At 72.5% G+C, this 57,671-nt stretch carries 51 protein-coding genes and 1 pseudogene (1 of these 52 running past the window's edge); 44 read left to right on the top strand and 8 right to left on the bottom strand.

Annotated features, from left to right (window positions below):
• A protein-coding gene (locus ACFYL6_RS30225) for a RelA/SpoT family protein (protein WP_387176473.1) crosses the window boundary here: on the top strand, positions 1-704 show its end. It extends 1,813 nt beyond the left edge of the window; only the last 704 of its 2,517 coding nucleotides appear in the window; the start codon falls outside the window, past its left edge; the stop codon is at positions 702-704.
• 96 nt (positions 705-800) lie between these two features.
• Here the strand turns inward: ACFYL6_RS30225 and ACFYL6_RS30220 are convergent, their stop codons facing one another.
• On the bottom strand, positions 801-1,640 hold the full coding sequence (locus ACFYL6_RS30220) for a peptidylprolyl isomerase (RefSeq protein WP_387176471.1): 840 nt from the start codon (positions 1,638-1,640) through the stop codon (positions 801-803).
• Between the two features lie 59 nt (positions 1,641-1,699).
• Positions 1,700-2,584, bottom strand: a complete 885-nt coding sequence (locus ACFYL6_RS30215; RefSeq protein ID WP_387176469.1) for a peptidylprolyl isomerase — start codon at positions 2,582-2,584, stop codon at positions 1,700-1,702.
• A 270-nt stretch (positions 2,585-2,854) separates the two neighbouring features.
• Here ACFYL6_RS30215 and ACFYL6_RS30210 point away from each other — a divergent pair, with 270 nt between their 5' ends.
• The 3 genes from ACFYL6_RS30210 (at position 2,855) to ACFYL6_RS30200 (ending at position 5,980) form a co-directional block, all read left to right on the top strand.
• Complete coding sequence (locus ACFYL6_RS30210) at positions 2,855-3,565, top strand: MBL fold metallo-hydrolase (RefSeq protein ID WP_030488361.1); 711 nt, start codon at positions 2,855-2,857, stop codon at positions 3,563-3,565.
• 73 nt (positions 3,566-3,638) lie between these two features.
• A complete protein-coding gene (gene hisS / locus ACFYL6_RS30205) occupies positions 3,639-4,967 on the top strand; it encodes a histidine--tRNA ligase (RefSeq protein WP_387176467.1) in 1,329 nt (442 codons plus the stop codon).
• Positions 4,968-5,038: 71 nt separating this feature from the next.
• On the top strand, positions 5,039-5,980 hold the full coding sequence (locus tag ACFYL6_RS30200) for an acyl-ACP desaturase (RefSeq protein ID WP_387176465.1): 942 nt from the start codon (positions 5,039-5,041) through the stop codon (positions 5,978-5,980).
• Positions 5,981-6,133: 153 nt separating this feature from the next.
• Here the strand turns inward: ACFYL6_RS30200 and ACFYL6_RS30195 are convergent, their stop codons facing one another.
• The gene (locus ACFYL6_RS30195) at positions 6,134-6,640 is read right to left on the bottom strand and encodes a PaaI family thioesterase (protein ID WP_238659783.1); all 507 of its coding nucleotides are present in this window, start codon (positions 6,638-6,640) and stop codon (positions 6,134-6,136) included.
• A 55-nt stretch (positions 6,641-6,695) separates the two neighbouring features.
• Between ACFYL6_RS30195 and ACFYL6_RS30190 the strand changes: the two genes are divergently transcribed.
• Together ACFYL6_RS30190 and ACFYL6_RS30185 are read left to right on the top strand one after the other, a co-directional pair.
• A complete protein-coding gene (locus ACFYL6_RS30190) occupies positions 6,696-7,172 on the top strand; it encodes a winged helix-turn-helix transcriptional regulator (RefSeq protein ID WP_387176463.1) in 477 nt (158 codons plus the stop codon).
• Between the two features lie 290 nt (positions 7,173-7,462).
• Positions 7,463-8,509, top strand: a complete 1,047-nt coding sequence (locus ACFYL6_RS30185) for a S1 family peptidase (RefSeq protein WP_387176461.1) — start codon at positions 7,463-7,465, stop codon at positions 8,507-8,509.
• Positions 8,510-8,605: 96 nt separating this feature from the next.
• On the opposite strand, the gene ACFYL6_RS30180 is transcribed toward ACFYL6_RS30185, so the two are convergent.
• A complete protein-coding gene (locus ACFYL6_RS30180) occupies positions 8,606-9,229 on the bottom strand; it encodes a DUF998 domain-containing protein (RefSeq protein WP_387176460.1) in 624 nt (207 codons plus the stop codon).
• A 104-nt stretch (positions 9,230-9,333) separates the two neighbouring features.
• Complete coding sequence (locus ACFYL6_RS30175) at positions 9,334-10,068, bottom strand: DUF998 domain-containing protein (protein ID WP_387176458.1); 735 nt, start codon at positions 10,066-10,068, stop codon at positions 9,334-9,336.
• Between the two features lie 154 nt (positions 10,069-10,222).
• Here ACFYL6_RS30175 and aspS point away from each other — a divergent pair, with 154 nt between their 5' ends.
• From aspS to ACFYL6_RS30155, 4 genes and pseudogenes are all read left to right on the top strand, one after another.
• Positions 10,223-12,028: an aspartate--tRNA ligase gene (gene aspS, locus ACFYL6_RS30170; RefSeq protein WP_387176456.1), complete on the top strand. Its 1,806-nt coding sequence runs from the start codon at positions 10,223-10,225 to the stop codon at positions 12,026-12,028.
• A gap of 177 nt (positions 12,029-12,205) precedes the next feature.
• Positions 12,206-12,331, top strand: coding sequence for a hypothetical protein (locus ACFYL6_RS30165; RefSeq protein WP_387176454.1), 126 nt, complete (start codon positions 12,206-12,208; stop codon positions 12,329-12,331).
• A 62-nt stretch (positions 12,332-12,393) separates the two neighbouring features.
• Positions 12,394-13,002 carry an ArsR/SmtB family transcription factor gene (locus ACFYL6_RS30160; RefSeq protein WP_387176452.1) on the top strand — a complete coding sequence of 203 codons (609 nt, stop codon included), beginning with the start codon at positions 12,394-12,396 and terminating at the stop codon, positions 13,000-13,002.
• Positions 13,003-13,116: 114 nt separating this feature from the next.
• Positions 13,117-14,461 (top strand): annotated as a pseudogene (locus ACFYL6_RS30155) (MFS transporter); the annotation flags it as partial.
• On the opposite strand, the gene ACFYL6_RS30150 reads toward ACFYL6_RS30155, so the two are convergent.
• Positions 14,444-15,184, bottom strand: coding sequence for a GNAT family N-acetyltransferase (locus ACFYL6_RS30150; protein WP_387176502.1), 741 nt, complete (start codon positions 15,182-15,184; stop codon positions 14,444-14,446). The pseudogene ACFYL6_RS30155 and the gene ACFYL6_RS30150 sit on opposite strands and share 18 nt — an antisense overlap.
• A 140-nt stretch (positions 15,185-15,324) precedes the next feature.
• On the opposite strand from ACFYL6_RS30150, the gene ACFYL6_RS30145 reads away from it, so the two are divergent.
• The 22 genes from ACFYL6_RS30145 (at position 15,325) to ACFYL6_RS30040 (ending at position 42,291) form a co-directional block, all read left to right on the top strand.
• On the top strand, positions 15,325-15,546 hold the full coding sequence (locus tag ACFYL6_RS30145; protein WP_387176450.1) for a hypothetical protein: 222 nt from the start codon (positions 15,325-15,327) through the stop codon (positions 15,544-15,546).
• A gap of 74 nt (positions 15,547-15,620) precedes the next feature.
• Positions 15,621-17,159 (top strand): replication-associated recombination protein A, encoded by a 1,539-nt coding sequence (locus tag ACFYL6_RS30140; RefSeq protein ID WP_387176448.1) that lies wholly within the window; start codon positions 15,621-15,623, stop codon positions 17,157-17,159.
• 2,543 nt (positions 17,160-19,702) lie between these two features.
• Positions 19,703-20,398 (top strand): hypothetical protein, encoded by a 696-nt coding sequence (locus tag ACFYL6_RS30135; protein ID WP_387176500.1) that lies wholly within the window; start codon positions 19,703-19,705, stop codon positions 20,396-20,398.
• 149 nt (positions 20,399-20,547) lie between these two features.
• Complete coding sequence (locus ACFYL6_RS30130; RefSeq protein WP_112677951.1) at positions 20,548-21,012, top strand: DUF948 domain-containing protein; 465 nt, start codon at positions 20,548-20,550, stop codon at positions 21,010-21,012.
• A 29-nt stretch (positions 21,013-21,041) separates the two neighbouring features.
• Positions 21,042-21,347, top strand: coding sequence for a hypothetical protein (locus tag ACFYL6_RS30125; RefSeq protein ID WP_091401860.1), 306 nt, complete (start codon positions 21,042-21,044; stop codon positions 21,345-21,347).
• Complete coding sequence (gene alaS / locus ACFYL6_RS30120) at positions 21,344-24,022, top strand: alanine--tRNA ligase (protein ID WP_387176445.1); 2,679 nt, start codon at positions 21,344-21,346, stop codon at positions 24,020-24,022. Before ACFYL6_RS30125 ends, alaS begins: the two co-directional genes overlap by 4 nt.
• A gap of 72 nt (positions 24,023-24,094) precedes the next feature.
• A complete protein-coding gene (ruvX, locus tag ACFYL6_RS30115) occupies positions 24,095-24,553 on the top strand; it encodes a Holliday junction resolvase RuvX (protein ID WP_387176443.1) in 459 nt (152 codons plus the stop codon).
• The gene (mltG, locus tag ACFYL6_RS30110; protein WP_387176441.1) at positions 24,553-25,755 is read left to right on the top strand and encodes an endolytic transglycosylase MltG; all 1,203 of its coding nucleotides are present in this window, start codon (positions 24,553-24,555) and stop codon (positions 25,753-25,755) included. The genes ruvX and mltG overlap by 1 nt, the downstream gene beginning before the upstream one ends.
• Before the next feature lie 261 nt (positions 25,756-26,016).
• A complete protein-coding gene (locus ACFYL6_RS30105) occupies positions 26,017-26,844 on the top strand; it encodes a shikimate dehydrogenase (protein WP_387176498.1) in 828 nt (275 codons plus the stop codon).
• Between the two features lie 117 nt (positions 26,845-26,961).
• On the top strand, positions 26,962-28,668 hold the full coding sequence (locus tag ACFYL6_RS30100; protein WP_387176439.1) for a glycosyl hydrolase: 1,707 nt from the start codon (positions 26,962-26,964) through the stop codon (positions 28,666-28,668).
• Between the two features lie 222 nt (positions 28,669-28,890).
• Positions 28,891-30,828 carry a hypothetical protein gene (locus tag ACFYL6_RS30095; RefSeq protein WP_387176437.1) on the top strand — a complete coding sequence of 646 codons (1,938 nt, stop codon included), beginning with the start codon at positions 28,891-28,893 and terminating at the stop codon, positions 30,826-30,828.
• Between the two features lie 127 nt (positions 30,829-30,955).
• Positions 30,956-31,474 (top strand): acyltransferase, encoded by a 519-nt coding sequence (locus ACFYL6_RS30090; protein WP_387176496.1) that lies wholly within the window; start codon positions 30,956-30,958, stop codon positions 31,472-31,474.
• Positions 31,467-33,065, top strand: a complete 1,599-nt coding sequence (locus ACFYL6_RS30085; protein ID WP_387176436.1) for a lipopolysaccharide biosynthesis protein — start codon at positions 31,467-31,469, stop codon at positions 33,063-33,065. Before ACFYL6_RS30090 ends, ACFYL6_RS30085 begins: the two co-directional genes overlap by 8 nt.
• 68 nt (positions 33,066-33,133) lie before the next feature.
• Positions 33,134-34,426, top strand: coding sequence for an O-antigen ligase family protein (locus tag ACFYL6_RS30080; protein ID WP_387176494.1), 1,293 nt, complete (start codon positions 33,134-33,136; stop codon positions 34,424-34,426).
• Complete coding sequence (locus tag ACFYL6_RS30075) at positions 34,423-36,060, top strand: lipopolysaccharide biosynthesis protein (RefSeq protein WP_387176434.1); 1,638 nt, start codon at positions 34,423-34,425, stop codon at positions 36,058-36,060. The genes ACFYL6_RS30080 and ACFYL6_RS30075 overlap by 4 nt, the downstream gene beginning before the upstream one ends.
• A gap of 8 nt (positions 36,061-36,068) precedes the next feature.
• Positions 36,069-36,971, top strand: a complete 903-nt coding sequence (locus ACFYL6_RS30070; protein WP_387176492.1) for a sulfotransferase domain-containing protein — start codon at positions 36,069-36,071, stop codon at positions 36,969-36,971.
• On the top strand, positions 36,968-38,230 hold the full coding sequence (locus ACFYL6_RS30065; RefSeq protein ID WP_387176432.1) for a hypothetical protein: 1,263 nt from the start codon (positions 36,968-36,970) through the stop codon (positions 38,228-38,230). The genes ACFYL6_RS30070 and ACFYL6_RS30065 overlap by 4 nt, the downstream gene beginning before the upstream one ends.
• A gap of 214 nt (positions 38,231-38,444) precedes the next feature.
• Positions 38,445-38,924, top strand: a complete 480-nt coding sequence (locus ACFYL6_RS30060; protein WP_387176430.1) for a UDP-N-acetylglucosamine--LPS N-acetylglucosamine transferase — start codon at positions 38,445-38,447, stop codon at positions 38,922-38,924.
• Complete coding sequence (locus ACFYL6_RS30055; protein ID WP_387176428.1) at positions 38,921-39,595, top strand: glycosyltransferase; 675 nt, start codon at positions 38,921-38,923, stop codon at positions 39,593-39,595. Before ACFYL6_RS30060 ends, ACFYL6_RS30055 begins: the two co-directional genes overlap by 4 nt.
• Positions 39,592-40,515 carry a glycosyltransferase family 2 protein gene (locus ACFYL6_RS30050; RefSeq protein ID WP_387176426.1) on the top strand — a complete coding sequence of 308 codons (924 nt, stop codon included), beginning with the start codon at positions 39,592-39,594 and terminating at the stop codon, positions 40,513-40,515. Before ACFYL6_RS30055 ends, ACFYL6_RS30050 begins: the two co-directional genes overlap by 4 nt.
• Before the next feature lie 94 nt (positions 40,516-40,609).
• The gene (gene aroC, locus ACFYL6_RS30045) at positions 40,610-41,788 is read left to right on the top strand and encodes a chorismate synthase (RefSeq protein WP_387176424.1); all 1,179 of its coding nucleotides are present in this window, start codon (positions 40,610-40,612) and stop codon (positions 41,786-41,788) included.
• A complete protein-coding gene (locus ACFYL6_RS30040; RefSeq protein WP_387176422.1) occupies positions 41,788-42,291 on the top strand; it encodes a shikimate kinase in 504 nt (167 codons plus the stop codon). Before aroC ends, ACFYL6_RS30040 begins: the two co-directional genes overlap by 1 nt.
• A gap of 108 nt (positions 42,292-42,399) precedes the next feature.
• Here ACFYL6_RS30040 and ACFYL6_RS30035 read toward each other — a convergent pair whose 3' ends face one another.
• Positions 42,400-43,128 carry an alpha/beta fold hydrolase gene (locus ACFYL6_RS30035; protein WP_387176420.1) on the bottom strand — a complete coding sequence of 243 codons (729 nt, stop codon included), beginning with the start codon at positions 43,126-43,128 and terminating at the stop codon, positions 42,400-42,402.
• A gap of 79 nt (positions 43,129-43,207) precedes the next feature.
• Here ACFYL6_RS30035 and ACFYL6_RS30030 point away from each other — a divergent pair, with 79 nt between their 5' ends.
• The 5 genes from ACFYL6_RS30030 to nusB all read left to right on the top strand — a co-directional run bounded on the left by ACFYL6_RS30030 (position 43,208) and on the right by nusB (position 46,796).
• Positions 43,208-44,206 carry a helix-turn-helix transcriptional regulator gene (locus ACFYL6_RS30030; protein WP_387176418.1) on the top strand — a complete coding sequence of 333 codons (999 nt, stop codon included), beginning with the start codon at positions 43,208-43,210 and terminating at the stop codon, positions 44,204-44,206.
• 10 nt (positions 44,207-44,216) lie between these two features.
• A complete protein-coding gene (gene aroB / locus ACFYL6_RS30025) occupies positions 44,217-45,296 on the top strand; it encodes a 3-dehydroquinate synthase (protein ID WP_387176416.1) in 1,080 nt (359 codons plus the stop codon).
• Positions 45,293-45,718, top strand: coding sequence for a type II 3-dehydroquinate dehydratase (gene aroQ, locus ACFYL6_RS30020; protein ID WP_387176414.1), 426 nt, complete (start codon positions 45,293-45,295; stop codon positions 45,716-45,718). Before aroB ends, aroQ begins: the two co-directional genes overlap by 4 nt.
• 86 nt (positions 45,719-45,804) lie before the next feature.
• Positions 45,805-46,362 carry an elongation factor P gene (gene efp / locus ACFYL6_RS30015; RefSeq protein ID WP_007458344.1) on the top strand — a complete coding sequence of 186 codons (558 nt, stop codon included), beginning with the start codon at positions 45,805-45,807 and terminating at the stop codon, positions 46,360-46,362.
• 23 nt (positions 46,363-46,385) lie between these two features.
• On the top strand, positions 46,386-46,796 hold the full coding sequence (gene nusB / locus ACFYL6_RS30010) for a transcription antitermination factor NusB (RefSeq protein ID WP_208641306.1): 411 nt from the start codon (positions 46,386-46,388) through the stop codon (positions 46,794-46,796).
• Between the two features lie 90 nt (positions 46,797-46,886).
• On the opposite strand, the gene ACFYL6_RS30005 is transcribed toward nusB, so the two are convergent.
• A complete protein-coding gene (locus ACFYL6_RS30005; RefSeq protein WP_007458348.1) occupies positions 46,887-47,375 on the bottom strand; it encodes a transcriptional regulator in 489 nt (162 codons plus the stop codon).
• 288 nt (positions 47,376-47,663) lie between these two features.
• On the opposite strand from ACFYL6_RS30005, the gene pyrR reads away from it, so the two are divergent.
• The 7 genes from pyrR (at position 47,664) to ACFYL6_RS29970 (ending at position 57,629) form a co-directional block, all read left to right on the top strand.
• On the top strand, positions 47,664-48,245 hold the full coding sequence (gene pyrR, locus ACFYL6_RS30000; protein ID WP_238660418.1) for a bifunctional pyr operon transcriptional regulator/uracil phosphoribosyltransferase PyrR: 582 nt from the start codon (positions 47,664-47,666) through the stop codon (positions 48,243-48,245).
• A complete protein-coding gene (locus ACFYL6_RS29995; protein WP_030335650.1) occupies positions 48,242-49,168 on the top strand; it encodes an aspartate carbamoyltransferase catalytic subunit in 927 nt (308 codons plus the stop codon). The genes pyrR and ACFYL6_RS29995 overlap by 4 nt, the downstream gene beginning before the upstream one ends.
• Positions 49,165-50,496: a dihydroorotase gene (locus ACFYL6_RS29990; protein WP_387176411.1), complete on the top strand. Its 1,332-nt coding sequence runs from the start codon at positions 49,165-49,167 to the stop codon at positions 50,494-50,496. Before ACFYL6_RS29995 ends, ACFYL6_RS29990 begins: the two co-directional genes overlap by 4 nt.
• Entirely contained in the window at positions 50,493-51,656 is a 1,164-nt protein-coding gene (carA, locus tag ACFYL6_RS29985; protein WP_387176409.1) for a glutamine-hydrolyzing carbamoyl-phosphate synthase small subunit, read from the top strand. Before ACFYL6_RS29990 ends, carA begins: the two co-directional genes overlap by 4 nt.
• Positions 51,649-54,996, top strand: a complete 3,348-nt coding sequence (gene carB, locus ACFYL6_RS29980; RefSeq protein WP_238660415.1) for a carbamoyl-phosphate synthase large subunit — start codon at positions 51,649-51,651, stop codon at positions 54,994-54,996. Before carA ends, carB begins: the two co-directional genes overlap by 8 nt.
• Entirely contained in the window at positions 54,993-56,039 is a 1,047-nt protein-coding gene (locus tag ACFYL6_RS29975; RefSeq protein ID WP_387176407.1) for a quinone-dependent dihydroorotate dehydrogenase, read from the top strand. The genes carB and ACFYL6_RS29975 overlap by 4 nt, the downstream gene beginning before the upstream one ends.
• Before the next feature lie 315 nt (positions 56,040-56,354).
• The gene (locus tag ACFYL6_RS29970; protein WP_387176405.1) at positions 56,355-57,629 is read left to right on the top strand and encodes an adenosylmethionine--8-amino-7-oxononanoate transaminase; all 1,275 of its coding nucleotides are present in this window, start codon (positions 56,355-56,357) and stop codon (positions 57,627-57,629) included.
• Positions 57,630-57,671: the final 42 nt, after the last annotated feature.

Genomic DNA, 57,671 nt, shown 5'->3' with positions numbered 1-57,671 from the left:
TCAAGGCGATGCGCAAGCAGGGCATGCCGTTGCAGCGGATGCTCACCTCCGACGCGCTCATGTCGATCGCCCGCGACCTGCACCTGGCCGACGTGGCGTCGCTCTACGCGGCGGTCGGCGACAGCCAGGTCTCCGCGCAGTCGGTGGTGCAGAAGCTGATGGCCGCGTACGGCGGCGAGGAGGGCGCGGCGGAGGACATCGCCGAGACCGCCGTCGCCACCCGGCCGCCGCGCAGTCGGCAGAGCAGCAGCGACCCGGGCGTGGTGGTCCGCGGCGTCAGCGACGTCTGGATCAAGCTGGCCCGTTGCTGCACCCCGGTCCCACCGGACTCGGTGTTCGGCTTCGTCACCCGCTCCGGCGGGGTGAGCGTGCACCGCGACGACTGCGCCAACGCCGAGGACCTGCGCGCGCAGAGCGAGCGGGTCGTCGAGGTGAGCTGGAAACTCACCTCCGCCTCGACGTTCCTGGTCGCCATCCAGGTCGAGGCCCTGGACCGGCACAAGCTGCTGGCCGACGTCACTCGTGTGCTCTCCGACGAGCGGGTCAACATCCTCTCCGCCACCGTCACCACCACCCGCGACCGGGTGGCGGTGAGCCGGTTCAGCTTCGAGATGGCCGACCCGAAGCACCTGGGCCACCTGCTGGCCACCGTCCGCAAGGTCGACGGCGTCTTCGACGCCTACCGGGTCACCTCCGGGGCCTGACGCCACCTGGAGCGATCCGGGGCTCGGCGCGTACCCCGGAAAACACGACAGCGCCCGCCGGCTCAGCCGGCGGGCGCTGTGTCGTCTGCGCGGGTGTCAGCCCTGCGGCGCGCTCATCGTGAGGTCCTTGATGATGACCTCCTTCTTCGGGTGGCCACCGCCGGCCTGCTGGGCGAACGCCCCGTCGTCGCCGGCCTTGGCCACGTCCTTGACCAGGTCCAGGCCGCCGGTGATGGTGCCCAGCACGGTGTACGCCGGGTCCAGCGGCGAGTCGCCGTAGACGATGAAGAACTGGCTGCCGGTGCTGCCCGGCTGGCCGGAGTTGGCCATCGCGATGACACCCTCCGGGTACGGCGGGCGCTTGTCGGTGGGCAGGTTCTCCTCGGGCAGGCGGTAGCTTGGGCCGCCCTGGCCGTCGGTGTCCCGCCAGCCGTTGCCGGTGGCGCTGGGGTCACCGCACTGCAACACCTTGATGCCCTCGGTCACGAGCCGGTGGCACTTGGTGTTGTCGAAGAAGTTCTTCTCCGCGAGGTGGGTGAAGCTGCCCGCCGTGCACGGCACCAGCGACCGGTCGACCTTGGCGGTGATCGGGCCGAGGTTGGTGTCGATCGTCATGGTCTGCACGCCGGTGCCGGACTGCTGGTTGCTCGGCACCCCCACGTCCTTGATCTGCGGGGGCCGCTGCTCGGCTGGCAGCGCGTTGTACACGCACTCGGACGCGCCGGGCGCCGCGGTGGTGGTGCCGGGCTTGTCGTCGTCACCGCCGAGGCTCACCGCCAGCCAGACGGTGCCGGCGACCACGAGCACCAGCGCGGCACCCGCGCTGACGATCGCCGTCGTCTGCCGGCGCTTGCGGGCCTTGGCCGAGCGCTCGGCCATCTCCTTCTCGAGCCGGGCGCGTGCCGCCGCGCGCTGCCGCTCTCTGGTGGACGTCACGCCTGGATCCTCCTGGCTGTCTGCTGCTGAGTGCCGCTTTGGTGGGTGGTGGCGCCCGGTCAGCCGGCGGTCGGGCTGCTGGCCGGGGTGCCGGAGGCCGACGGCGCCGGTGCCGCACCGGTGACCGGCTCACCGACCGTGAGGCTCTGGATCGTCACATCGGTGCTGGGCTTGACCTTCGCCCCGGTCCCATTGTCCACGGTCGGGAGGGCACCGATCTTCTCCACCACGTCCAGCCCGCCGGTCACCCGGCCGATGACCGGGTACTTCGGGTCGGCGGTGGTGAAGTCCTTGAAGAAGATCAGGAACTGGCTGCCGTTGCTGCCCGGCGGGTTGGAGATCATCGCCACCGTGCCCTTCGGGTACGTCGGCGGCTGGTTGGGGGCCGGACTGGCCGACGGCGACGCCGACGGGACGGTCGGCAGCTCCTCGTCGTAGAACGAGTAGGTCGGCCCACCGAGACCCGTGCCGCTGGGGTCGCCGCAACGCAGCGCGCCCTCGGTGGTGATCTCGTGGCACTTGGTGTTGTCGTAGAACGACCGGCTCGCCAGGTGGGCGATGCTCGCCGCGGCGCACGGGGAGTTGGTCAGGTTCAGCTCCGCGGTGATCGGCGCGCCCTGGTTGGTGGTCACCGTCATCGCCCGGGTGCCGTCGGTGGGCAGATCCTTGGTGGCCGGCGTGCCGACGTCCTTGAGGTTGGTGTTGGCCGTCGCGTCCTGCGGCGTCCAGAGGCAGGTCTCCTCCGCGGCCGTGTTCTGCTTCGGGTCGGAGTCGAACGCACCGAGCGCCCAGGCTGAGCCGGCCACGACCAACACGAGGATCAGAGCGGCGCCAACCCCGGCCTGGATCTGCCGTCGGCGCCGCGTAGAGGCGGCCCGCCGAGCCAACTGCCGGTCGAGCTTGGCCCGCGCCAGTTTGCGCTGCCGGTCCCTGCTGGAAGCCACCCGTGCTCCCCTTTCCTCTACCTGGTCGTCGCCGGCGGCCGGTCGCCCCGGCCCGTCCGGGCGTCACGTGTGCCGCGCCACACGCCCGCCAGAGTGTACGGCTAGTGACTGGGAATGTGGTGTACGAGGTCCACCCCGTCCCGAGCAGCGCTTATCGGAGGTTGTCACTGTGCCCTACGGGGCGCCTGGGACGGACGCGGCAAACTCGCTCGGCCCGCCCGATAGGCTGCTCTGCAGGACGACAGCTGCTCGACGGAAAGGACAGCGCCCGTGCTCGTGGCCGGCTTTCCCGCGGACGCCTTCGGCACCAACTGCTACGTGGTTGCCACCGCGCCGGGGGAGCAGTGCGTGGTGGTCGACCCCGGCATCGGGGTGCTCGACCAACTCGACGCGCTGCTCGCCGAGCACCGCCTGCATCCGGCCGCCGTGCTGCTCACCCACGGCCACCTCGACCACACCTTCTCCGTCGCGCCGGTCTGCGGTGCGCGCGGCATCACCGCGTACGTGCACCCCGGTGACCGGGAGATGCTGGCCGACCCGTCCAAGGGCCTCTCGACCGACCTGACGTCGCTCTTCGGCGGCCGGCTGAGCTACACCGAGCCGGAGGACGTGGCGGAGCTGACCGACGGCGCCACCCTCACGCTCGCCGGCCTGGAGATCGCCGTCGACCACGCCCCGGGCCATACCGGCGGGTCGGTGCTGTTCCGGCTGCCGGGCGCCGGGTCGAGCTGGGAGGCTGACGAGCTGTGCCTCTCCGGTGACGTCCTCTTCGCCGGGTCGATCGGCCGCACCGACCTGCCGGGCGGGAGCATGCCGGCCATGCTCACCAGCCTGCGCGACAAGATCCTCCCGCTGGCCGACGACACCGTCGTGCTGCCCGGCCACGGCCCCAGCACCACCATCGGCCGCGAGCGCGCCAGCAACCCGTACCTCATCGAGGTGGCTGGCACGTCGCCGGCCGCGCCCACCCGGGGCCTCTAGATCTTCGTCCGCGCCGCGCGCGGACCCCACGACACCACCGCGCCGTGGGCGCGGAACCGCAAGGAGTACGCCGATGAGCAAGCCCACGCCCATCTCCGGCTTCCCGGAGTGGACGCCCGGTCAGCGGATGATCGAGCAGTTCGTGCTCGACAAGATCCGGGCCACCTTCGAGCTGTACGGCTTCGCGCCGCTGGAGACCCGCGCCGTTGAGCCGCTGGACCAGCTGCTGCGCAAGGGTGAGACCTCGAAGGAGGTCTACGTTATCCGGCGGTTGCACGCCGACGCCGAGGGTGCCGGTGCGGACGACCAGCTCGGCCTGCACTTCGACCTGACCGTGCCGTTCGCCCGGTACGTGCTGGAGAACGCCGGCAAGCTGGCTTTCCCGTTCCGCCGCTACCAGATCCAGAAGGTGTGGCGGGGTGAGCGGCCGCAGGAGGGCCGCTACCGGGAGTTCGTCCAGGCCGACATCGACATCGTCGACCGGGACACGCTGGCTCCGCACCACGAGGCGGAGATGCCCCTGGTCATCGGGGACGCGCTGCGCTCGTTGCCGATCCCGCCGGTGACGATCCAGGTCAACAACCGCAAGATCTGCGAGGGTTTCTACCGGGGCATCGGGCTGACCGACCCGGAGGCGGCGCTGCGCGCCGTGGACAAGCTCGACAAGATCGGCCCGGCGAAGGTGGCCGAGCTGCTGGCCCAGACCGCCGGGGCGAGCGAGGCGCAGGCCAAGGCGTGCCTGGCGCTGGCCGAGATCTCCGCCCCGGACGCGTCGTTCGCCGACGCCGTCCGGGCACTCGGGGTCAGCGACCCGCTGCTCGACGAGGGCATCGAGGAGCTGGTCCGAGTGGTGGAGACCGCCGCCGAGCACTCGCCCGGCCTCTGCGTGGCGGACCTGCGCATCGCCCGTGGCCTGGATTACTACACGGGCACCGTCTACGAGACCCAGCTGCGCGGCTACGAGCGCTTCGGCTCGATCTGCTCCGGCGGCCGGTACGACAACCTGGCCAGCGCCGGCGCTGTCTCGTACCCCGGGGTGGGGATCTCGATCGGGGTGACCCGGTTGCTCGGGCTGCTCTTCGGCGCGGGGGAGCTGTCGGTCTCGCGGGAGGTGCCGACCGCCGTGCTCGTCGCGGTGACCAGCGAGGAGCAGCGTACGGCCAGCAACCGGGTGGCCGAGGCGCTGCGGCGGCGCGGGGTGCCGACCGAGGTGTCGCCGAGCGCGGCGAAGTTCGGCAAGCAGATCCGCTACGCCGAGCGGCGCGGCATCCCGTACGTCTGGTTCCCCGGTACCGAGGGAACGCCGGACGAGGTGAAGGACATCCGCTCCGGTGAGCAGGTCACGGCCGGTGCCCACGAGTGGATGCCGCCCGTGGGAGACCTCAAGCCGACGGTCGGTTGAGTGTCTCCACTGGCGCTGACGGCCGCGGGGACCTACGGTAGCGTAAGTTACGCCACCGTAGGGAGTTTCTCGTGACCGTCAGCACCACACTGAGTCAGACCGCGCTGCTCGTCGAGTTGGAGCCGGTTGTCGCGCGCAACCTGGACCGCCACCTCTCGCTCGCCAAGGAGTGGTTCCCGCACGAGTACGTGCCGTGGAGCGAAGGCCGGACCTTCGACGGGCCGCTCGGCGGCGAGGCGTGGTCACCGACCGACTCCACCATCCCGGACGTGGCCCGCACCGCGCTGATCGTGAACCTGCTGACCGAGGACAACCTGCCCTCGTACCACCACGAGATCGCCACCCTGTTCGGCCGCGACGGCGCGTGGGGCACCTGGGTGCACCGGTGGACCGCCGAAGAGGGTCGGCACGGTGTCGCGATCCGCGACTACCTGACCGTCACCCGGGCGGTCGACCCGGTGGCGTTGGAGCGGGCCCGGATGACGCACATGTCCGAGGGCTACACCAACGCCCACGGCGACGAGGTGCTGCACTCACTGGCGTACGTCTCGTTCCAGGAGCTGGCCACCCGCATCTCGCACCGCAACACCGGCAAGGCCACCGGCGACCCCGCCTGCGAGGCACTGCTGGCCCGGGTGGCCGCCGACGAGAACCTGCACATGGTCTTCTACCGCAACCTGCTCGCGGCCGCGTTCGAGCTGGCGCCGAGCCAGGCCATGCGGGCCGTCGCCGACGTGGTGGCCGACTTCCAGATGCCGGGCAACGGCATCGAGGGCTTCGCCCGCAAGTCGGTGGCGATCGCACTGGCCGGCATCTACGACCTGCGCCAGCACCGCGACGACGTACTCCAGCCGGTCCTGCGCCAGTGGGACGTCTTCAACGTGACCGGCCTCAACGCCGACGGCGAAGCCGCCCGCGAGCAGTTGGCCGCCCAGCTCGAAGGCCTGGACCGCGCCGCGAGCCGCTTCGAGGAGAAGCGCGACGCCCGAGCCGCCCGCCTAGCCCTCCGCTAAACCCCACCCGCACCCCTCCAGCCCACCCCCACCCCCACCCATGCTCGCGTTGATCAAGAGGTTTCCGTCACCGGAGGCCGGTTTCCTGACGCAAACCTCTTGATCAACGCAGCGAGGGCTTGAGGGTGGGGGAGAGGCCGGGGGTTGGGGGGGTTAGGGGAGGGGGAGGAGGAGGCAGGTGCTGGTGGCGTGGGCTATCAGGCGGGCGGTGGCGTCGGTGATGCGGGCCTCGGCCAGGGCCGTGCGGCGGCCGCGTTGCAGCACCGTGCCCTCGCAGCGCAGGGTGCCACTGTCGACGGTGACCGGGCGGAGGAACTTCACGTTGAGGTCCAGCGAGGTGTAGCCGACGCCGGCGGGCAGAGTGGTGTGCACGGCGCACCCGGCGGCGGTGTCCAACAGGGTCGAGAGCACGCCACCGTGGACGCTGCCGAGCGGGTTGTAGTGGAACTCCTGCGGAGTCAGTTCGACGACGACCCGACCCTCGTCGGCTTCCATCCGGGTCATGTCGAGAAGGTGCATCACCGGCGGCGCGGCCAGTTCGCCGGCGATCATCGCCCGGAGCATGTCGAGGCCGCTGCGGCGACCGACCTGGGCGGCGTTGACCGACGGGTCCGCCCAGGTGAAGGTACGGCTGCGCGCTGGTTCCTGCGTCTGCGTCATGGACGCAGCCTGGCAGCAGGTTGCTGAGTCTGTCAACGAGACCTAGCCTGGTCGGATGCGACCCGCGGCTCTGGACTGGTCAGTGGAGAACTGCACCATCGCCCGGGCGATGGAGGTCCTCGGTGAGCGGTGGACGCTGGTGGTCCTCCGCGAGGTGTTCACCGGCGTACGCCGCTTCGACGACATGCGCGTGCGCACCGGGATTCCGCGCCAGGTGCTGACCAACCGGCTCGCCAGCCTGGTGGAGCAGGGCGTGCTGAGTCGCGAGCCGTACCGGGAGCCCGGCAGTCGGCTGCGCCACGAGTACCGGCTGACGGAGAAGGGTCTGGATCTCTGGCCGGTGCTCGTCGCTGTCCTCGGCTGGGGCGACCGGTACCTCGCCGGCGCGGAGGGCCCGCCGCTCAGCGTCACGCACCGCGACTGCGGCGCCGAGGTCCGCGCCGAACTGCGCTGCGCCGACGGGCACGACGTTTGTCGGCCCCGCGACGTGGTGCCCAGGCCGGGCCCCGGCGCCCGTCGCCGCACCCCCTGACCCGATCCCGCCGCACCCGACGCCCGGTGCGGAAACGCATCGATGATCGTGCGCGCCGAAATTGGGTCGGATGTCGGCGGGTGTGACGGTGGTTGTTCGCCAGCGTGTCGGGGGTGTTGCGCCCGTGTGGCCGATCATGGTCGGTGAATCCGGGCGAATTCAAGCCTTGTCAATGATCTTAAGTATGTGAATACTTCAGTCTCAGTCGGCCGGTTTCCCCAGATCGGCCGGGTTGCCCTCGGGTCAGCCGCCCCCGGCAGACCCGCTCCCCCGCCCAGGAGGTTTGTTACATGCGACCCACGAGGTCCTCATTCCGCGTTGCGGCCACAGTCGCCGTTTCCGGAACCCTGGTTGTCGGCTCGCTCATCGGCGCGCCCGCCCAGGCCGCTCCCGCCGCGTCGCCCGACGCCGCCGCTGCGATCTCTGCGGCACTCGGCGACCGCTCCGCCGGCTCGTACATCGACGCCAGCGGCAAGTCCGTCGTCACGGTGACCGACGCGGCCGCCGCCAGCAAGGCGAGCAAGGCCGGCGCCGTCGTCCGCTACGTCACCCGCGGTGCCGCCGAGCTCAACCGGGCCACGGCCGAGCTGGAGCGCTCCGCCAAGATCCCGGGCACCGCCTGGTGGAGCGACCCGGTCACCAACCAGGTCGTCGTCTCCGTCGACAGCACCGTCACTGGGGCCAAGCTGGAGCGGGTCAAGGCCGCCGCCGCGCGGGCCAACGGCGCGGTCCGGGTCGAGGCCGAGGCCGGCGTGCTGAGCACCCGGATCTCCGGCGGCCAGGCCATCTACGCCGGCGGGGGCGGGCGTTGCTCGCTCGGCTTCAACGTGCGCAGTGGCAGCACCTACTACTTCCTGACGGCCGGGCACTGCACCAACATCTCGGCCAGCTGGTACTCGAACTCCGCCCAGACCGCGCTGATCGGCACCCGTACCGGCACCAGCTTCCCGGGCAACGACTACGGCATCGTGCGGCACAGCAACTCCGCCAACGCCGCCGGCAACGTCTACCTCTACAACGGCAGCTACCAGGACATCACCGGCGCCGGTAACGCCTCCGTCGGCCAGTCGGTGCAGCGCTCCGGCAGCACCACCGGCCTGCGCGGCGGCTCGGTGAACGCGACCAACGCCACGGTGAACTACGCCGAGGGTTCGGTCTCCGGTCTGATCCGCACCAACGTCTGCGCCGAGCCGGGCGACAGCGGCGGCTCGCTCTTCGCCGGCAGCACCGCCCTGGGTATGACCTCCGGTGGTAGCGGCAACTGCCGCACCGGTGGCACGACCTACTTCCAGCCGGTCACCGAGGCGCTCAGCCGTTACGGCGTCAGCGTCTTCTAATCCACGCACCGCTCGCGGGCCGCCGGAACACTCCGGCGGCCCGCGTCGCGTTGCGAGCCACCGGAGCCCGCCGGCACCTGGCGAACGCGACGGCGGTCAGCCGGGCCCGGACGGTCTCGGCCACCGCCGGGAGACCAGCACGGCGGCCAGCGGTACGCCCGCCTCGGCGGCCGCCGCCAGTCGTTCCGTCAGCCCGATCCATGCCCCGTCGGTGAATAACTCGACGGCGAACCAACCGACCAGCCCGAGGAGGAGCGCCGCCACGGCGAGCGTCCCCGCGCGTGCGGGAGCTGTCAGGTGGCGATGCTCCCCGTTGGTGGATGGCCTCGCTCGACGGGGCACCGCCAGGGCCGGCCAGACGGCCAACGCCCCGAACGCCACACCGGCGGCCACGGCGTGCGTCGTCGAGTCACCGCCCGTGTTCTGCGGGAACGTGGCCAGGACCAGGGTCGCCAGCCCGCCCAGCGCGAGCAGCCCTCGCCCCGCCGGCGCGGCGCTGACCAGGCCGAGCGCGGTCGTCAGGTGACAGAGGCCCAGGCCGGCCAGGCCGATCGTCATGATCCAGCGGTGGTCCGCACCCGCGGCGGCGAGCGCGCTGATGGTCTGCCGCACCGGGTCGAACCCGTCGGACTGGGCGGCCTGCGCCAGGGTCCAGCCGCCGACGAGGAACAGCGGTGCGCCACCGGCCGACAGCAGGGCCCAACGGGGAACGGCGGACATCGGGCGATCCTAGCGGTGTGACCGGCGGGTGCCCGGGCCGCGCACTCGGGCCGCCGGCGCCGACGCCGGCGGGGGCGACGATGCAGATCAGGCGGGGCGACGGCTCACGGCAGCCGGTCGGGTCGCCCGGGGGCGGGCCCGCTCGGTGGTCCGAGGGGATCCGGGGGTACGACGCCCATGGTCGGCAGGTCCGGGCCGACGCGTACGGTGCCGCCGGCCGACCAGGCGAGGTGCGCCCGCCGGGCGGAGAGGACCGCCAGCAGCGGCCAGAGGGAGACCGCCACCGCCGTCACCCGCTCGGCCAGCCCGGTGCGGGACCCACCGGTCACCTCGAACGCGCACCAGCCGAAGAGCGCGAGCAGCACGAGCGTGGCGCTCAGCCCCACCGCCCGGCGGAACGCCCAGGGCGGCTCCGGTCGGGTGGGGTGCTCGGTGTCGTGGCCGCGCGGCAGCCGCAGTGCCGAGCCGGCCGGCCAGAGCACCAGGGCGAGGACGGCCACCGTCGCCGCGATGCCGTGGCTGAGCGACCCGCCGACCGGCGGCCGGGGAAAGGCGACCAGCGCGATGGTGGCCACGCCACCGATCGCCAGCAGGAAGCGGCTGGGCAGCCCGGCCGCGTGCAGGACGGCGGCGACCGACAGGTAACAGCAGCCGAGCAGCACCAGGGCCACCACCATGATCCACGCGTCGGTGGCGTCCTGCCCCGCCAGCTCGCTGATGGTGTCCCGGACCGGGTCGTACCCGATGGGTTGTCGGGCCTCCGCCACCGTCCACCCGGCTACCAGCAGCACCGGCGCCGCCGCCGCCGTGGCGACGGCCCAGTTCGGTACGGCGCGCATTTCGCCACGTTAACCGGCGCGGCTGGCGGGGGAGTCGGGTTCGCCGGTCCACCCCACCAGCGAATCGTGCCGGCCTACCGGGTGCCCGGAGGCGGAGCGGCCACCCCTGACAGAATGCGGGTGAGGACTGTTCCACGATGAGGAGTTGCCAGCCGTGATCCGTACCCACAATGCCGGAAGCCTGCGCGCCGCGGACGCCGGCTCGACGGTGACGCTCGCCGGCTGGGTGGCCCGCCGCCGCGACCACGGCGGGGTCATCTTCGTCGACCTGCGCGACGGTTCCGGTGTTGTCCAGGTGGTGTTCCGCGAGGAGGACGCGCACGCGCTGCGCAACGAGTTCTGCGTGAAGGTCGTCGGCGAGGTGACCCGCCGCCCGGCCGGCAACGAGAACCCGGAGCTGCCCACCGGCGAGGTCGAGGTGACCGCCGTCGAGCTGGAGGTGCTCTCCGAGGCGGCGCCGCTGCCGTTGCCGGTGGACGACCAGATCGAGGCCGGCGACGACATCCGACTCCGGTACCGCTACCTGGACCTGCGCCGCAGTGGCCCGGCGAACGCGCTGCGGCTGCGCTCGCGCGCCAGCCACCTCGCCCGGGGCGTGCTGCACGAACGGGACTTCCTGGAGATCGAGACCCCGACGCTGACCCGCTCGACGCCGGAGGGCGCCCGCGACTTCCTGGTGCCGGTGCGCCTGCAGCCCGGCAGCTGGTACGCGCTGCCGCAGTCGCCGCAGCTGTTCAAGCAGCTGCTGATGGTCGGCGGCATGGAGCGGTACTACCAGATCGCCCGCTGCTACCGCGACGAGGACTTCCGCGCCGACCGGCAGCCGGAGTTCACCCAGCTCGACATCGAGATGTCGTTCGTCACCGAGGACGACGTGATCGACCTCGGCGAGGCGATCGTCTCGGCGCTGTGGAAGGACCTGGCCGGGCACGAGATCACCCGACCGATCCCGCGGATCACCTGGCACGACGCGATGGCCCGGTACGGCTCGGACAAGCCGGACCTGCGCTACGGCGTCGAGCTGACCGAGCTGACCGACTACCTGCGCGGCACCGAGTTCCGGGTCTTCGCCGGGGCGATCGACGCGGGCGGCTACGTCGGCGCGGTGGTGATGCCCGGCGGCGCGGCGCAGAGCCGCAAGGAGCTGGACGGCTGGCAGGACTGGGCCAAGGCGCGCGGCGCACGCGGCCTGGCGTACGTGGTGCTGGACGCCGAGACCGGCGAGGCGCGCGGGCCGGTGGCGAAGAACCTCTCCGCCGAGCACCTGGGCGGGCTCGCCGACGCGGTCGGCGCCAAGCCGGGTGACGCGGTCTTCTTCGCCGCGAGCGCGACCACCCGGGAGGCGCAGGAGCTGCTCGGGGCGGCCCGCGTCGAGATCGCCAAGCGGTCCGGTCTGATCGACGAGAGCGCCTGGGCGTTCTGCTGGGTGGTCGACGCGCCGATGTTCGAGCGCACCGACGAGGGCGGTTGGACGGCCGTGCACCACCCGTTCACCTCGCCGAACGCGGAGTGGGTCGACCGGTTCGAGGAGGCTCCGGACCGCGCCCTGGCCTACGCGTACGACATCGTCTGCAACGGCAACGAGATCGGCGGCGGGTCGATCCGTATCCACCGGGGTGACGTGCAGAAGCGGGTCTTCGACCTGCTCGGCATCACTCCGGAGGAGGCGCAGGACAAGTTCGGCTTCCTGCTGGAGGCGTTCAAGTACGGCGCACCGCCGCACGGCGGCATCGCCTTCGGCTGGGACCGGGTCTGCATGCTGCTCGCCGGCGCGGACTCCATCCGTGAGGTCATCGCCTTCCCGAAGACCCGGGGTGGCTTCGACCCGCTGACCAGCGCCCCCACCCCGATCACCGCCCAGCAGCGCACCGAGGCCGGCATCGACGCCAAGCCCAAGCCCTCCGCAACGGCCCACACCGGAACGGCCGGCCCGGCAGCCCCGGTAGCAGACCCGGTCTGACCCCCACCACCTCCCGCCCGTTTGCTTGGTTGATCAAGAGGTTTGCGTCATCATCGCCCCGCGAGATGACGCAAACCTCTTGATCGTTAATGGGGGAGTGGGCTGGGATGCGGGCGCGGCCCTGGTGCGGAACTCCCTGATCGTGGGGTGTAGCGGGACGGCCTGGACCTGGCCGGGTTGAAGATCACCACCAGCGCGGCCAGTGGCCTGGTCCGTCCCCTGGACGTACGCCTCGACTCCGCGCGCGCCGCCAGCCTGCTGCGCACCCGGCTGCGCGGAGTACGCGAAGTTCTCGCCCACTAACCTTGCACACTTTCTATGCACAAGACTTGTGCATAGAAAGTGTGCAGAGATAGTGTGCACTCATGGCGGACGACAAGGACACCTCGCGGCCGGCGCCGGTCGAGGTACGCATCGACAAACGGCAGGTCCGGGTGCTGGCGCACCCGCTGCGAATGCGGCTCGTCGGGGCGTTGCGCGTGAAGGGACCCGCCACCGCCACCACCCTCGCCGAGATGCTCGGTACCAACACCGGCGCGACCAGCTACCACCTGCGCCAACTCGCCGAGGTCGGGTTGGTCGTCGAGGATCCCGACCGGGGCAGCGGGCGGCAGCGCTGGTGGCAGGCGGCGCACGACGTCACCAACTGGGAAGCGACCGACTTCGACGACGACCCCGACGCCCGGGCCGCGATCGAGTGGATCCAGGGCGACCAGGTGCGTCTCCTCGCCGAGACCGCCGACCGCTGGTTCGCCACCCAGCACGAGTGGTCGCCGGCCTGGCGGGACGGGTTCGGCATGAGCGACATCTTCATGACCATCCCGCCGGCCCGGCTGGAGGAACTCAAGGCGGAGGTGTGGCAGGTGCTGGAGCGCTACCACCGTGCGGCCGAGCCTGATGCCTCCGCCGACTCGGACGCCCGCCCGGTGCAGGTCTTCCTGGCCGCCTATCCGCTGCGAGAGGAATACCAGTGAGCGCGAGGAGTGAGCCGGTTTTGCGAGCCCCGCAGTCGCGAACAGAGGTGGCGTCGTGAGCGTGAGGAGTGAGCCGGTTTTGCGAGCCCCGCAGTCGCGAACAGAGGTGGCGTCGTGAGCGCGCTGACCGTACGCCAGGTTCGGCGTCGTTACCTCACGCTGTACGGCCTGCGTTGGCTGCCGACGGGTCTGATGATCCCGGTGATGATCCTGCTGATGCAGGAGCGCGGCCTGTCGTTGCCACAGATCGGTCTGGTCGGCACGGCGCAGGGGCTGCTGGTGCTGGCGCTGGAGTTGCCCACCGGCGGGCTCGCCGACGCCCTCGGTCGTCGGCCGGTGCTGCTCGCCGCCGGGGTGCTCAACCTCGCCTCGCTGGCGCTGTTCGCGGTGGCCGACTCGTTCGTGCTGTTCTTCGTGGTCTGGGCCTTGCAGGGCATCTACCGAGCGCTGGACAGCGGCCCGTTGGAGTCCTGGTACGTCGACGCCACCCTGGCCGCCGACCCGGAGGCCGAGTACGAGCGCGGCCTCGGGTACGCCGGCACCGTCGTCGGCGGCGCCATCGGCGGTGGCGCGCTGCTCAGCGGTGGTCTCATCGCGCTCGGCCCGATCGGACCGATCACCGCGCTCACGGTGCCCGTGTTGGCCGCCATCGTGGCGCAGGCGGCGGCGCTCGTCGCGTTGGTCGTGCTGCTGGTCGAGGAGCGGCCGGCCACCGGGTTCGCGGCGTTGCGGGCCTCGGTGGTCCAGGCGCCCCGGATGATCAGCCAGGCCGTCGGGCTGCTGCGTCGTTCCCGGGTGCTGCTGGCGTTGGTGGCCGTCGAGCTGTTCTGGGGCTTCGGCATGGTCACCTTCGAGTCGCTGCTGCCGGTTCGGCTCGCCGAGGTGATCGGCAATCCGGAACGTGCCGCGGCGCTGCTCGGGCCGGCGAACTCGGCCGCCTGGCTCGCCTCGGCCGCCGGGGCGGCACTCACCCCGCTGTTGCTGCGCTGGTTCGGCGCCGCGCCGGGTGCGGCCCTGCTGCGCATCCTGCAGGGCGTGACAGTGGTCGGGATGGGGTTGTTCGCCGGGCCGGTCGGCGTGCTGGTGGCGTACCTGGCCTGCTACGCCGTGCACGGCGCGTCCAACCCGCTGCACAGTGGGCTGCTGCACCGGCAGGTCGACGGCCCGTACCGGACCAGCGTGCTCTCGCTGAACTCGATGATGGCGCAGCCGGCCGGCGCGCTCGGCGGGGTGGTGCTGACCGCGCTCGCCGCCGCCACCAGCATCAGCACCGCGATGGTGGTCGGCGCGGTGGTGTTGGCCGTCGCCGCCCCGCTCTACCTGCCCGCCTGGCTGGCCGGCCGCCGGGCCGCCCCGGTTGTGGAGCCGACCGCGGTCCCGGTACCCGCCGCCGACCGCTGAGCAGGGGGCCCCTCGTCCGCGAGGGGCCCCCTGCTGCCCGTCAGGCGAGGCGGATCGAGCTGAGGGGGAGGGTGTTGGTGTAGCCGAGTCGACGGTAGAGCCGCGCCGCACCGACGTTGTGCGTGTAGACGCCGAGGCCAACGGTGTCGTGGCGCGCCAGCAGCGCCCGGGTCATCCCGGCGGTCAGGGCCGCGCCCAGCCCTCGACCCCGCTGGTCGGGGGCGACGGTCAGGCCGGCGAGAAAACCGATGTCACCCTGGCTGCGGTCCGCGCCGCACGCCACCAACCGGGCGCCGGCCCGGATGCCGTACCAGTCGACCACCCGTGGGTCGCCCGGGCGGGAGGTGCTGCTGGGGAACGACTCTTCGACCAGCGCCGCCAGCGCCGGCTGGTCGGCGTCGGTGAGGCGTACCACCGACCGCTCGTCCGGCTGCGCCGGCGGCGACGTGTCGGTCCAGTGGAAGTCCCAGTCGCTGTGCTCGGCCACCGCCAACCGGTCGACAAGCAGCCCGCGATCGTGTCGGGGCAGGTGCAGCCGCTGTCCAGGCTGGAGCAGCCCGTCGGCGGCGAGCGCGACACAGATCTCCAGCGCCGGTTCGGCCGGGCCGATCGCGCAGCCGGCCGGCCCGTGCTCGGGCGGCACCAGCCACAGCACGACGCCATCGCGCCGGTACGCGCGCGCCGGCACGGACCGTTTGAGCGCGTGCCGGGCGAACGGGTGGTGGCCGACGGCGGCCAGGATGGCGCTCCGGTCCTGGAGCACCCGGTCGTCGATGATCATGTGTTCCAGCCTAGGAGTCGGGGGTCGAACGCCCGCGCCGGGCCGTCACGGCGTGGCCACCTCCACCGTGGAGATTGACGAGTCGACCGATTGGGTACATCACGCGCCGACCTACTGGGAACCCCCACCGGAGGACCGACATGCTCGCCATCCTGGCCGCGATTGTCTTCGGCTTCGCCCTGCTCATCGATCTGCTCGACACCAACTTCGGCGCACCCGACCTGTTCAACTGGAACACCCTCGTGCTCATCGGGCTGCTCCTGCTCTCGCTCTACCTGGCCGGCGTGGGCAGCGGCCCGCGCGGCGGCGGCGCCGGTGGCGGTGGCCGTTGGTACCGGGGCCGTCGCCCCGGGCGTGGCTGACCGGAACCGATCACCGGTGGCGGGCCCGTGGCGCGATTCCGGCGTCGCGGGCCCGGCCCGGTACTGTCTTCGTGATGGAGTCCGACGCCCTCTTCTCCCTCGGTGAACCCGCCGGGTCGCGCAGCGCGCCCGACGGTCCCGCCGGTGTCGACGGCTTCACCGCGGTGGCCGACGATTCGCCCCTGCCCGTCCGGATGCGCCCGGTGACCCTCGACGAGCTGGTCGGGCAGGAGCACCTGCTCGCTCCCGGCGCGCCCCTGCGGCAACTGGTCTCCGGCGGTGCTCCGATGTCGGTGATCCTCTGGGGCCCGCCGGGCAGCGGCAAGACCACCATCGCGCACCTGGTGGCCGGGGCGACCGACCGCCGCTTCGTCGCCATGTCGGCGCTCTCCGCCGGCGTGAAGGACGTCCGGGCGGTGATCGAGGCGGCTCGCCGCCAGCGCCGTTCCGGCGGCCCGCAGACCGTGCTCTTCATCGACGAGGTGCACCGGTTCAGCAAGACCCAACAGGATTCCCTGCTCGCCGCCGTCGAGGACCGCACGGTCACCTTGCTGGCGGCGACCACCGAGAACCCGTACTTCTCGATCATCTCACCGCTGCTGTCGCGGTGCGTGCTGCTCACCCTGCAACCGTTGGACGACGAGGCGGTGCGGGGTCTGCTGCGCCGCGCGGTCGCCGACAAGCGTGGCCTGGACGGGGCGCTCGCCCTGACCACCGAGGCCGAGGACCACCTGGTCCGGCTGGCCGCCGGCGACGTCCGTAAGGCACTCACCGCCCTGGAGGCGGCGGCGGCCTCCGCCACGGCGCTCGGCGGCGGGCGGATCGACCTGGCCACCGCCGAGCAGGCGGTCGACGTGGCGGCGGTGCGCTACGACCGCGACGGCGACGCCCACTACGACGTGGTCAGCGCCTTCATCAAGAGCATGCGCGGCTCGGACGTGGACGCGGCGGTGCACTGGCTGGCCCGCATGCTGGTGGCCGGTGAGGACGCCCGGTTCATCGCCCGCCGTCTGGTCATCTTCGCCAGCGAGGACGTGGGCATGGCCGACCCCGGGGCGTTGAGCGTCGCGACCGCCGCCGCGCACGCGGTCGAGTACGTCGGGCTGCCCGAGGCGCAGCTCAACCTCGCCCAGGCGGTGATCCACCTGGCCACCGCGCCCAAGTCGAACTCGGCCACCACCGCCATCGGCGCCGCGATCGCCGACGTCCGGGCCGGTCGCGGCGGCCCGGTGCCGCGAGGGCTGCGCGACGCGCACTACGCCGGCGCCCGCGGCCTGGGCCACGGGACCGGCTACCGCTACCCGCACGACGACCAGCGCGGCGTGGTCACCCAGCAGTACGTCCCGGACGACCTGGTCGGCACGGACTACTACCAGCCCAGCCCGCACGGCGCGGAGCGGTCGGTGGCCAGCCGGCTGCCGCTGCTGCGCCGGATCGTGCGTGGTCTGCCGGCCCCGGCCACCCGCCCGGAGACGCCGACATCCGAGCCGTCCGTAACGGCGCAGACCGCGCCAGCGCTATCCCCGGGGGCCGCCCGTCCGACGACGGGCACGGGCGCCCCCGGCACGATGCAGGACAGCGGCACCGACGCCGCAGGAGAGGGTCAACAGTGAGATCGCGTGGTGGGGACCGCCCGGACGAGGGCCCGGACGAGCGGCGCGATCCCCGCGCCAAGACCCGCCGTTGGGGTCGCGGCCGGGCGGCTGAGCCCGAGCCGGAGGAGCCGGTCGCCGGCGAGGAGTTCGGCTGGATCGACGACCTGCGCTCGGCCAAGCAGCAACGCACCGAGCTCGGCCCGGACGGCGCACCCGCGGAGCCGAACCGGCCCCGCGGGGGCATGCCGCCGGCAGACCCGGCCGGACCGCCGGCACAGTCCACCCCGCGTACGCCGGCGGAGCCGGCCGGTGCCCGTGGCAGTGGGCCGGAGCCCTCGGCGCCGCCAACCCCGCGCCCGGGTGAGCCGGGCGGTGCCGCCACCCGTCGACCGGTCGACGGCCCCTGGCCGGGGGAGACGCCGCCAGCGGGCGCGCGCCGCCCCGATGACCGGCCACCCGCCGCACCCGGGCAGCCGCCGCGCCGCGGGGTGCAGCCGGTGCCCGGCGCTCGCGCTGCCGTACCACCGTCGCCACCCACCGCTCGTCCGGGCGGAGGTGACCCGGCCGGCCCGCAGGGACCTCGCCCGGCACCCGACGCGCCCGGCGGCCCGATCCGTGCTCGCGGTGCGGCGGCCCCTCCCAGCCCACCCGTGGGCCCACCGACCTCAGGCGCGCCGGCCGGTCGCCGCCCGGACGCCGCCGCTTCGCCGGGCCGTCGCCCGGACGCCGCCGTTCCGCCGGGCCGTCATCAGGACCCCGCCGCACCCGGCGGGCACCCGGACGCGATGCCGCCGCTGCGCCGTCCGGACGCGGGCTCGCCGGGCCGCCGGCCCGGTCCGGAACAGCCGGTCGAGCCTGGGCGTGCCCTGCCGGCCACCGACGGCCCGCCCGCCGGTCGACGCGCCGCCGGCCCGACCACCGACCCGGCGCGGGCCGCCGGAGCGCCCGCCGCCCCCGGTCCGGCCCGTTTCGACGGCGCGCCGGCTGGCGTCGTGCCGCCGACCGCGGAGGGACTGCGGCCCGACCCCGCCATCGATCATGACCCGCGCGCCGCCCGGCGTCGCCCAGGCCCGGCCGACCCGGGTGCGCCTGAGCCCACCGGGCGACGCGCGTCCGAGCGTCCCCGTCCGGCAGCCGGCGGGCGTCGCCGCGCCGCGGAACCGGACGAGCCGGTGGTGCCGCGTTCGGGCAACGCGCCATCGGTGCCCCGCTCGGGCAACGCGCCACCCGTGCCCCGCGCGGGCAACGCGACGTCGGTGCCCGAGGCGACCGGCGCGCACAGCGGCGCCATGCCCACCACCGGCCCCGCCGACGGCACCGGTCGTCGCCGGGTCGTCTCCGATGAGCCGGAACGCCGAACGCCGCCCGGCGGCGAGCCCCGCCCGGAACGCCCGGACCGCCCGGAGCGGCCCGCGGACTGGCTCCGTCAGGCCGGCCGCCTGCCGCACACCGACCCTGGCCTGCCGGTGGTCAACCGCCGAGACGGCAGCCCGCCGGCCGGGGGCCGTCGCCCGGCGCCGCCCGCCGGGCCGGGAGACCTCGTCGACCAGGGGTCCGGTCGGCTCGCCGTGCCGGACCCGGCCGCGGAGCGCACCGCCGCCCGCCGTCCCACCGGCCCGCCGGTCGACCCGGGCGCGGACGCGCCGACGGGTCGTCGCGCCGTCCGGCCCGACGCCTCGGGATCCACCGGCGAGCACGCGCAGCCCTATCCGTCGACCCCCGGTGAACGGCCCGCCCACGGGCGGGGCGCGGCGGCAGTACCCGCTGTCGACCCCACCGGCCGGCGCGGCCGCGCCGTGGCGGGGCCCGGCCCGGACGCACCGCCCACCCCGGACCCGACCGGCCGACGACGTCGTCCGTCAGCCGAGCCCGGCCCTGACGGTACGGCCGGTCCCGGTCGACCCGGGCCGGCGAGTGACCACGGCGACGACCCGTACGCCGGTGGGCGAGCCGCCCCCGGTGCCGGTCCCGCGGTTCGGGGCGCTGCCCGCGCCGCCGCACCCGGCCGGGCCCGGCCCATTCCCGGCGACGCGCCGGCACCCGGCACCGGGCGCCGTGGCGCTGACGGCCCACCGCGCACCGGCCCGGGTGCCGAGACGGCACCCCGGGACGCGACCCGGCCGGACGGTCCGGCTCGTGCGGCGGTTCCGCCGGGTGTGGATGGTCCGCCACGTTCGCGTCCGGACGGTCCGGCTCGTGCGGCGGTTCCGCCGGGTGTGGATGGTCCGCCACGTGCACGTCCGGACGGTCCGGCTCGCGCCGCCGTCCGCCCACCCGGCGGGCAGCCGCCCATCGACGACCGGACGACCGGTGAACCAGGGCCGGCCGGTCCGGCCCGCGGTGGAGCGCCGGTCGGCCGACCCGCTCCGGCCGACCGTGCCGCCGGACGCGCCCTGCCTCCGCACCGGGAGCCCGGTCGTGCCGAGCCGAGCGGTGTCGCGCCCGTGCCGCCGCCCGGCCGCGGCGGCGAGCCGGTCGGTGTGGCCCGCGCCGCCGTCGTGGTGCCCTCCGCGTCCGGCCCGGTGGAGCGGCCGGCACCGGAGCCCTCGGACGGACCGGCGCTGCGCTCGGCCGGTCAGGACGCGCCGGACGACGACGCCGCGGCCGGCGCCCGTTCCGAGGAGCGCCGGCAGACCCGTGAACGACGCCGCCTGCGTGCGGCGGTGTTGGTGCTGGTCAGCGTCGTGCTGCTCGGCGCGGTGCCGCTCTTCTTCGGCATCCGGACGCTGAGCCGCGACCCGGTCTTCGACAACCTGGACCAGCTCAGCGTGCCCGGCTGGGCGGCCGCGAAGACGGTCGACGATGTCAGCGGCAGCCGGTGGTGCCTGCTCGACTGCCGGCTGCGTGAGCGCACCGTGACCTCGGAGAAGGCGCCCAAGGAGACGGCGCAGGTCTACGAGGACGCGCTGCGCCAGGACGGGTGGCGGCCGTGGAAGGTGAGCCGCTGCCCGGAGCAGCAGACGAAGGGCAGCTACACCTGCTGGCGTCGCGACGAGCTGACCCTCGACCTGTGGGTACGCGAGCCGACCTGTGTGCCGCCGCCGGTCGACGGCGAGCCGGCAGTCGTGCCGTCCGGCGACCCGTCGGCCGCTGCGACCGAGTGCACCGGCTCGTTGGTGTCGGTGAAGGTGCGCAACGCGATCGACGACGAGCGGACCAGGCCGCAGCCGACCACCGACCCGTCACTGACCGGTGAGGATCCGTTCCCGACGGTCAGTGCGGATCCGTTGGGTGAGCTGACACCCTCACCGTCCTGAGCCGGTCTCCATCACGGACGGTAGGGTCTGGGGCTGGCGGGCACGCCCGCTACCGGTGACCGCCGACGGTTCGGCGGCCGGTACGGGTGCCATGGTTGTGCGTTCCGGGGACGTCGGGTCCTGCGGAACCCTGCTTGAGGAGGACAGGCGTGGGCGACATTGGAGCGATCGCGGCGCTGATCGCGGCAAGCGCGTTCGCGGTGCTGGTGCTCATCCTGACGCTGCCCATCCTGCGGCTGCGGCACACGGTTGACGCCACCACCCGCATGATCAACGACCTCAACGACCGGACCGCACCGCTGCTCGGTGACGTGAACACCACGGTGAAGAACGTCAACACCGCGCTGGAGCAGGTGCAGACCTCGCTCGACGGTGTGAACCTCCAACTGGCGAAGGTCGACACCATGACCAGCCACGCACAGAACGTCACCGCCAACGTCGCCAACCTGGCCACCGTCGTCTCCGCCGCGGCCGCCAACCCCCTGGTCAAGGTGGCCGCTTTCGGCTACGGCGTGCGTAAGGCCGCCGCCGGTCGTCGGCACGCCGAGACCGAGCGTGAGGTACGCGACACCATCAAGCAGCAGCGACGGGCCGCGCGACGCGGCAACAGCTGACCGGCCGGCGCACCAGGAGGTAGCGGGACATGAGGCGCTTGTTCTGGCTCGGCATCGGGGTGGCCGTCGGTGTGATCGTGGTCCGCAAGGCGACCCGGACCGCGCAGGCGTACACGCCGGCGGGCATCGCCAGCTCGCTGACGGAATCCGCTGGCGGGCTCGTCGAGTCGCTGCGTAGTTTCGTGGAGGACGTCCGGGTCGGGATGGCCGAACGCGAGCAGGAGATCCACCACGCGTTCGCCCAGGGCGAGGCGTTCGACGATAAGTTCGCCGACCTGCGGGAAGACCCGCGAATCGGCGATCGAGAAATCTTTCCGGAGGAACACCAGCGATGAAGACGGCGGAGATCAAGCGGCGGTACCTCGCGCACTTCGAGGCGAATGGCCACACCGTGGTGCCGTCCGCTCCGCTGCCCGCCATCAGCGACCCGAACCTGCTGTTCGTCAACGCCGGCATGGTGCAGTTCGTCCCGTACTTCCTGGGTCAGCAGACTCCCGCGTACCAGCGGGCGGTCAGCGTGCAGAAGTGCCTGCGCACCCCGGACATCGACGAGGTCGGCAAGACCAGCCGGCACGGCACGTTCTTCCAGATGAACGGCAACTTCTCCTTCGGTGACTACTTCAAGGCCGGTGCGATCCCGCTGGCCTGGGAGTTGTCCACGAAGCCGATCGCCGAGGGTGGGTACGGCCTGGATCCGGAGCGGATCTGGCCGACGATCTACCTCGACGACGACGAGGCGTTCGAGATCTGGCGGTCGGTCGGTGTGCCGGCCGAGCGGATCGTCCGCCGGGGCAAGGCGGACAACTTCTGGTCGATGGGCATTCCCGGGCCGTGCGGTCCGTCGTCGGAGCTGTTCTACGACCGGGGCCCGGAGTACGGCCGCGAGGGCGGTCCGGCGGTCGACGAGGACCGGTACATGGAGTACTGGAATCTCGTCTTCATGCAGTTCGAGCGGGGTCCGGGCACGACCAAGGAGGACTACCCGATCCTGGGTGACCTGCCGGCGAAGAACATCGACACCGGCATGGGCCTGGAACGGATGGCCTCGATCCTGCAGGGCGTCGACAACCTGTACGAGATCGACGAGGTCCGGCCGATCCTGGCCCGGGCGGCCGAGTTGACCGGTAAGCGGTACGGCGCGCACTCCGGGCACGTGGCCAGCGAGTCGCACCCGGACGACGTGCGGCTGCGGGTGATCGCGGATCACGTGCGCACGGCGCTGATGCTGATCGGCGACGGTGTGACCCCGTCGAACGAGGGTCGCGGGTACGTGTTGCGCCGGATCATGCGCCGGGCGATCCGGTCGATCCGGCTGCTGGGTTGGCAGGACCGGGCGCTGCCCGAACTGCTGCCGGTGGCCCGGGACTGCATGGCGCCGTCGTACCCGGAGCTGGCGACCGACTTCGACCGGATCGCGGACTACGCGTACGCGGAGGAGGAGGCGTTCCTGTCCACCCTGCGTGCCGGCACCACGATCCTGGACACCGCGATCGCGGAGACCCGCACGGCGGGCGGCTCCGCGCTGTCCGGGGCGAAGGCGTTCCAGTTGCACGACACGTACGGCTTCCCGATCGACCTGACCCTGGAGATCGCCGCGGAGCAGGGCCTCACGGTCGACGACGAGGGTTTCCGGCGGCTGATGGCCGACCAGCGGACCCGGGCGAAGGCGGACGCGCAGGCCCGCAAGACGGGGCACGTCGACCTGTCGGCGTACCGGTCGGTGCTGGACGCGGGTGGGCCGGTGACGTTCACCGGGTACAGCGAGGTGTCCCGCGAGTCGACGGTGCGGGCGCTGCTCGGCGCCGACGGCCCGCGTCAGGCGGCGACCGAGGGCGACACCATCGAGCTGGTGCTGGACACGACGCCGTTCTACGCCGAGGGCGGTGGTCAGCAGCCCGACCAGGGCATGATCACGGTTGGTGGCGGGCAGGTCGAGGTGCTCGACGTGCAGCAGCCGGTGCCCGGTCTGATCGTGCACCGGGCCCGGGTGATCCGGGGCGAGGTACGCGCCGGTGAGGCCGGCTTCGCCGAGATCGACACGACCCGGCGTCGGGCTATCTCCCGGTCGCACACCGCCACCCACCTGGTGCACCAGACCATGCGCAACTTCCTCGGCGAGTCGGCCACGCAGGCCGGGTCGCTGAACGCCCCCGGTCGGCTCCGGTTCGACTTCAACACCCCGACCGGGGTGTCGCCGAGCGTCCTGCGCGACGTGGAGCAGCAGGTCAACGAGGTGCTTTTGGCCGACCTGGAGGTGCACGCCTTCATCACCTCGTTGGAGGAGGCGCGGCGGATCGGCGCGATGGCGCTCTTCGGTGAGAAGTACGGCGAGGAGGTGCGGGTCGTCGAGGTGGGTGACTACGCCCGGGAGTTGTGCGGCGGCACGCACGTGGCCCGCTCCGCCCAGCTCGGCCTCGTGAAGATCCTCTCCGAGTCGTCGATCGGTTCCGGTGTCCGCCGGGTCGAGGCGCTGGTCGGCATGGACGCCTTCGGCTTCCTGGCCAAGGAGCACCTGTTGGTCTCCCGGCTGGCCGAGCTGTACCGGGTGCCCAACGATCAGGTCGCCGACCGGGTGGAGCAGACCGTCACCCAGCTTCGGGACGCCGAGAAGGAGCTGGAGAAGCTGCGCGCCCAGCTGGTGCTGGGTGGTGCGGCGGCGCTCGCGGCGCAGGCCAAGGACGTGCGCGGGGTCGCGTACGTGGGCACCGAGGCGCCGGAGGGCGCGGCCGGCAACGACGTGCGGACCCTGGCCCAGGAGATCCGCGGCAAGATCGACCCGGCGCGGCCGGCGGTCGTCGCGGTGGCGGCTCGGTCGAACGGCAAGGCGTCGCTGGTGGTGGCGGTCAACGCGGCGGCGCGCAGCCGGGGCCTGGCCGCGTCGGATCTGGTGAAGGCGGCGTTCTCCGGGCGCGGCGGTGGCAGCCCCGATCTGGCCCAGGGCGGCGGTCTGCCGGCGGCCGAGGCACCGAACCTGCTGCTCACCGTCGAGAAGGCGATCACTGAGGCGTGATAGATCATCACTGTGAGTCAGGGCGGGCCACTTGGTCCGCCCTGGTTCGTACCCGGTCGGTGGTGACATTCGGTGGCTGAGTTGACGCGAGGTGTGCGGATCGGCGTGGATGTCGGTCAGGTGCGGGTGGGCGTGTCCCGCTCGGATCCGGACGGGATCTTGGCAACGCCGCTGGTCACCCTGGCTCGCGATCTCACGGCTGCACCGGACGCGGTGCCGAGCGACCTCGCCGAGCTGGCCGCGTTGGTGGCCGAGCACGAGGCCGTCGGGGTGGTCGTCGGTCTTCCGGTCAATCTCGCTGGCAAGCATGGCCCTGCGGCCGTCCATGTGAAGGCGTACGCTGACCGACTGGTCGATGTGATAGCGCCCGTCCCGGTAACGCTCACTGACGAGAGGATGTCGACCGTGGTCGCTTCTCGTAGGCTTGCCGAACGTGGCGTCCGAGGTAAACGTCAACGTGCGGTTGTCGATCAGGCGGCCGCGGTGGAGATCCTGCAGAGCTGGCTGGACGCGCAGCGGAGGCGGCGGTAATGATCGACGATCTGGACCTTGGGTTCGACGAGCCGGAGCGGGGGGAGAAGGGTCGGCACCGGCGCGGCTTCCGCAAGGGCAAGGGCAAGGGCGGGTCCGGCGGCGGCCGGGGTAAGACATTCCTGGCTCTGCTGATGGCCCTGCTCCTGCTGGGCGGCATCGGCGGCGGCGCGTTCTACAGCTTCGACCGCATCCAGAACTACTTCGTCACCCCCGACTACGACGGCAGCGGGTCCGGTGAGATCACCGTCGAGATCAAGAACGGCGCGCTGATCGCCGACATGGCCGACGCCCTCGTGGCTGCCGACGTGGTGAAGAGCCAGAAGGCTTTCATCGAGGCGGCCGAGGCCAACTCGCGCAGCAAGAACATCCAGCCGGGCACGTACAAGCTGCGTAAGCAGATGAGCGGCGCGAGCGCCGTGACCGCGATGCTCGACCTGAAGAACAAGATCGTCAACGGGCTGACCATCCCCGAGGGCCGCACGAGCTTCAACATCTACAAGCTGCTTTCCGAGAAGACCAAGATTCCGGTCAAGGACTTCCAGGCCGCCGCGAAGGACCCGGAGGGGCTCGGCGTCCCGGACTGGTGGTTCAAGCGCGCCGACGGCAAGAAGTCCGTCAAGTCCGTGGAGGGCTTCCTCTTCCCGGACACGTACGAGATCCCGCCGAAGTCCACTGCCGAGAGCATCCTCAAGCTGATGGTGAACCGCTTCCTCTCGGTGAGCGGGGAGATGAAGTTCGCCGACCGGGTGCAGGAGGAGCGGGGCGGCGTCAGCCCGTACGAGGCGCTGATCGTGGCCTCACTGGCCCAGGCTGAGGCGGGCAACAAGGACGACCTGGGCAAGGTCGCCCGGGTGGCCTACAACCGGGCGTACGGCGAGTTTCCCTGTAGCTGCCTGGAGATGGACGTCACGGTCAACTACTACCTAGAGTCGATCGGCAAGCCGACCAAGTCGTCCAAGCAGATGACGGCGGCCGAGCTGGACGACGAGAAGAACCCGTACAACCGCAAGCTGCGCGGCATGATTCCCACCCCAATCAACAACCCGGGCAAGCAGGCCCTGGAAGGGGCGATGGACCCGCCGGCCGGCAAGTGGCTCTACTTCGTGGCGATCGACGACAAGGGCCACTCCGCGTTCGCCGAGACGTACGAGCAGCACAAGCGCAACGAGAACAAGGCCAAGGAGGCCGGCATCATCTGACCGGCCGGGTGACGCCATAAAGGCTCCCTTCTTTTGCGATCGCATTTATTGGTCGCTGTCGGGAAGGGAGCCTTTACGTGTCAGCCTAACGCGCGATCGTCCTCGGAACGCTTTCGCCGACGTCGATGAGGGGCGAGCGATAACCCGATTGCCCAGGCCGGCCGCAGCCCGATTTTCTGGTGCCCGGACGGGGTGCTCGGTAGGGTCGGACCCGACGTGCGGCAGAGAGCGGGGAAGTGATGTCGACCATGACCGGCGGTGATCGTGTCGACCCGTAGGGCCGCGGTGCTGGGCAAGCCGATCGCGCACTCCCTCTCGCCGGTGATCCACACCGCGGGTTACGTCGCCGCCGGGCTGACCGGGTGGTCGTACACCCGGATCGAGTGCGCGGCGGCGGAGCTGCCGGATCTGGTCGCCGGCCTGGGCCCGGAATGGGCCGGGTTGTCGGTGACCATGCCGGGCAAGGAGGTGGCGCTCGCCGTGGCCGACGCCGCGTCGCCGGTCGCCGCCGCCGTCGGCGCGGCCAACACGTTGGTACGCCGTCCGGACGGCTCCTGGTACGCGGACAACACGGACGTCGCCGGCATGGTGCGGGTGCTCACCGACGCCGGCGTGACCGCCGGTGCCGCCGTGACGGTGCTCGGTGCCGGCGGGACGGCCCGCGCCGCGCTCGCCGCCGCCGCGCAGTTGGCCTGCTCGTCGGTGACTGTGGTGGCCCGTCGACCCGAGGCGGTCGACGAGTTGCGCCCGGTGGCCGACGCGGTGGGTGTCGCGCTGACGCCCGCGCAGTGGGGCGACGCGCCCCGGCAGCTCTCCACCGCCGACGTGGTCGTCTCCACGGTGCCGAAGGGGGTCGCCGACCCGCTGGCCGGCGCGGTGGCCTGGCGGCCGGGCGCGGTGTTCTTCGACGCGCTCTACGACCCGTGGCCCACACCGTTGGCGACGGCCGCCGACGCGGCCGGTTGCCGGATCGTCTCCGGCCTGGACCTGCTGCTGGCCCAGGCGGTCGGGCAGTTCGAGCAGTTCACCGGGGTGCCCGCGCCGAGGGCGGCGATGGCCGCCGCGCTGGCCGCCGTTCGCGCCGGCTGAGACGCCCGGACCTTAGCTGACGGTTAAGACGCGCTTACGGGAAACTGTCCTACCTGCCACATGTCCTGGTCATCGATACGCTGCTCACCGTTACGGACGCAGACACAGGGAGTTTCCTTGACCAGGCACGGACTGCACCGCATCACCCGGTTCCGTTCTGGACCCCGGCGTAAGGCGATTGCCATCGGCGTGCTCGGCGGGTCGGTGGTGGCCGGCATCGTGGCGACCATGATGCCGCTGCTGGCCAGCGACGACCTGTCGATCCGGGCGGCGGCGGACACCACCGCGACCGCGGTGTCGCAGGACGGTGACAACGCGGCCAAGTCGACCCTGGCCACCTGCGCGACGCGCTGCGACGGCAACCCGCGCGGTGGCCGCGAGGCGGTCATCGAATTCGCGGTGACCACTGTGCCGGCCACCGCGGTCAACGTCCGGGCCACGCTGCGGGTGCACGCCTGGCAGCAGTTCGCCGCCACGGTGACGGCGCACGCCTCGCCGTTGAGCGCCCGCGAGTCGCGGCCTCCCCTGACGTCGGCCGGTGCCGCGCTGGACAGCGTGACAAGTGTGGCCAAGGGCTTCAACGAGTGGGACGTCTCCAAGCTGGTCACCGGTAACGGCACCTGGACGGTCTCGCTGGCCCAGAGCGGCCTGGAGAGCCGGATCTACTGGGCGTCGGTCGAGAACCGCAACCCGGACCTGCGGCCCAGCCTGCTGATCAGCTACGACCTCGGGGCCCGGCCGTCGGCGGTGCCGACCACCCGGCCGGCTCCGCCGCCGTCGCCGAGCGCGCCGCCGACCACCGCCGCGCCGAAGCCGTCGCCGACCATCGCCCCGACCCGGACGGCCACCCCGAGCGCCAGCGGCAGCCTTCCGTCCGGCAAGTGCGGGTCCGTCTCGGACAAGCTCGTCCCGTCCTGTGGCGCCTGGTGGGGCATGTACTCGCCCGCCGGGGCGGCCGGTGGCTGGGACCACGGCAAGGCCGTCACCGACGTGGAGACGCAGGTTGGGCGCAAGTTCGACATCGTGCACCGCTACCACGACTTCTCCAACTCCGGCAGTAACGGCGCCTTCCCCGACGTCTACGAGTCGCAGCAGATGCGCGAAGGCCGGTTGATGTTCTTCGCCTGGGAGTCCCGTGACTTCTCCGCCGGCACCACTCTGAAGTGGTCGGACGTCTACGGCGGCAAGCAGGACGACACCATCGACGCGGTCGCGGGCCGGATCCGGGCCGCCGGTGTGCCGGTGTTCATCGGCTTCGACCACGAGCCGGAGGACGAGCCGAACAAGGGCAGCGACGCCGACTTCGTCCGCGCCTGGCGGTACGTCCACGAACGCTTCGCCGACGCCGGCGCGACAAACGCGGTCTGGGTCTGGACGATGATGGGCTGGTCCGGGCACTACTCCCGGTACGCCGGCCTGTATCCCGGCGACCAGTACGTCGACTGGGTGGCCTACGACCCGTACAACTTCCACGTCTGCAACGGCAGCACGGTGTGGAAGAGCCCCAAAACCACCATTGGCGGTTTCTACAGCTGGTTGGACGACAACGGTATCGGCGCCGGCAAGCCGCGGATGCTCGCCGAGTTCGGCACCAACTTCAACTCCGCCGACCCGGGCGCCAAGCAGCGCTGGTTCCAGGACTTCCCGGCGGCGCTGAAGGCCCACCCGAAGATCAAGGCGGCGATCTACTTCAACTCGGCCGGGATGACCAGCCGCACGCCGACCTGCGACATGACGATGAACCACGACGCCTCGGCGGTGGCCGGCTTCGCGCAGGCCGGACAGGACCCCTACCTGCGGCAACCCACCGGAGGTAGCCGCTGACGTTCGAAACGGGCTGATCGAACGGCGGTTCGCCGGGGGTCGGAGATCCGATCCTCCGGCGTTCTGTCGGCTTGCGGATTCATGCACCGCCCAATCGGCGGATTTTGTTAACCAGGCTGGACGAGGCACGCTACCTCGGGTTCTCATCCAATCTGGAGGCGCAGCGTGCCCAAACTCTCGCACTCGTGGCGTTTTGCAGGACGACGTCGTACTCGGGCGGGGATGGTCGCGTTGGCGATCATCGCCGCAGCTCTGGGCGTGCCCACGACCGCGTCGGCCGCGGTGGTACCGGTCCCGACGACGGCGACCCTGGTCTCGGCGAACCCCGCCGACGCGACCCCGCACGCGCGAGACGGTGAGACCCGTGCCTTCGCGCAGGTGGGCAACACGGTCTTCGTCGGCGGCAGCTTCACCCAGCTCCGGCAGACCGCCAGCTCCGCGTGGATCACGCAGCGCTACCTCTTCGCGTACGACCGGACCACCGGCACCATGTCGACCACCTTCCTGCCGGTGCTCGACGGCGCGGTCAACACCCTCCTCGCCGGCCCCGGCGGCACGCTGATCGTCGGCGGCGCCTTCAAGACCGTCAACGGCGTCTCCCGGAAGAACCTGGTGGCGCTCAACCCGTCCACCGGCGCGATCGTCGACAGCTGGGTCGGGCGCTCCGACGGCGGTACGGTCCGTGACCTGGCGCTGCACGGCAACTGGCTGTACGTGGCCGGCGCGTTCAACTGGCTCAACGGCACCGCGCACGCCGGTCTCGGCCGGCTCAACGCGACCACCGGCGCGATCGACCCGAGCTTCAGCGTCGACGCCACCGTGGGGCGGCACGGCACCACGTCGTACGTCTGGACCATCGACGTCGCGCCGGACGGCGGCACCCTGGTCGTCGGCGGCAACTTCACGCTCGTCAACGACCTGCCGCGCAACCAGATGGCGTTGGTGGACGTCTCCGGGACCCCCACGGTGCTCGACTGGAGCACCGACAAGTTCGTTCCGCCGTGCGCCGCGCCGACGACCTTCGTGCACTACGTGCAGGACGTGAAGTTCGGTGGCGACGGCACCTGGTTCGTGGTCGGCACCAACGGCGGTGCCGGCTGGCCGGCCGCGTACTGCGACGCCCTGGTCCGCTTCGAGACCGCCGAGCGGGGCTCCGGCCTGCTCGCCACCTGGGTCGACTACACCGGCAACGACACCATCACCGCGGTCGAGGTGGCGGACAACGTCATCTACCTGGGCGGGCACTTCCGCTGGGTCAACAACCCGAACGCCAGCGACAACGCCGGCCCGGGCGCGGTCGACCGGCTCGGCATCGCCGCCGTCACGCCGGCGACCGGCATGCCGGTGAACTGGAACCCGCGCCGTAGCGGCAGCGCCTCGATGCCGTCGGGCACCAGCAACTGGGGTTCCTCGGTGCCGGTGCTCTGGCGTGGCTCGGACGGCCTCTACTTCGGGCACAACTCCGACGGCATGGGCGAGGAGTACCACGGCCGGCTCGGCATGTTCCCGCTCGCCGGCGGACGCACCTTCACCCCGAAGAACCCGCCGTCGGCCACCACCGGCAACCTCTACCTGGGCACCGCCTCCGGCACCGTGGCGAAGGTCCCGTTCAACGGCACCGCGCTGGGCACCGCGACAAGCGTCAGCCAGCCCGCGTACACGGCGGCCGGCGCGACCTGGCGGGTGGACGACCGGATCTACTGGTCGCACACGGTGGCCGGCACGCCCACCGGTAGTCGGATCGACGTCTCGCTGTTCAACGGGGGCGCGATCGGCTCGCCGTGGGAGGCGTCCGGCTACAACGACTGGTACAACCCGGCGGCGCTGACCGGCGCCTTCTTCCTCGACGGTCGGCTCTACTACACCCGCACCGGGGCCAACAGCCTCTACTACCGCTACTTCGAGATCGACGGCAACTACCTCGGTGCCACCGAGTTCGCCCTGCCGACCACGGGTGTGACCTGGTCCGCGGTGCGGGGCATGGCGTGGGTGGGCGGCCGGATCGTCTACGGCTCCACCGACGGCGCTCTGCGCAGCGTGCCGTTCGACCCGACGGCCGCGCCGAGCGCGGTGGTCAACGGCACCACGGCGACCGTCATCAGCAGCGCAACGCCCGAGTTGTCCTGGTCTACCCCATCGACATTCTTCTCCGTACAGTAAGGGTCAACCGTTCGTGACGGAGCATCGGTAGATTGTTCGCGTTGGGCCGGTGGCGGTACCACCGCCGCCGGCCCGCGACGGTGGGGGAGGGTCGTTGCTCGGCGCCGCTGGCATCCGAACGAGACGCGTGGTGCGTCTGGTCTTCGCGGTCAAACGCGGCTGGTATCAGCTCCGTTACCGACGGTTGACGCTCGGTAGGGACGTGGAGATCCGTGGCCGGATCCGGTTGCGGCGCGGCGTGCGGGTGACCATCGGAGACCGCACCCGGTTGAACAAACTCGTCCGCTTCGCCGGCCCCGGCGAGGTACGCGTCGGCGCGGACTCTCTGCTCAACGCCACCTGGATCGGCACCTGGACGTCGGTGACCGTGGGGGACCGGTGCCTCCTGTCCGACTGCGAGTTGCTCGACAACGACTTCCACAACCTGCCCCCCGAGCAGCGGCACGCACCGCCCAGCCCGCTCACCCGGGCCCCGATCGTCCTTGAGGACAACGTCTGGGTCGGTGCGCACGCCCTGGTCCTGAAGGGCGTGCGGATCGGCCGGGACAGCGTCGTCGGCGCGGCGACGGTGGTCCGCACCGACGTACCACCCGGCGTCGTGGTCGTCGGTAATCCTCAACAGACGGTGAAGAAGTTCCATGACTGATGCAGCGCCCGCACCCTGGCCCACGGACGGCCCGTCCTCCGGCACCTCGCGTGCCGTGACACTGACCGACCTGCTGCGGGTGCCGATGCACCGGTTGCGGTTGGTGGGGGCGGTCGCCATGGTCGGTCTGCTGGCCGCGCTCGGCTACGTGCTGCTGGTGCCGGCGGCGATGACCGCGAGCGCCGTGGTCGCGGTCCGGCCGGTGGTGACCGACGCCTTCACCCCCAGCGGCGCGGGCGCCGACCGCGCGGTCAACATGAACGTGGAGAGCGGCATCGCCACCGGCACCGAGGTGGTGCAGCGGCTGGCCGAATCGGCCGGCGGTGACCCGCGTGACATCCGTGACGCGCTCGAGGTCGAGGTGCCCACCGGCGGGCAGATCCTGCGCTTCACCTACCAGGCGCGCGAGGCGCACCGGGCCGTGCAGAGCGCCAACCTGGCCGCCGAGGCCTACCTGAGCGTGCGCCGGACCATGTACGAGCAGCAGCGCGCCGAGATGCTGCGCTCCTACGACGCCAGCATCACCAAGGTCGCCGCCCAGCAGACCGCGTTGCAGAAGCGGGCGAACACCGCCAAGGACACCGCCGCTGGTGACGCGCTGGTGGCCGAGTTGGCCGGGATCAACAACCAGCTCACCCAGCTCAACGCCGCCCGTACCGAGATCGCGGCGGTCGACGTCAACCCCGGCTGGGTCACCCAGACCGCCGAGAAGGCGCTGGTCACCTCCGCCGGGCACCGCCCGCTCTACCTGGTCGCCGGCCTGCTCGGTGGCGCGCTGGTCGGCATTGTGCTGGCGTACCTGTGGGAGTCGACCGACCGGCGGGTCCGCTCGGTGGCCGACGGCCGGGAGGCCTCCGGCCTTCCGCTGCTCGGCACGGTGCGCCGACCGGGGTTCCGGGGTAGCCCCCGGGCTGTCGACGCCGACGTCCGGTACGTGGCGATGGCGGTCGCCGAACGGGTCCGGCAGCCGGCCCGGGTGGCGCTGGTCACCGCCCGGGAGGACGCCACCGCGCTCACCGCCGGGCTCGCGGTGGCGCTCGCCGTGGACGGCCGGGAGGTCTTCGTCGCCGACGACAGCGGACGGATCGAGCGGCTACGGACCAGCGTGCTCGCCGACCGGGGACGGCTGCCCATCGACCCGTCCCGGCCGCTGGTGCCCAAGCCCCGACCGGCCGGCAGCACACCGGCCGCCGGTGCCGCCACGGACGGCACGCCCGCCCGCCGACCCTCCCCGCACCCGCCCGGCGCCCGCCCGTCCACCGATCCGGACGCCACGCTGACGCTGCCGCGGGTGTCGTCGGCCCGCCCGGACAACGGTCGCGTCGTCGCCCCGGACGAGGTCGCCGTGGGGGTGGGCAGTGTCCGGTTCGGCACCTGGCGGCAGGGCGCGGATCACGGCCTGGTCCTGTTCAACGCCCCTCCGGCGGAGTCCGACGAGCGTGGCGTGGCCGTGGCCCGGCAGGGCAGCGCGGTGGTGGTCGTCGAGCGCGACCGCACCCGGCAGAGCGACCTGCGTCGCCTGGTGGAGCGGCTGCGCGCCGCCGGGGTCACCCCGCTGGGCTTCGTCCTCACCCGGAACGGCCGGGCCTGAGTGTGTCGGTGACCCGCGCCCCGGCGACCGAACCACCGCCCGGAGGCGCCCCGGAGGAGGCCGCGCCGGTGCCGCCGCCCGCGCCGCCGCAACTGCCGCTCTGGCCGCTGTCGATGATGTTCGGCCTGGTGCCGCTCTGGTGGCTGCTCGGTGCGTTCTACCTCGGTTGGCCGCTGCTGGGTGCGCTGCTGTTGGCGTTGCTGCTCACCCGGGGGCGCGTGCCGCTGCCGCCGGCGGTCGGGATCTGGTTGCTGTTCCTGGCCGTCGTGGTGGTCAGCGCCACCCAACTGTCGTCGCCCGCCTCGCTGCTCACCTTCGCCCTGCGCCTGGCCTTCTACCTGACCGCGCTGGTGGTCGGCGTCTACGTCTACGCCGCCGCCCGGGAACGCGCCAGCCTGGTGGCGGTGCTCACCCCGCTCTGCGCGTTCTGGTTCGGGCTGGTGGCGCTGGGCTGGCTCGGGGTGCTGGTGCCCCGGCTGGCCATGACGACACCGGTGGAGGTGCTGCTGCCCAGCGGAGTGGCCGGCACCCCGTTCATCCAGGACATGGTGCACCTCACCACCGCTGAGTACAGCGCCCGTTCGCTCAACCCGATCTACCGGCCGGCCGCGCCGTTCGCGTACACCAACAACTACGGCAGCGCGTACGCCATGACCCTGCCCTGCGTGGTGGCCTTCGCGATGCTGCGCCGGCGGGGGCTGCTGCGCTGGGCGCTGCTGGCGTCGCTGCCGCTGTCGCTGGCGCCGGCGTTCCTCACCCTCAACCGGGCGATGTTCCTCAGCCTCGGTGCCGGGCTGGCGGTGCTCGGGGTGCGGGCCAGCCTGCGCGGCAACGTCCGGGTGGCCGCGTCCATCGTCGGCGTGGTGGTGATCGGCGCGTTGGCCACGCTGTTCATTCCGATCACCGAGCTGATCAGCCGACGGGTCGACTCCAGCGACACCAACACCGACCGGCTCTCGCTCTACACCGAGGTGATCCGCCGGGTGCAGGAGTCGCCGTGGTTGGGCTACGGCGCGCCGGTGAACGTCGACACGGTGTCGGCGGCCGCGCCGATCGGCACCCAGGGGCAGTTGTGGATGGTGCTGTTCAGCCACGGCGTACCCGCGCTCATCTGTTTCCTGGCCTGGTTCGTCGCCGCCGCGGTGATCTGCGCCCGGGCGACCTCGGCGGCCGGGCAGTGGCTGGCGGTGGTGCCGGTGGTCTGCCTCGTGCAGATCCCGTTCTACGGCATGGCGAACCAGAACCTGGCGGTCGCGTTCTTCGCGGTCGCCTTCGCGATGGCGTTGACCGAACGCGAACGGCTGGCCCGGTTGGCCGGGTCGTCGCCGACGGCGGCGCGCAACGCGCCGGTGCCCGCGTGACCGCCGCGACCCGGCCACCGGCCGGCGCCGACGGGGGCCGGCCGACACCCACCGCGGTCGAGGGCCAGGCCACGGCGTCGCCCGCTGGGGACGTCGGCTCGGCCGAGACCCGCCGCAGCGCGCGTAGCGGCGTGGCCGGGCTGCTCGGCGCGGCCACCAGCGGGTTGTTCGGGTTCGTGCTGGCCGTCGTGATCACCCGCGGCTACGGCACGGCCGGGGCGGGCGCGTTCTTCGCCGCGATCGGGGTCGTCACCGTGGCCACCGCAATCTGCACGCTCGGCGCGGAGACAGGCCTCATGTGGGCTCTGCCCCGTCGCACTGCCGGTGTGCGCGGTGACGCGGCCCGGGTGCTCCCGGTGGCGCTGATCCCGCCGCTGCTGACCGGGCTCCTGGTCGCCGGCGGGGGCGTGCTGGCCGCCGACGCGCTCGCGCCCCGGCTGCTGCGCGGCTCCGGCGCGAGCGGCGACGCGCTGCTCACCGTCACGTTCGCCGCGGTGCCGGTGGTGGTCGCCATGACCCTGCTGCTGGCCGCCCTGCGCTGCGTACGGCCCATCCGGGCGTACGTCGGGGTGCAGTTCCTGCTGCTGCCGGTCGCCCGCCCGGTGCTGGTCGGGGCCGCCGCGCTGGCGGGTGGTGGTCTGCTCGCCGGCATGACCGGCTGGTTGGTGCCGGCGGCGTTGGCGCTGCTGGCCTGCCTCGTTCTCGTCGCCGGGCCGCTCGGGCTGGGCCGGGGCGCGACGCTGCGTCCGCACCGCGCCGACTGGTCGACGTTCTGGCGCTTCGCGCTGCCCCGGGCCGCCTCGGCGGCCATCGACGCCGGCAGCATGTGGGTGGGGGTGTTGCTCACCTCGGTGCTGGCCGGGCCGGCGGACGCCGGTGTGTTCGGTGCCGTCGGCCGGTACGTGCTGGCCGGTCAGTTGGCCATGCAGGGGCTGCGGGTGGCGGTGTCTCCGCAGTTGTCCCGGCTGCTCGGGCGGGGAGAGCGGGCCGCGGCGGCGGCCGTGCACCGGCAGTTGACCACCTGGGGGCTGGTGCTGTCCTGGCCGGTGTACCTGTTGCTGGCGGTCTTCGCGTTGGCCTTCCTCCAGTTGTTCGGGCCGGAGTTCACCGCCGGTGTGCCGGCGATGACGGTGCTCGCGCTGGCGATGTTGGTCAACACCGGCGTGGGCAACGTGCAGAGCCTGCTCCTGATGGGCGGGCGCAGCGGGCTGCACCTGGTCGCCACCGTGGCCGGGTTGACGGTGACCGTCTCGCTGGGTCTCTGGCTAATCCCCCGCTACGGCGCGACGGGCGCGGCGGTGGCCTGGGCGGCCGGCATCGTCACCGAGAACCTCACCGCCGCCGGGTTCGCCCGGTCGGTGGTTCGGCAGCCGCTGGTCGACGCCGCGATGGCGCGTGCCGCGGTGGCCACGGTCGCCGGGGTGGGCCTGGCCGCCGGCGCCGGTGTGCTGGTGGGCGGTCGCGGCCTGCCCGGTCTCGCGGTGGCGCTGGTGGTGCTGCTGGCCGGCTGCGTCGGCATGTTGACGTTGCCCCGGGTGCGCGCCGGCATCCGGGGGACCATGAGGCAGATCCGTGGAGGGGACGACGCGGCCGCGGCCGCCGGGCCCACCTCGGCATCGACGAGAGGCAGGTGAGGTTCGTCGTGGTGTCCATCCGTGACCGGGTCAAGCAGTTGGTTCCGACCCAGGTGACCACCCGAGTGAAGGAGTCGCTCGTCGACTACGGCGTTCGCACCAGTGATCGCCGGCCGCTGCCGGACTTCCTGATCATCGGGGCCAAACGGGGTGGCACGACCTCCCTGTGGAACTACCTCATCCAGCACCCGTTGGTGCCCCGGCTCTTTCCCGCCTGGAACACCAAGTCGGCGCACTACTTCGAGGAGCACTGGGGCCGCGGCGAATCCTGGTACCGCTCGCACTTCCCGACCGAGCGGCAGCGCGAGGCACTGGCCAAGCGGCACGGCGGGCCGGTCCGGGTCGGTGAGGCCGCCCCGCTGTACATGTTCCACCCGCTCGCCGCGCAGCGGGTCGCCGCGCTGATGCCGACGGTCAAGCTCATCGTGCTGCTGCGGGACCCGGTGGAGCGGGCGTACTCGCACTGGAAGGAACGCCGCACCCACGGCATCGAACCACTGGACTTCGCCGCCGCGCTGGCGGCCGAGCCGGAGCGCACGGCGGGGGAGCGGGAACGGCTGATCGCCGAGCCGGAGTCGTTCAGCGAGCCGTACGACTGGTACACGTACCGGGCCCGGGGGCGTTACCTGGAGCACCTGGAGCCGTGGCTGGAGCGTTTCGACAGGCAGCAGATCCTCTTCCTGCCCAGTGAGGACCTGTACCGCGACTCGCGGGCGACCTACCGGCGCACCCTGGACTTCCTCGGTCTGCCGGCGTACGACCTGCCCAACTTCAAGGTCTACAACGATCGGCGTTCGGCACCGCTGGAGCCGACGGTGCGCGCTGAGCTGACCGACTACTACCGGCCGTACAACGATGCGTTGCGCCAGCGGCTCGGGCTGGACCTCGACTGGGCGGACCGGGCGGCGTGACGACCCGGGTGGGCCCGGCCACCGACCCGCGTTCCCGGGTGGACGGCCTGGGTTGGGTGAGCCGCGCGGTCTTCCCGGACGACCGGGTCGGCCTGACCGTGGCGGGCGCCCTGCCGCCCGGTCACCAGGCGGTGGCCCGGTACGCGGTGGTGCCGTCGGTCGCCCGGGCCCGGTTCCTGGTGCCGTTGGGCGCGCCCCGGGCCGGGGCGGCGTCCCTGTTGGCGTACAACGCCCTGCGGCCACCGAAGGTGCGCGCGCTGCGGGCGGTGCTCGGCGGGCTGGCCCGGTTCGGCCGGGTGGGGCTCGCGCCCTTCCCGACGTTGACCGTCTCGGTGCCGGCCGGGGTGCCGGCCGCGGAGCTGCTGCTGAGCGAGCGGCTCTCCGCCGACCTGGGTGACACGCCGCTGCTGGCCGCGTTCGGGGTTCGCCCCCCTGACCCGAACGGCAAGCCCACCCTGCAACTCTTCAGCGCCGACGGGCGTCCGCGCGGCTACGCGAAGATCGGCTGGAACGACGCGACCCGCGCGCTGGTCAGCGCGGAGGCGGCGGCGCTGCGGGCGTTGCGCGCGGTGGTCGGCGTCGCCGACCACCCGACGCCGCCGAGGCTGCTCACCGAAACGTCGTGGGCCGGCCAGGTGGTCGCGGTGATCGAACCGTTGCCCCCGGCGGTACGCGGTGTGCCGGTGGACGATCCACCACGGATCGCGGCGCTGCTCGCGGTCGCCCGGCGTGGCGGCCCGGCGGGCACACCTCGACCGCTCGGCGACTCGGCCTTCCTGCGCCGGCTGGCCGATCAGGCCGGCCGGGCGGCCGCGACCGAGCCGGCCGGCGCACGGGCGGTCGCCGCGGTATCCGCGCTGGCCCGCCGGCATGGCGACACCAGCGTCGAGTTCGGTCACTGGCATGGTGACTGGGTGCCGTGGAACCTGGGCCGGCACGCCGGCCGGTTGGTCGCCTGGGACTGGGAGCACAGCGGGCCGGACGTGCCGGTCGGCTTCGACCTGGCGCACGACGCGTTCCAGCGGGCCCTCGTGCTGCGGGGGGAGCCGGCCGACGCCGCCGCGTCGGCCGTCGACGGGTATCTGAGCCGGCACGGTGAGCGGCTCGGCCTCGACGCGGCTCGTCGCCGGCTCGTCGCCGACGCGTACCTGGTGGAGATGTGGTTGCGCACCTGGCGGCTGGCCGACGCGGGCGCGGGCTGGAACGCCGCACTGCATCCCGCTCTCTTGGACGTCATCGAGAAAAGACATAGCGGCTGATCTGGAGGAATCGCGGCGGCGACGGCCCGCCGTAGAGTGACGACATAATCGCAGGTGGTGATGACGATCGATGGACCTCGGACGTTCGGCGCGCCGAACCGCCCGCCGTGGAGATCGTCATCTCGGCCGGTCGCGCTATTCAACGACCGGGGATCGTGTGATCTGCTTCTGCGTGGCGTGAACTGAAATTCCAAGCGAACTTGTGGGGAGTCGCGTGGACACGAACAACGACGACAGTGGGGCGCCGGTGCTGCTGCTGGTCGGCTCCAGCGGCGGCCATCTGGCCCAACTACTGGCCCTGCGGCCCTGGTACGAACAGTGGCGGCGCTGCTGGGTCACCTTCGACACCCCGGAGGCGCTGTCGCTGCTGGCCGGCGAGGACCTGGTTCCGGCGCACCACCCGACCACCCGCAACGTGCCGAACCTGCTGCGCAACGCGCTGCTGGCCTGGCGGGTGCTGCGGGCACGGCGGGTCGCCGCCGTGGTCACCACCGGCGCCGGGGTGGCGGTGCCGTTCGTGGTGCTGGCCCGGCTGCGGCGCATCCCTACCGTCTACATCGAGGTGTACGACCGGATCGACACCCCGACGTTGACCGCTCGGCTCTGCCGGCCGTTCCTCTCCGCGATGCTCGTGCAGTGGGACGAGCAGCGCCGGCAGTACCCCGAGGCGACAGTCGTCGGGACGCTGCTGTGACCCGGGAGACGGGCACCGCCTGGCGTCCGCAACCCCGGCCGACCACCGAGGCGGCCCGCCTGCCGCGCCAGCGCGACAGCTCGCCGGTCGCCCAGCTGCGACTGCTGGTCGCGGTGGGCACCGACAAGCACCCCTTCGACCGGCTCGTCGACTGGGTGGCCCAGTGGCACACGCAGGCCGCCGGCCCGATCGGGCTGACCGTGCAGCACGGGCACACCAGCGCGCCCCAGCTCCCCGGCGCGGTGCCGTTCCTCGGTCACGACGCTTTGCAACAGGCGATGGCCGATGCCGACCTGGTGGTCTGCCACGGTGGTCCGGCGACCATCCTGGAGGCCCGCCGGCACGGCCACCTGCCCATCGTGGTGCCCCGCGACCCGGCTCGCGGCGAGCACGTCGACAACCACCAGCTTCTCTTCGCCCGCCGGCTCGGCGCCGCCGGGCTGGTGGCGCTCTGCGAGACCCGGGAGGCGCTGCACGACGCGTTGGCCGCCGGGGTGGCCGACCCATCCCGGTACGCGGTGGCCGCCGACCCGGAGGCACACGAGGCACAACGGGCGGCGGTGGCCCGGGTCGGGCAGATCATCGACGACCTGGTGGCCCGCTCGACCCCGCGCCCACTCCGGTGGCGGGTCTGGTCCCGGCCGCGTCCGGGTACGAAGGAGACTCGATGACCCAGCAGCCGAGCGTCAGCGTCGTGGTGCCCACCCGGGACCGCCCCGAGCTGCTGCGGGCCGCGGTGGGCGCGATCCTGGCACAGGACTACCCGGGCCTGATCGAGGTCGTCGTGGTGTTCGACCAGTCCGCGCCGGACGAGTCGCTGGCCGAGCTGGGCGGCGGCCCGGCCCGCGCGGTACGGGTGATCCGCAACGCCCGTACCCCCGGGTTGGCCGGTGCGCGCAACAGCGGCACCCTCGCGGCCGAGGGTGAGCTGGTCGCGTTCTGCGACGACGACGACGAGTGGCTGCCCGGCAAGCTGGCCGCCCAGGTCGACGCGCTGGCCGGCGATCCGGCCGCCGAGTTCGTCTGCTGCGGCATCCGCGTCAACTACGACGGGCGCACCGTCGACCGGGTGCTCGACAAGGACCGGATCACCCTGGACGACCTGCTCCGCGACCGGATGACGGAGCTGCACCCGTCGACCTTCCTGATCCGCGCCACCGCGCTGCGTAACGGGTTCGGGTTGGTCGACGAGGAGATCCCGGGCAGCTACGCGGAGGACTACGAGTTCCTGCTCCGGGCCGCGCGCAGCGCCCCGCTGATCAACCTGCGCACGCCGTCGGTGCTGGTCCGCTGGCACAAGCGCTCGTACTTCGCGCAACGCTGGGACACCATCTCCGAGGCGTTGCAGTGGTTGCTGAAGCGCTACCCGGAGTTCGCCAGTCAACCTGCCGGCGAGGCCCGGGTGGCCGGGCAGATCGCGTTCGCCCAGGCCGCCTCCGGCGACCGCCGGGGCGCGCTGCGCTGGGCCCGGCGCACCCTGCGGAGCAACCCCCGCGAGCCGCGCGCCTACCTGGCCCTCGCCGTCGCCGGTCGGGTGGTCCGGGCCGACGCGGTGCTGCGCACCCTGCACAAGCGCGGTCGAGGGATCTGAGCCGCCGCCCGCGCGAGCGGGCGGCGAGGTCCGCTGGGCGGGACGCCCCGGGGAGCGCGCCGGGTCGGTGGCCCGCCGTGACAGACTGACCGCTGTGTTGCGCTGGCTGACTGCAGGTGAATCGCACGGTCCCGCCCTCGTCGCGATGTTGGAGGGGGTGCCGGCCGGCATCGAGGTGACCACCACCGAGATCGCCGACGAGCTGGCCCGTCGGCGGCTGGGCTATGGCCGGGGCGCCCGGATGTCGTTCGAGCGGGACGAGGTCGAGCTGCTCGGCGGCCTGCGGCACGGCGTGACCCTGGGCAGCCCGGTGGCGATCCGGGTCGGCAACTCCGAGTGGCCGAAGTGGCAGACGGTGATGGCCGCCGACCCGGTCGACCCCGACGAGCTGGCCCGGCAGGCCCGTAACGCCCCGCTGACCCGTCCCCGGCCGGGCCACGCGGACCTGGCCGGCATGCAGAAGTACGGCCACACCGACGCCCGGCCGATCCTGGAGCGCGCCAGCGCCCGGGAGACCGCCGCCCGGGTGGCCGTCGGCACGGTCGCCAAGGCGCTGATCCGTCAGGCGCTCGGCATCGAGATCGTCTCGCACGTCGTCGAGTTGGGCCCGGTGGCCGCGAAGCCCGGGCTGCGCCCGACGCCGTCCGACGCCGCCCGGATCGACGCCGACCCGCTGCGCTGCCTCGACCCGGAGGCCAGCGCCCTGATGGTCGCCGAGGTCGATGCCGCGAAGAAGGCCGCCGACACCCTCGGCGGCGTGGTCGAGGTGCTGGCGTACGGGGTGCCACCGGGGCTGGGCAGCCACGTGCAGTGGGACCGCAAGCTCGACGCCCGGCTGGCCACCGCCCTGATGTCCATTCAGGCGATCAAGGGCGTGGAGATCGGCGACGGTTGGCAGCAGGCCCGGTCCCGCGGCTCGGAGGCGCACGACGAGATCATCCCCTCGGCCACCGGCGTCCGCCGGGTCACCGACCGGGCCGGCGGGCTGGAGGGTGGCATCACCACCGGTGAGCCGCTGCGGGTCCGCGCCGCGATGAAGCCGATCTCCTCGCTGAACCGGGCGCTGGCCACCGTGGACATCACCACCGGCGAGCCGGCCACCGCGATCAACCAGCGCTCCGACGTCTGCGCGGTGCCCGCCGCGGCGGTGGTCGCCGAGGCGATGGTGGCGCTGGTGCTCGCCGAGGCGGCCACCGAGAAGTTCGGCGGCGACTCGATCGCCGAGATCCGTCGCAACCTGGCCGGTTACCTCGACGCGCTGGTCATCCGCTGATGGCGCCGGTCGTCGTGCTGGTCGGCGCGCCCGGCTGCGGCAAGACCACCGTCGGGCGGGCGCTCGCCGCCACCCTGGGCGTGGAGTTCCGCGACACCGACGCCGACATCGAGCAGATGGCCGGAAAGCCGATCCCGGAGATCTTCATCGACGAGGGCGAGGCGCACTTCCGTACCCTGGAACGGGCCGCCGTGGCCGCGGCGCTGGCCGCCGGCACGGGCGTGCTCGCCCTCGGCGGCGGCGCGGTGCTGGCCGAGGAGACGCGGGCCTCCCTGATCGGGCACCGGGTGGTGCACCTCTCGGTCGAGCTGCCCGACGCGGTGCGGCGGGTCGGGCTCGGCGCGGGCCGGCCGCTGTTGGCGATCAACCCCCGGGCGACCCTCAAGCACCTGCTGGACCAGCGCCGGCCGCTCTACGCCGAGGTGGCCACCGAGACGGTGGTCACCGACGGCCGGGCCCCGGCGCAGGTAGTCGCCGAGATCGCCGCGTTGCTCCCGCGCTGACGCCCCACCCTGCCGCGCCGATCTTGCACTTGCTGTCCCGGCGTAAGGGGTATTCGCCGCATCTCGGCAACCGGAACTGCAAGATCGGCGCAGTGGGGTGGGTGGTCCTCAGCCGCGGGCGATCTGGTCCAGGACGTCGGTCAGGGCCTTCGGCTCGCTGAGCATCGGCCAGTGCCCGGTGGGCACCTCGTGCAGTTGGCCGTCGGCCAGGCCGGTGAAGAACGGGTGCTCATCCTGGATCATCTGCCGCACCACGCTGAGCGGGAAGGTGCTGGCGACCAGCGCGGTCGGCACCGGACGCCCACCGGTGCGTCGGACCGGGTCGGTGGCGGCCCGCAGCGGCTGCGGGGTGGCCCGGGTGCGCAGCAGCGCGAGCGTCGGCTCGTCCAGGCCGGCCAGGTTGGTCGGGTCGGCGGCCGGGTCCCAGGCCGGCGGCGGCAGCAGGTGCCCGGTGCCGATCGCGGCGCGCAGTCGCTGCTGCTCCTCCGGCGGCACCGTGTCGAACTGCGCCGTGCCGTCCGGCAACGGCCCACTCTCCACGTAGACGACCCGGGCGATCCGGTCCGGAACGCGGTCCGCCGCCTGGGCGGCCGGCATCCCGCCGCCGGAGTGCCCGACCAGCAGGACGTCCCGCAGGTCCTCGACCTCGATCAGCCGGACGATGTCGGTGGTGTGCGTGTCCAGGCTGACCTCCGGCCCGGCGAGGTGGTCGCGTTCGGCCACCCCGGTCAACGTCATCGGGTAGACCTCGTGCCCCTGCGACCGCAGCGCGACCGTCACGTCCCGCCACGCCCAGGCACCCAGCCAGAATCCCGGCACCAGCACGAATGTCGCCATCTGTGGCTCCTTCTCTCGGTTACCGACAGACCGTACGATCGAATCCGGACAGGATCCGCCCGGTTTGAAGGAGTGGCCCGTGTCACATCCCGCAGGACGGGTGTTGGCCCTGCTCGAACTGCTGCAGACCCGGCACCGGGCGACGGCCGCCGACCTCGCCGGTCAGCTCGGGGTGGACGAGCGGACCGTGCGGCGGTATGCGACCACGCTTGTCGAGCTGGGCATCCCCGTGACCGCCGACCGGGGCCGCTACGGCGGCTACCGCCTGCACTCCGGATACAAGCTGCCGCCACTGATGCTCACCGACGACGAGGCGGTGGCCGTGCTGCTCGGCCTCGTCGTCGCCGAACGGGTCGGGCTCGCCACCGAGCAGCCCGCCACCGCCACCGCGCTGGCGAAGATCCGCCGGGTGCTGCCGGCGGCGCTCGCCGACCGACTCGCCGCCGTCCAGGAGCACCTGGGCTTCACCCTGCGTCGCCCGGAGCCGGAGCGCGGCCCGGCGTCGGGCACTTTGCTCGCGCTGGCCTCGGCCACCCGGCACCGGCAGCGGGTCGCGTTGGACTACCGCTCCTGGCGGGGCGAGCAGTCGCACCGCGAGCTCGACCCGTACGGGCTGGTCTTCCATTCCGGCCGCTGGTACGTCACCGGCCACGACCACCGGCGCGGGGAGGTCCGCACGTTCCGACTGGACCGGATCGGCGCGGTGACGCCCGGCGTGGCGACGTTCACCGTGCCGGACGGGTTCGAGGCGGTGGCCTGGGTGACCCGGTCGCTGGCCGGGGTGCCGTACGCGCACGAGGTGGAGGTCGTGCTGGAGACCGACCTGGTCGCCGCCCGTCGTCGCATCCCGCCCAGCGTGGCCGAGTTGACAGTCACCACCGACGGGGTGCTGCTGCGGGCCCGGGCGGAGAGCCTGCCCGGGATGGCGGCGCTGCTCGCCGGGCTGGGCTGTCCGTTCACCGTGCGGCATCCGGACGCGCTACGCGCCGCGGTGGCCGAGCACGCCCGCCGGCTGGCGGAGTGGGCCGCCCGGCCAGCAGGTGGACAGCCGCCCTCGCCGCGCCGCCCGCTGGACTAGGCTGCCGGCGATGGACGAGGTGACCCGGATTCCGGTCGGCGGCGAGCGGCCGTACGACGTCTTGGTGGGACGTGACCTGTTGGGCGCGCTGCCCGGCCTGCTGCCCGGCGCGACGCGGGCGGCGGTGCTGCACGCGCCTCCGCTCAAGGCTCTCGCGGACGCGCTCGGTGAACGCCTGCGCGCCGCCGGCGTCGAGCCACTGCCGATCGAGGTGCCCGACGCCGAGTCGGGCAAGCACATCGACGTGGCCTCCGCCTGCTGGGACCGACTCGGCGCGGCGGGCTTCACCCGTACCGACGCGGTGGTCGGCGTGGGCGGCGGCGCGGTGACCGACCTGGCCGGCTTCGTCGCGGCCTGCTGGTTGCGGGGGGTGCGCTGGGTGCCGGTGGCGACCTCGCTGCTGGGCATGGTCGACGCCGCGGTGGGCGGCAAGACGGGCATCAACACGGCCGCCGGCAAGAACCTGGTGGGCGCGTTCCACCCGCCGGTCGGGGTGTTGGCCGACCTGGCCACCCTGGACAGCCTGCCCGCGGTCGACCTGGCGACCGGGCTGGCCGAGGTCGTCAAGTGCGGCTTCATCGCCGACCCGACGATCCTGGATCTCATCGAGAGTGACCCGGAGGCCGCCACCGACCCCCGTGGGCCGGTGAGCCGGGAGCTGATCGAGCGGGCGATCCGGGTCAAGGCCGACGTGGTCGGCGGCGACCTGCGCGAGTCGGGCGTGCGGGAGGTGCTCAACTACGGTCACACCCTGGCCCACGCCATCGAGCAGAACGAGGGCTACCGCTGGCGGCACGGCCACGCCGTCGCCGTCGGCCTGGTGTACGCGGCCACGCTGGCCCGCCTCGCCGGGCGGCTGGACGCGCCGACCGCCGACCGGCACCGGGTCACCTTGCGCGCGCTGGGCCTGCCGGTGAGCTACCCGGCCGACGCCTGGCCGCAGCTGTTGGCCGCGATGCGGGTGGACAAGAAGGCCCGGGGCAGTCGGCTGCGCTTCGTGGTGCTCGACGGGCTGGCCCGCCCGGCGATGTTGGAGGGCCCGGACGACGCACTGCTGGAGGCCGCCTACGGCGAGGTCGCAGACCAGTGAGGGTCCACGTCTTGAACGGGCCGAACCTGGGTCGGCTGGGCACCCGCGAGCCCGACGTGTACGGCGCGACCACCTACGCCGACCTGGTGGCGCTCTGTGAGACCACCGGTCGGGAGCTGGGGCTGGAGGTGACCGTCCGGCAGACCGACGCGGAGCACGAGTTGCTCGGCTGGCTGCACACGGCGGCCGACGAGGGCGCCGCTGTGGTGCTCAACCCGGCCGCCTGGTCGCACTACTCGTACGCGGTCCGGGACGCCTGCGCCATGCTGCGGGGGCCGCTGGTCGAGGTGCACATCTCCAACATCCACACCCGCGAGGAGTTCCGGCACCACTCGGTGGTGTCGGCGGTGGCGACCGGGGTGATCTGCGGCTTGGGCATCGACGGGTATCGTCTCGCTCTGCACCATCTCGCCACCCGTTGAGAGGCCGCCCCGAGCGGGGACCGGCCGATTCGACGCAGCTAGTAGACTCGTAGGGTCTGTCCGCCAATTGATGATCAAGGCAGGAAATGGCCTCCACCAACGACCTCAAAAACGGCCTGGTACTCAACCTGGACGGCGAGCTCTGGGCCGTCGTCGAGTTCCAGCACGTCAAGCCCGGTAAGGGTGGTGCCTTCGTGCGCACCACGCTGAAGAACGTGCTGTCCGGGAAGGTGGTCGACAAGACCTTCAACGCGGGCACCAAGGTCGAAACCGCGACCGTTGACAAGCGCACGATGCAGTACCTGTACGCCGACGGCGAGGACTTCGTCTTCATGGATCTGGAGACCTTCGACCAGATCACCGTGCCCGGTGGCACCGTCGGTGAGGCAGCCAACTACCTGCTGCCCGAGGCGGAGGCGACCGTCGCCCAGCACGAGGGTGTGCCGCTCTACATCGAGCTGCCCACCAGCGTCGTGCTGGAGGTCACCTACACCGAGCCGGGCCTGCAGGGCGACCGTTCGACCGGCGGCACCAAGCCGGCGACCGTGGAGACCGGCGCCACCGTGCCGGTCCCGCTGTTCATCACCACCGGCGAGAAGATCAAGGTCGACACCCGCGACGGCCGTTACCTCGGCCGCGCCTGATGGCTGAGGGTTCCAAGCAGCAGATGCCGGCGCGCCGCAAGGCGCGCAAGCGGGCGCTGGATGTCCTCTACGAGGCCGACCTACGGGACAAGCCTCCGGTGGAGGTGCTCGCCGGCTACGTGCAGCGGATCGAGCAGCCCCGACCGGAGCATCTGGGTTACGCGGTGGGCCTGGTCGAGGGTGTCGCCGAGCACCTCGACCGCATCGACGAGCTGATCGCCAGCTACGCCGAGGGTTGGACGCTGGAGCGGATGCCGGTCGTCGACCGTAATCTGGCCCGGATCGCCGTCTACGAGTTGCTCTACGTCGACGAGATCGACGACGCGGTGGCGATCAGCGAGGCCGTGGAGCTGGCCCGGCAGATGTCGACAGACGATTCGCCGCGCTTCCTCAACGGGGTGCTCGGCCGGATCGCCGAGTACGCCACCCGCTGAGCGTCCCCACCGAACGCCGTAGTGCGAAAGGGCCCGTGCCAGTCGGCACGGGCCCTTTCGGTGAGGCGGCAGATCAGGTGGAGCGGCAGATCAGGAGGCGAAGAACGCCCGGGGGTCGGCCACCAGCACGCCGTGCTCGGTGAGCCGCTCGATCAGCCCCGACGGTGAGGCGTCGTAGACGATCGCGAGCGCCCGCAGGTCGTCGGCGCGGATGGAGAGCACCCGGCCGTTGTAGTCGCCGCGCTGCTGCTGGATGGCGCGGGCGTAGCGGGCGACGTAGGCCAGGTCCTCGGAGGCCTCGTCGTAGAGCCGCTCCAGGTCCAGGACAATCTTGCTGGTGGGCTCGTGACGGACACCACTGCCGTCCGGCAGCAGTTCCGAGACGGGTACGCGGTAGAACTCGGCCAACTCGGCCAGACGGGACACCGTCACGGCCCGGTCGCCACGCTCGTACGAGCCGACCACCACGGCCTTCCACCGCCCATTCGACTTCTCCTCCACACCCTGCAGGGAAAGACCCTGCTGCTGGCGGATGGAGCGCAGGCGGGCGCCCAGAGACTTGGCGTATTCAGAGGGCATTCGGACACTCCCAGTGCTGCTCGGGGTTCTCCCGTCGATCGCTACGGAGCGTGACGGTACGGGGAATGCGACACGTGGTCAAGTGGTCGTGCCCCTACCGTTGCGGAGCGTCCGGGGAGTTTTCCCCTTTTCCGGAGCCTGACCCGGTGGTCAGCGGCCGCCGTCCATCACCCCGGTGACCACTGGTAACGTGGCGGAAGCCCCGGCCCAGGTCCGCTGCGCGGTCCGGCCGGAGGTGCCCGACATCCTTTAACGACCCGTCCCGTGAGGCGGGGAAGGAGGTCCGCCGTGGCATACCCACCGGCTGCCCGCTCGTCACCACCGCGACAACCCTCGGTGAAGGTGATCCTCGCCAGCGCCGACGTGCAACGCGTGGTCGACCGCATCGCCCACCAGATCCTGGAGAAGACCCAGGGCGCCGCGAACACGGTGCTGCTGGGGATTCCCACCCGGGGCACCCCCCTGGCCCGGCGGCTCGCCGACCGGATCAGCACCTTCGAGGACGTCGCCGTTCCGGTCGGTGTGCTCGACATCACCCTGTACCGCGACGACCTCCGTCGGCACGCCACCCGCGCGGTCGGCCCGACCGAGCTGCCGTCCGGCGGGATCGACGGCAAACGGGTCATCCTGGTTGACGACGTGCTCTTCTCCGGCCGCACCGTCCGGGCCGCGCTCGACGCGCTCAACGACGTGGGCCGCCCGGCGTCGGTGCAACTCGCCGTCCTGGTCGACCGGGGCCACCGCGAGCTGCCGATCCGCGCCGACTACGTCGGCAAGAACATCCCGACCTCGCTCGCCGAGAGCGTCAAGGTGACGCTCGCCGAGATCGACGGGACGGACGAGGTCAAGCTGTACGGGGGCCAATCATGATCAAGCATCTGCTCTCCGGCGGGGACTTGGACGCCGACACCGCCACCGAGATCCTGGACACCGCCGCCGAGATGGCCACCGTCGCCGGCCGGGAGATCAAGAAGCTTCCCGCGCTGCGGGGACGGACCGTGGTGAACCTCTTCTACGAGGACTCCACGCGTACCCGGATCTCCTTCGAGGCGGCGGCGAAGCGGCTCAGCGCCGATGTGATCAACTTTTCCGCGAAGGGGTCCAGCGTCACCAAGGGTGAGAGCCTGAAGGACACCGCGTTGACCCTGCAGGCCATGGGCGCGGACGCCGTGGTCGTCCGACACCCCGCCTCCGGTGCGCCGCACCGCCTGGCCAACTGGGTGGACGGGTCGGTGGTCAACGCCGGTGACGGCACCCACGAGCACCCCACCCAGGCGCTGCTGGACGCGTACACCATGCGGGCCCGGCTGGGCCGGCTCGCCGGCCTGTCGGTCGCGGTGGTCGGGGACGTGCTGCACTCCCGGGTGGCCCGTTCCAACGTGCTGCTGCTCTCCACCCTCGGCGCCAAGGTCACCCTGGTCGGCCCGCCGACCCTGATCCCGGTCGACATCGCGGGCGCCCTCGCCCCCGGCACCGACGTCTCCTACGACCTCGACTCCGTCCTGCCCAACGTGGACGTGGTGATGATGCTGCGGGTGCAGCGGGAGCGGATGAACGACTCCTACTTCCCCTCCGCGCGCGAGTACGCCCGCCGCTACGGGCTCGACGGGCCGCGGATGCGCCGGCTGCCCGAACACGCGATCGTCATGCACCCCGGCCCGATGAACCGGGGGATGGAGATCACCCCCGAGGTCGCCGACTCACCCCGCTCCACCATCGTCGAACAGGTCACCAACGGGGTCTCCGTGCGGATGGCTGTCCTTTACCTGCTGCTCGGAGGGAACAACCGGTGACCGCGTACCTGATCACCAGCGTGAGTGTCGTCGGCGCCGCGCCGACCGACCTGCTGATCCGCGACGGCGTGATCGCCGAGGTCGGTCCCGGCCTGACCGCGCCGGACGCCACAGTCGTCGACGGCACCGGCCTGGTCGCCCTGCCCGGCCTCGTCGATCTGCACACCCACCTGCGCGAGCCCGGTCGGGAGGACGCCGAGACCGTCGAGTCCGGTTCCCGGGCGGCGGCGCTCGGCGGCTACACCGCGGTCTGCGCGATGGCCAACACCTCCCCGGTGGCGGACACCGCCGGCGTGGTCGAGCAGGTCTGGCGGCTCGGCCGGGAGGCCAGCCTGGTCGACGTGCAGCCGATCGGCGCGGTCACCGTCGGGCTGGCCGGCGAGCAACTGGCCGAGCTGGGCGCGATGGCCGACTCGGCGGCCCGGGTGCGGATCTTCTCCGACGACGGGCACTGCGTCGCCGACCCGAAGTTGATGCGCCGAGCCCTGGAGTACGTCAAGGCGTTCGACGGGATCATCGCCCAGCACGCCGAGGAGCCCCGGCTCACCGAGGGCGCCCAGATGCACGAGGGTGAGGTCTCCACCCGGCTCGGCCTGATCGGCTGGCCGGCGGTCGCCGAGGAGGCGATCATCGCCCGGGACGTGCTGCTCGCCGAGCACGTGGGCAGCCGACTGCACGTCTGCCACGTCTCCACCGCCGGCAGCGTCGAGGTGCTGCGCCAGGCGAAGGCCCGTGGGGTACGCGTGACCGCCGAGGTGACCCCGCACCACCTGCTGCTCACCGACGAACTCGTCAGCGGGCGCAGTGAGCTGGCCAGCCCGGAACTCGCCGCCGACTGGAGCCCGGCCGGAGCCTACGACCCGGTCTTCAAGGTGAACCCGCCGCTGCGTACCGCGGTGGACATCGCCGCGCTGCGCGCCGCCCTCGCCGACGGGGTGATCGACGTGATCGCCACCGACCACGCCCCGCACGCCGTGGAGGACAAGGAGTGCGAGTGGGCGTACGCCCGGCCGGGGATGCTCGGTCTGGAGACGGCCCTCTCCATCGCGCTGGACGTGCTCGGCCCCGAGTGGGACCTGATCGCCGAGCGGATGTCGCGCACCCCGGCACGGATCGCCGGCCTCACCGGGCACGGCGTCGACCCCGCGCCGGGTGTGCCGGCCAACCTGACCCTGATCGACCCGGCCGCCCGCCGCACCATCGAGCCGGCGGAGCTGGCCAGTCGCAGTCGCAACACCCCGTACGCCCGCATGACGCTGCCAGGTCGCATCGTGGCGACCTTCCTGCGCGGCGAGCCGACGGTCCTGGACGGAAAGGCTGTCAAGTGAGCAAGCGCAGACCCGCAATCCTGGTGCTGGAGGACGGGCGTACGTTCCCCGGTGAGGCGTACGGCAGCGTCGGGGAGACCTTCGGCGAGGCGGTCTTCAACACCGGCATGACCGGTTACCAGGAGACCCTGACCGACCCCTCCTACCACCGTCAGGTGGTGGTGCAGACCGCCCCGCACATCGGCAACACCGGCGTCAACGGCGAGGACGACGAGTCCGGCCGGATCTGGGTGGCCGGCTACGTCGTCCGTGACCCGGCCCGGATCGGCTCGAACTGGCGGGCCACCGGTGGTCTCGAGGACCGCCTCGCCACCGAGGGTGTGGTGGGCATCAGCGGGGTGGACACCCGGGCGTTGACCCGGCACCTGCGCGAGCGGGGCGCCATGCGGGTGGGCATCTCCAGCGTCGACAACGACCCCCAGAGCCTGCTGACCCGGGTCCGCCAGGCGCCGCAGATGGTCGGCGCGGACCTGTCCGCCGAGGTGAGCACCGCCGAGCCGTACGTCGTCGAGGCCCTGGGCGAGCACCGGTTCACCGTCGCCGCCCTGGACCTGGGCATCAAGCGCAACGTGCCGCGCCGGCTGGCCACCCGCGGGGTGACCACGCACGTGCTGCCGGCGTCGTCGAGCATCGACCAGATGCTCGCCACCGGCGCCGACGCGATCTTCCTGTCGCCCGGCCCGGGCGACCCGGCCACCGCCGACGCCCCGGTGGCGCTGGCCCGGGAGGCGCTGCGGCGGGAGGTGCCGCTGTTCGGCATCTGCTTCGGCAGTCAGATCCTCGGTCGGGCGCTCGGCTTCGGCACCTACAAGCTGGGCTACGGCCACCGGGGGATCAACCAGCCGGTGCTCGACCGGGTCACCGGCAAGGTCGAGGTGACCAGCCACAACCATGGCTTCGCCGTCCAGGTGCCGGGTGCGGGTGCCGGCGCGGTCGTCCCCGACCAGGTGATCGACACCGACTTCGGTGGCGTACGGGTGTCGCACGTCTGCCTCAATGACAACGTGGTCGAGGGGCTGCGGGCCGTGGACCTGCCCGCGTTCACCGTCCAGTACCACCCGGAGGCGGCGGCCGGCCCGCACGACGCGGACTACCTCTTCGACCGATTCGCCGACTTGATCGAGGGTCGGAACCACAGCAGGGGGCGCAGCAATGCCTAAGCGGACCGATCTCAAGCACATCCTCGTGATCGGCTCCGGGCCGATCGTCATCGGGCAGGCCTGCGAGTTCGACTACTCCGGCACCCAGGCCTGCCGGGTCCTGCGCAGCGAGGGGATCCGGGTCAGCCTGGTCAACTCCAACCCGGCGACGATCATGACGGACCCGGAGTTCGCCGACGCGACCTACGTCGAGCCGATCACCCCGGAGTTCGTGGAGCTGGTCATCGCCAAGGAGCGCCCGGACGCGATCCTCGCCACCCTCGGCGGGCAGACGGCGCTGAACACGGCAGTCGCCCTGCACGAGGCCGGCGTCCTGGAGAAGTACGGCGTGGAGTTGATCGGCGCGAACATCGACGCCATCAACCGCGGCGAGGACCGGCAGTTGTTCAAGGAGATCGTGGCGAAGGCCGGCGTACGCCTGGGCGTCGACGACCCGACCGGGCTGGTGCCCCGCTCGCGGGTCTGCCACTCGATGGACGAGGTCGAGGCGACAGTCGCCGAGCTGGGCCTGCCGGTGGTGATCCGGCCGTCGTTCACCATGGGCGGCCTGGGCTCCGGCATGGCGCACACCCCGGAGGACCTGGCCCGCATCGCCGGTGACGGCCTGTCCGCCAGCCCGGTGCACGAGGTGCTCATCGAGGAGAGCGTGCTCGGCTGGAAGGAGTACGAGCTGGAGCTGATGCGCGACCGGCACGACAACGTGGTGGTGGTCTGCTCGATCGAGAACATCGACCCGATGGGCGTGCACACCGGCGACAGCGTCACCGTGGCCCCGGCCATGACGCTCACCGACCGGGAGTACCAGCGCCTACGGGACCTGGGCATCGCCGTGCTGCGCGAGGTCGGGGTGGACACCGGCGGCTGCAACATCCAGTTCGCGGTCAACCCGGTCGACGGCCGGATCGTCGTGATCGAGATGAACCCCCGGGTGTCGCGCTCCTCGGCGCTGGCCTCCAAGGCGACCGGCTTCCCGATCGCAAAGATCGCCGCGAAGCTGGCCATCGGCTACACCCTCGACGAGATCCCCAACGACATCACCCTGAAGACCCCGGCGGCGTTCGAGCCGACCCTCGACTACGTGGTGGTGAAGATCCCCCGGTTCGCGTTCGAGAAGTTCCCAGGCGCCGACCCGGAGCTGACCACCACGATGAAGTCGGTGGGCGAGGCGATGAGCCTCGGGCGCAACTTCACCGAGGCGCTGAACAAGGCGATGCGCTCGATGGAGACCAAGTCGGCCGGTTTCTGGAGTGTGCCGGACCCGGCGGGCGTCACCCTGGCGGACACCCTCGCCGCGCTGCGGATCCCGCACGACGGCCGGCTGTACACGGTGGAGCGGGCGCTGCGCCTCGGCGCGTCGATCGCCGAGGTGGCCGAGGCGTCCGGCGGGATCGACCCGTGGTTCCTGGACCAGATCGCCGCGCTGATCGAGCTGCGCGCCGAGATCGTCGACGCGCCGGTACTCGACGCCGACCTGCTGCGCCGCGCCAAGCGGGCCGGTCTGTCCGACCGGCAGCTCGCCGCGCTGCGCCCGGAGCTGGCCGCCGAGGACGGCGTACGGACCCTGCGGCACCGCCTCGACGTGCGCCCGGTCTACAAGACCGTGGACACCTGCGCGGCCGAGTTCGAGGCGACCACGCCGTACCACTACTCGACGTACGACCTGGAGACCGAGGTCGTGCCGTCGGATCGGCCGAAGGTGCTGATCCTGGGCTCCGGCCCGAACCGGATCGGGCAGGGCATCGAGTTCGACTACTCCTGCGTGCACGCGGTCCAGGCGTTGCGGTCGGCCGGTTACGAAACCGTCATGGTCAACTGCAACCCGGAGACGGTCTCCACCGACTACGACACCGCCGACCGGCTCTACTTCGAGCCACTGACCTTCGAGGACGTGTTGGAGGTCTGGCACGCCGAGGACTCGTCCGGCCGGGCGGCCGGCGGGCCGGGCGTGGTCGGGGTGGTCGTGCAGCTCGGCGGGCAGACCCCGCTGGGCCTGGCGCAGCGGCTCAAGAACGCCGGTGTGCCAATCGTCGGCACCTCCCCGGAGTCGATCCACCTGGCCGAGGAGCGGGGCGCGTTCGGCGCGGTGCTGGCCCGCGCCGGGCTGCGCGCGCCGGCGCACGGCATGGCCACCTCGTACGACGAGGCCAAGACGATCGCCGACGAGATCGGCTACCCGGTGCTGGTCCGGCCGTCGTACGTGCTGGGCGGGCGGGGCATGGAGATCGTCTACGACGACCCGACGCTGCGCGACTACATCGGCCGGGCCACCGACATCTCCCCGGACCACCCGGTGCTGGTGGACCGGTTCCTCGACGACGCCATCGAGATCGACGTGGACGCCCTCTGCGACGCTGACGGCGAGGTCTACATCGGCGGCGTGATGGAGCACATCGAGGAGGCCGGCATCCACTCCGGCGACTCGTCCTGCGCGCTCCCGCCGATCACCCTCGCCGGCTCGCACCTGGTCGAGGTCCGCCGCTACACCGAGGCCATCGCGCGTGGCGTCGGCGTCCGCGGCCTGCTCAACGTGCAGTACGCCCTCAAGGACGACGTGCTCTACGTGCTGGAGGCCAACCCGCGGGCGTCGCGGACCGTCCCGTTCGTCTCCAAGGCCACGGCGGTGCCGCTGGCCAAGGCGGCGGCCCGGATCGCGCTCGGGGCGAGCATCGCCGAGTTGCGCGCCGAGGGCCTGTTGCCGGCGACGGGGGACGGGGGCACGATGCCCGCCGACGCGCCGGTCGCGGTCAAGGAGGCGGTGCTGCCGTTCAAGCGTTTCCGGACCCGCGCGGGCAAGGGGATCGACTCGCTGCTCGGGCCGGAGATGAAGTCGACCGGCGAGGTGATGGGCATCGACACCAACTTCGGGCACGCCTTCGCCAAGAGCCAGTCGGCCGCGTACGGGTCGCTGCCGACCGCCGGGAAGATCTTCGTGTCGGTGGCCAACCGGGACAAGCGCGGCATGATCTTCCCGATCAAGCGGCTGGCCGACCTGGGCTTCGAGATCGTCGCCACCGCCGGCACGGCCGAGGTGCTGCGCCGGCACGGCATCGCCTGCGAGCAGATCCGTAAGCACTACCAGGCCGGTGCGGGCGACGACGCGGTGTCGCTGATCGGCGGTGGCCACGTGGCGCTGGTGATCAACACGCCGCAGGGTTCGGGTGCCAGCGCCCGCTCCGACGGCTACGAGATCCGCAGCGCGGCCGTCACCGCGGACATCCCCTGCATCACCACGGTCCCCGGCGCCGCCGCGGCCGTGATGGGCATCGAGGCCCGGATCCGTGGCGACATGCAGGTCCGTCCCCTGCAGGACCTGCACGCCACCCTGCGGGCGGCCCAGTGACCCTGTTCGAGCAGGCGGTACGGCCGTGGTTGTTCCGGCTCGGGGGCGGGGACGCCGAGGCGGCGCACGAGTGGACACTGCGGCGGTTGACGGCACTGTCACGGCGGCCGGCCGCGCTCGCCGCGCTGCGGGCCCGGTACGCGGTCGACGCGCCGCGCACGGTGTTCGGGGTGCGCTTCCCCAATCCGGTCGGGTTGGCCGCCGGCATGGACAAGGACGGGGCGGCGCTGCCGGCCTGGCCGGCGCTCGGCTTCGGTTTCGTGGAGGTCGGCACGGTCACCGCGCACGCCCAGCCGGGCAACCCCCGGCCGCGGCTGTTCCGGCTGCCGGCCAGCGAGGCGGTGGTCAACCGGATGGGCTTCAACAACGCCGGGGCCGCCGCGCTGGCCGCCCGGTTGGCGGCGTTGCCGCGCCCGCTCGGGGTGCCGTTGGGCATCTCGCTGGGCAAGTCCAAGGTGACCCCGCTGGACGAGGCGGTCGAGGACTACCTCGCCTCGTACCGGGCGTTGCGCGGGCACGGCGACTACTTCGCGGTGAACGTGTCCTCACCGAACACCCCGGGCCTGCGGTCGTTGCAGGACCGCGCCCACCTGGACGCGCTGCTCGGCGCGCTGGTGGGGGAGAAGCCGGTGCTGGTCAAGATCGCGCCAGACCTGACCGAGGCGGCGATCGCCGAGCTGCTGGAGGTCTGCCTGGCCCGGGGCGCGGCCGGGGTGATCGCCACCAACACCACGCTGTCCCGGGACGGGCTCGCCGGCGTCGACGTCGAGCGTGGCGCGCAGGCCGGTGGCCTCTCCGGTCGGCCGCTCACCGGGCGGGCCCGGGAGGTGGTCGCCTTCGTGCACCGGGAGACCGCCGGCCGGCTGCCGATCATCGGCGTCGGCGGTGTGCTGGACCCGGACGACGCGGCGCGGATGTTCGATGCCGGCGCGGCCCTGGTGCAGCTCTACACCGGCTTCATCTACCGGGGACCGGCCCTGGTCCGCGCCGCCGCCCGCACGACTGCCACGTCGGCGGCACCGGACCCCGTCGCGGGCCGGTGACCGCCCCCGGCCCGGCGCTGGCCCGGCGCAACCGGGTGCCGGGCCGGCTCCGCGCCGGGGAGCCCACGCCCACTGTTCCCCCTTTGCTCTGCACCCCTGAACGCACCACCCCGAGCGCGACACTCGCCCACCGGGTGTCGCGTCCGCGGGTGCAGAGCAAAGGCAGCGGACAGGGGAGCGGCAACCACACCCAGGGGCACGCGGCGTTCACCGCCGACTGTCACGGCGACGGGCAAGGCGGCGGCGGCGAGTTTTGAACCGGCCGCAGGACGTCCGCCGTCCGGACCGCTTGAGGCACAGAACAGAGGAGTGCGCGTGACACCCGAGGAGATCCTGGCCGTCGACCGGGCGCACGTCTGGCACCCGTACGCCGCGCTGCCGCCGGCCAACGCGCCGTACGTGGTGCGCGGCGCCGAGGGGGTACGACTGACCCTGGACGACGGCCCGGAGTTGGTGGACGGGATGTCGTCCTGGTGGGCGGCGATCCACGGCTACCGGCACCCGGTGCTGGACGCGGCGGTGACCGACCAGCTCGGTCGGATGAGCCACGTGATGTTCGGCGGGCTCACCCACGAGCCGGCCGTGCGGCTGGCCAAGACGCTTGTCGAGCTGACGCCGGATGGCCTGGAGCACGTGTTCCTGGCCGACTCCGGCTCGGTCAGCGTCGAGGTGGCGGTGAAGATGTGCCTGCAGTACCAGCGGGCCGTCGGGCGCCCCCAGCGGCGCCGGCTGGCGACCTGGCGGGGTGGCTACCACGGCGACACGTTCCACCCGATGAGCGTCTGCGACCCCGAGGGCGGGATGCACCACCTCTGGGGCGACGTGCTGCCCCGGCAGGTGTTCGCCCCGGTGCCGCCGGGCGGCTTCACCGACCCACCCGACGACGCGTACGTGGCGGCGCTGGTGGAGACGGTCGAGCGGCACGCCGACGAACTGGCCGCCGTGATCGTCGAGCCTGTCGTCCAGGGCGCCGGCGGGATGCGCTTCCACCACCCGGGTTACCTGCGGGTGCTGCGCGAGGTGACCCGGGCGCACGGGATTCTGCTGATCTTCGACGAGATCGCCACCGGGTTCGGCCGTACCGGCGAGATGTTCGCGGCCGAGCACGCCGGGGTGACGCCGGACGTGCTCTGTCTGGGCAAGGCGCTGACCGGCGGGTACCTGACCCTCGCGGCGACCCTCTGCACCCCGGAGATCGCCCGGGGCATCTCGGCGACCGGCGTGCTGGCGCACGGGCCCACGTTCATGGGCAACCCGCTGGCCTGCGCGGTGGCGAACGCCTCCATCGGGCTGCTGCGAGCCGGAGACTGGGCCGGCCAGGTCGCCAGGGTCGGTGCCGGCCTGCGCGCCGGCCTGGAGCCGCTACGCGGCGCGCCGGGCGTGATCGACGTACGGGTGCTCGGCGCGATCGGCGTGGTCCAGCTCGATCACGAGGTCGACCTCGGCGCGGCGACCTCGGCAGCGGTCGACCAGGGGGTGTGGTTGCGCCCGTTCCGCGACCTGATCTACACGATGCCGCCGTACGTCACCGACGACGCCGACCTGGCCCGGATCGCGAGCGGGGTGGCGGCGGCGGTGGCGGCCGGCTGAGTCGGCCCGGTCACCGGGTCGACGGGTTACCCGGGCGGGGCC

The sequence above is a fragment of the Micromonospora sp. NPDC007208 genome, from assembly GCF_042869175.1.
In the GTDB taxonomy this organism is placed as follows: domain Bacteria; phylum Actinomycetota; class Actinomycetes; order Mycobacteriales; family Micromonosporaceae; genus Micromonospora; species Micromonospora foliorum.
This window is presented reverse-complemented; position numbering and strand designations above follow the sequence as displayed.

Bases quoted from the DNA above. Each gene is read 5' to 3' on its own strand.
- ACFYL6_RS30035 (WP_387176420.1), bottom strand. From the start codon at position 43,128: ATGGCGACATTCGTGCTGGTGCCGGGATTCTGGCTGGGTGCCTGGGCG.
- ACFYL6_RS29995 (WP_030335650.1), top strand. From the start codon at position 48,242: ATGATCAAGCATCTGCTCTCCGGCGGGGACTTGGACGCCGACACCGCC.
- carB (WP_238660415.1), top strand. From the start codon at position 51,649: ATGCCTAAGCGGACCGATCTCAAGCACATCCTCGTGATCGGCTCCGGG.
- aroB (WP_387176416.1), top strand. From the start codon at position 44,217: ATGGACGAGGTGACCCGGATTCCGGTCGGCGGCGAGCGGCCGTACGAC.
- ACFYL6_RS30050 (WP_387176426.1), top strand. From the start codon at position 39,592: ATGACCCAGCAGCCGAGCGTCAGCGTCGTGGTGCCCACCCGGGACCGC.
- nusB (WP_208641306.1), top strand. From the start codon at position 46,386: ATGCCGGCGCGCCGCAAGGCGCGCAAGCGGGCGCTGGATGTCCTCTAC.
- ACFYL6_RS30125 (WP_091401860.1), top strand. From the start codon at position 21,042: ATGAGGCGCTTGTTCTGGCTCGGCATCGGGGTGGCCGTCGGTGTGATC.
- ACFYL6_RS30005 (WP_007458348.1), bottom strand. From the start codon at position 47,375: ATGCCCTCTGAATACGCCAAGTCTCTGGGCGCCCGCCTGCGCTCCATC.
- ACFYL6_RS30150 (WP_387176502.1), bottom strand. From the start codon at position 15,184: ATGATCATCGACGACCGGGTGCTCCAGGACCGGAGCGCCATCCTGGCC.
- ACFYL6_RS30145 (WP_387176450.1), top strand. From the start codon at position 15,325: ATGCTCGCCATCCTGGCCGCGATTGTCTTCGGCTTCGCCCTGCTCATC.
- hisS (WP_387176467.1), top strand. From the start codon at position 3,639: ATGAGCAAGCCCACGCCCATCTCCGGCTTCCCGGAGTGGACGCCCGGT.
- efp (WP_007458344.1), top strand. From the start codon at position 45,805: ATGGCCTCCACCAACGACCTCAAAAACGGCCTGGTACTCAACCTGGAC.
- ACFYL6_RS30185 (WP_387176461.1), top strand. From the start codon at position 7,463: ATGCGACCCACGAGGTCCTCATTCCGCGTTGCGGCCACAGTCGCCGTT.
- ACFYL6_RS30040 (WP_387176422.1), top strand. From the start codon at position 41,788: ATGGCGCCGGTCGTCGTGCTGGTCGGCGCGCCCGGCTGCGGCAAGACC.
- ACFYL6_RS30195 (WP_238659783.1), bottom strand. From the start codon at position 6,640: ATGACGCAGACGCAGGAACCAGCGCGCAGCCGTACCTTCACCTGGGCG.
- ACFYL6_RS30160 (WP_387176452.1), top strand. From the start codon at position 12,394: ATGGCGGACGACAAGGACACCTCGCGGCCGGCGCCGGTCGAGGTACGC.
- ACFYL6_RS30140 (WP_387176448.1), top strand. From the start codon at position 15,621: ATGGAGTCCGACGCCCTCTTCTCCCTCGGTGAACCCGCCGGGTCGCGC.
- mltG (WP_387176441.1), top strand. From the start codon at position 24,553: ATGATCGACGATCTGGACCTTGGGTTCGACGAGCCGGAGCGGGGGGAG.
- ACFYL6_RS30180 (WP_387176460.1), bottom strand. From the start codon at position 9,229: ATGTCCGCCGTTCCCCGTTGGGCCCTGCTGTCGGCCGGTGGCGCACCG.
- ACFYL6_RS30190 (WP_387176463.1), top strand. From the start codon at position 6,696: ATGCGACCCGCGGCTCTGGACTGGTCAGTGGAGAACTGCACCATCGCC.
- alaS (WP_387176445.1), top strand. From the start codon at position 21,344: ATGAAGACGGCGGAGATCAAGCGGCGGTACCTCGCGCACTTCGAGGCG.
- ACFYL6_RS30175 (WP_387176458.1), bottom strand. From the start codon at position 10,068: ATGCGCGCCGTACCGAACTGGGCCGTCGCCACGGCGGCGGCGGCGCCG.
- ACFYL6_RS30095 (WP_387176437.1), top strand. From the start codon at position 28,891: ATGGTCGCGTTGGCGATCATCGCCGCAGCTCTGGGCGTGCCCACGACC.
- ACFYL6_RS30085 (WP_387176436.1), top strand. From the start codon at position 31,467: ATGACTGATGCAGCGCCCGCACCCTGGCCCACGGACGGCCCGTCCTCC.